We start from the raw sequence: 48,512 nt of genomic DNA, 5'->3' as shown, positions 1-48,512 counted from the left end.
GAACACGGAAGTTAAGCTCTCTAGCGCCGATGGTAGTTGGGACCTTGTCCCTGTGAGAGTAGGACGTCGCCAAGCAACTAAAACACAAGTCTTTTGACTTGTGTTTTTTTTGTATTGTTAAACAGTGCATAAAAGAAGTAATGGTAATACAAACACGTTGCCCAAGAGTAAATCATATTATATAAGAGATGGATGTATATTTTTCTGTAAATTGTTAAGGAATAGAGGTATCAAATATGTTTATTTAAATACAGGGAGGGAAGGTTATGAAATTACAAAGTGAAATTTGCATTGTTTGTGAGACAAAAAGAGAAGAAGGTATATATGTTTATAATAATTTGATATGTCATGAATGTGAAAAAGATATGGTGAGTACTGAGACAGATGATCCAAAATATATACATTATTTAAAACAGCTTCGGAAGTTAGAAGTATCATATTTATAAATAGGCATCTGCCTATTATTTTTTTTTGCCTTAATATCTGTATAATAGATACAGAATGAATAATAAGGAAGAGATAGATATGAATCAAAAGCGTATGCCTTTATATGAGGCGTTAATAGAGTTTAAAGAAAGAGAACCACTGTCCTTTCATGTTCCAGGTCATAAGAATGGTCTAAACTTCCCTCAGGAAGCCATTGGGGAGTTTAAAGATATACTATCCATTGATGTAACCGAACTAACAGGGTTAGACGATTTACATAGTCCGTTTGAATGTATAGATGAAGCACAAAAATTATTAGCTGATGTATATGGTGCGGAAAAAAGTTATTTTTTAATTAATGGTTCAACGGTCGGAAATCTAGCAATGATTTTATCTTGCTGCGGTGAGCGTGATATTGTCCTTGTACAAAGAAATTGTCATAAATCAATCATTAATGGATTAAAACTAGCGGGTGCGAATCCAATTTTTCTAGACCCATGGATTGATGAGGCATATAACGTACCAGTAGGAATTGGTGATGAAGTTATTAAAGGGGCAATTAAAAGATATCCTAATGCTAAAGCCCTCATTTTAACGCATCCTAATTATTATGGTATGGGGATAGATTTAGAAGCAAGTATTGCTTATGCACATGCACATAAAATCCCTGTTTTAGTAGACGAAGCTCATGGAGCACACTTTTGCTTAGGGGAACCATTTCCAAAGTCAGCATTAGCATATGGTGCAGATATTGTGGTTCATTCTGCACATAAAACATTACCTGCAATGACAATGGGATCTTATTTACATATAAATAGTCATTTAGTGAATGAAGAAAGAGTTTCTGCTTATTTGAGTATGCTACAATCTAGTAGTCCGTCATATCCAATTATGGCTTCACTTGATATAGCGCGCTTTACACTAGCAAGTATAAAGGAAAAAGGTCATGATGAAATTGTCGAGTTTTTACGGAAATTTAAAAAAGGATTGTGTTCCATTTCGCAAATAGCTGTTTTACAATACCCGTTGCAAGATGATTTAAAGATTACTGTACAAACTCGTTGTCAGTTATCAGGGTATGAATTACAGTCTGTATTTGAAAGGGCCGAAATATATACAGAAATGGCAGATCCATATAATGTCCTACTTATTTTACCTCTACAAGCAAAAGAGGAGTACATGAGGGCTATAGAGATAATTCGAGTTGCGTTGGAACATTATGAGGTGAAAGACAAGAACGAATCTATTCGTTATACTTATAAAAGAGAATCCTCTCCTTTACCGTATACGTATAAACAATTAGAAGGATACAAAACAAAAGTAGTACCTATAGAAGAAGCGGTAGGGATGATAGCGGCGGAAATGATAATTCCGTATCCGCCTGGAATTCCATTGATTATGTATGGAGAGAGAATTACTTCAGAACATAAAGAACAAATTATGTATTTAGAGAAAACAGGAGCTCGTTTTCAAGGTAGCACGAAAGATATGAAAGTGTATGATATAGAAAGTAGGTTTTAGGATGAAGGGATTATTTGTAACAATTGAGGGGCCAGAAGGTTCGGGTAAAACAACGTTAATTAAAAAATTATTACCATACTTTGAGCAAAAAGAACAAAAGGTAATGGCGACGAGAGAACCAGGTGGTATAGCAATTTCTGAAGATATTAGAACAATTCTACATAAACAAGAATATACGATGATGGAAGCACGTACAGAGGCGCTTCTTTATGCTGCTGCACGTAGACAACATTTAGTAGAAAAAGTTATGCCAGCACTTAATGAGAACTATCTTGTATTATGTGATCGTTTTATAGATAGCTCTTTAGCGTATCAAGGATATGCAAGAGGCTTAGGAATGGATAAAGTATTTGAAATAAATCGCTTCGCAACAGAAGACTGTATGCCTAGTGTAACAATTTACTTAGATATTGAACCAGAGGTTGGTTTAGCGCGCATTGAAAAAGATGCAGGGCGTGAAGTGAATCGATTAGATATGGAAGATATCTCTTTCCATAAACGTGTACGTGAAGGGTATTTACAAGTTGTAGAACGTTTTTCTGATCGTATTGTATTAGTAAATGCTGATCAACCAATGGAAAAACTTATAGAAGAAGTTGTTCAGATTATAGAAGATAAATTGTTATAATAGAAGGAAAGAATGAAATAAGTGAGGTATGCATTATGACGAAGACGTGGGAGCAGCTTTCTGCTATACAGCCCATCGGTGTAAAAATGTTGATGAATAGCATTGCAAAAGAGCGTATATCCCACGCTTACTTGTTAGAAGGAGGGAAAGGAACAGGGAAGTTTGCAACAGCGATTCAAATGGCAAAGAGTTTCCTCTGCTCTCAAAGGAATGGGGTAGAACCATGTCATGTATGTACAAATTGTAAACGAATTGACTCAGGTAACCACCCTAACCTACATATTGTAAAACCAGATGGATTATCTATTAAAAAGCAGCAAATTCATGATTTACAGGAAGAATTTTCAAAAACAGGATTAGAGGCAAATAAAAAAGTTTATATTATCGAGCATGCAGATCGTATGACAGCAAATGCGGCGAATACACTATTGAAATTTTTAGAGGAACCGAGTAGTGATACAACAGCTATTTTACTTACTGAACAAAGTCATCAAATTTTAAATACGATTTTATCCCGCTGTCAAGTTGTTACATTTAGACCGTTACCTACGGAGTCTTTAAGTAGAAGATTACAGGATGAAGGCATTACATCCTCTTTATCAACTCTAGCTGCACAGCTTACGAATAGTTTTGATGAAGCTTTAGCTTTATGTAATGATGAATGGTTTGCACAAGCACGAACTTTAGTGATAAAATTATGTGAAGCGCTCGAAAAAGATAAAGCCTCTATTTTTTTTGTACAAGAAAAATGGGGAAAACACTTTGGAGAGAAAGAACAGTTACAGCAAGGTTTAGATATGTTGCTCCTTATTTATAAGGATTTATTATATGTTCAACTTGGAGAAGAAGATCGTCTTGTTTTTCATGAGCAGAAAGAGATGTTTGAATCTTTTTCCTATGCTCAGAAGCGCATTGTATCAGCTCTCTTTAATATATTAGAGGCAAAAAATAGAATCAACGCTAATGTAAATGCGCAGCTTGTGTTCGAACAGTTAGTGTTGCGGTTGCAGGAGGGATGACCGTTTTGTATGATGTAGTAGGTGTTCGCTTTAAGAAGGCCGGCAAGGTATATTACTTTGATCCGAATCAGTTCGATATCTCTGAGAATGAGTTTGTAATTGTAGAAACGGTAAGAGGTATTGAATACGGAAAAGTAGTTATTACCAAAAAGCAAGTTGATGAAAACGATGTTGTATTACCGTTAAAAAAGGTTATTCGTATCGCAAATGAAAATGATCGTACCATTGTTGACGAGAACAAACATGCTGCGAAAGAGGCATATCAAGTTTGTCAACAAAAGGTAGTAGAGCATAATCTAGATATGAAACTTGTAGATGTAGAGTATACGTTCGATCGTAATAAGATTATTTTCTACTTTACTGCAGATGGTCGGATTGATTTCCGCGAACTAGTGAAAGACTTAGCGGCAATTTTTAGGACGAGAATTGAACTAAGACAAATTGGTGTTCGTGATGAAGCGAAGATGCTTGGTGGTATTGGTCCATGTGGTCGTATGCTTTGTTGTTCTACTTTTTTAGGAGATTTTGAACCTGTATCCATTAAAATGGCAAAGGATCAAAATTTATCATTAAATCCTGCAAAAATTTCTGGTTTATGTGGTCGCTTAATGTGTTGCTTAAAATATGAGAATGATGAATATGAGGCAGCAAAGGAACAACTTCCTGATTTAGATCAACGTATACAAACACCACATGGTACTGGCCGTGTTATCGGATTAAATATTTTAGAAAGATTAATTCAAGTGGAGCTAGTAGACAAGGAACGGATAGTAGAATATACGTTAGATGAGTTAGTGAATAAAGGGGTCGTTTCGAGTCAAACCACAGATTAATGAGGTGGGTGCTTGTGGAGAAAAAAGATATTTTTGCATCGGTTTCTAGTATGGAAGAGCAAATTGGACATTTATATAAACAGTTGGGTGAATTAAAACAACATCTTGCAGAGTTGTTGGAAGAAAATCAACATATAAAAATGGAAAATGAAAATTTGCGACACCGTTTTGAAGAAGTGCAGAATAAAGAAAAACAAAAAGCTCAAAAACGTAAAGAAGTGAAGCCGAAGACGGATATTGGTGAAGGCTATGACAATTTAGCAAGACTATATCAAGAAGGTTTCCATATTTGCAATCTACATTATGGAAGTGTACGTAAAGAGGGAGATTGTTTATTCTGTCTGTCATTTTTAAATAAAAAGTGAAATTACCTTTCCAATTATAATTGGAAAGGTAATTTTTTATACATGAGAATAGAACAAAATGTATTTGTATATTAGTAGAAGATGAAATAGGGTAGGTTAAGTGTAAGAAAAGGAGTAATATATGAATTTATACGAAGATGAACGTTTAGATTATTTATTAGCGCAAGATATGAAGATTATACAAAGCCCATCGGTGTTTAATTTCTCTTTAGATGCCGTTTTACTTGCAGATTTTGCTTGGGTGCCAATTCAAAAAGGAAATTTACTTGATTTGTGCACAGGCAATGCGGTTGTTCCCCTTCTATTAAGCACGAGAACAAAAGGGAATATTACAGGTGTGGAAATTCAAGAACGTTTATATGATATGGGAATAAGAAGTGTTCAATACAATAAGCTAGAAGAAAGAATTCACCTCATACATGGAGATTTGAAAGATATGCCAGAGAAACTTGGGCGCCATCAATATGATGTTGTTACGTGTAACCCTCCTTATTTTCAAACACCTCAAACGTCTGAGAAAAATATGAATGAACATTTAGCAATAGCTCGTCATGAAATTATGTGTACGTTAGAAGATGTTGTATCCGCAAGTAGTCAGCTAGTAAAACAAGGCGGGAAAGTAGCATTTGTACATCGCCCAGGTCGTTTACTCGACATTGTTACATTAATGCGTAAATACAAAATTGAGCCAAAGCGTGTGCGATTTGTTTATCCTAAGGCAGGTAAGGAAGCAAATACATTGTTAATTGAAGGAATTAAGGATGGGAACGCAGATTTGAAAATCCTACCGCCTCTTTTTGTATACGAAGAAAATAACGAATATACAAAGGAGATTCGTTCAATTTTATATGGAGAAGAATAAGCATTGTTTTTATGTGGTGGAATGTTCTGATGGAAGTTATTATGCTGGATATACAAATCATATAGAAAAACGGATTCAGACTCATAATAGTGGAAAAGGTGCTAGATATACACGTGCTAGACTTCCAGTTGTTTTAAGGTATGTAGAGAATCATGAGGATAAACGAACAGCTATGCAGGCTGAATATCATTTTAAGCAGTTAACGAGAAAACAAAAAGAAGAATATATGCAAAAAGGAGAACGCTATGTGGCAGCAAAAAAGCTTTCAACAAAATGAAAAGGGGATGTTATATCTAGTACCTACTCCAATTGGAAATTTAGAAGATATGACATTTCGTGCAATTCGGATTTTAAAAGAGGCAGATGTTATTGCAGCGGAAGATACAAGACAAACAAAAAAACTTTGTAATTATTTCGAAATTGAAACACCTGTCATGAGTTACCATGAGCATAATAAAGAAGTAAGTGGAAAGAAAATATTAGAGAAGCTAGAGGAAGGGAAGAATATAGCGCTTGTTAGTGATGCTGGTATGCCGTGTATTTCCGATCCAGGCTACGATATTGTTGTCGAGGCCGTAGCTGAGCAATATCATGTGGTTCCGCTTCCTGGGGCAAATGCAGCCCTTACAGCGTTAATTGCATCCGGTCTTGAAACAAAGCAGTTTTATTTCTATGGATTTTTACAAAGAAATAAAAAGGAAAGAAAAATGGAATTAGAAAAACTTCGCTATGTGCAAACTACAATGATGTTTTATGAAGCACCTCATCGTCTAGATGACACTTTAATCTCGATGCAAGAAGTGTTAGGCAATAGAGAAATTGTATTATGTCGAGAGTTAACGAAAAAGTTTGAGGAATTTATTCGAGGAACAATCGAAGAAACAATTGAATGGACGAAGCAAAATGAAGTTCGTGGTGAGTTTTGCATTTTAGTAGCTGGTTCAACGGAAGAACCTGCTCCAGAAGAACAATGGTGGGAATCTATTTCAGTATATGATCATATTGAACATTATATAAATGAAAAAGGCATGAATTCAAAAGAGGCGATAAAAACAGTCGCTAAAGATCGGGATTTGTCGAAACGCGATGTATATCAAATCTATCATGTCGATAAAAAATAAGCTTCTCATAATTGAGAAGCTTATTTTGCTGTTTCGATATAATCTTGAAGTTCGTTTAAGATTTGCTCAGCGCCTTCTTTGCTTAAGATAATTTTACCTTCAGCTAAAGATAGGTTACCATCAGATACTTCACCAGTTACTTGGCAAGTCATGTTTGGTTTATATTTTTTTAAGATGATTTTTTCGTCATCAACATAGATTTCAAGTGCATCCTTTTCTGCAATACCTAAAGTACGGCGTAATTCGATTGGAATTACAACACGACCTAATTCATCAACTTTACGAACAATACCAGTAGATTTCATAATTCTTTTCCTCCTAAATAAATAGTTTATAAGTTTCGAGTCTATTTTTTTGATTCGTCATTTTTCGACAAAATACCCTATGGACATATGATACCAATCATTTACATTTCCGTCAATTCTTAAATTCTATATTTTTTAAAAAGATTTATAGATTTCTTACTTCTTATATATAATAGAATGGGAGTAATTTTTGCAATTATTTTCTGAAAAATATATTTATTTAAAAGTAGGGTTGTATATTTTGTTTGAATATGAGTAATAGATGATAAAGATATGTAGCATTAACTGGTGTTTGTCCCGCGTTAACGAGCAATAAGATTCCCGCTTTAAAATGCGGTTGGAGCAAAGAAGTTAAGTTGGAGTCGGGCTGCTCGTAAAAGCTTGATTAGTGAGAGTTAATAATTTGTGGGGGATAAACACCCCTACGGATTAAAGTTTCACTTTATATATGAGTTTTTGATATACTATTTATAAATACATATGAGGTTATTCGGGAGGTCCAAAACAATGACAAAGGAAAATAAGTCCTTTTATATTACTACCCCAATTTATTATCCAAGTGGAAAGTTACACATTGGACATGCTTATACGACAGTAGCAGGAGATGCAATGGCACGATATAAGCGTATGCAAGGCTACAATGTTCATTATCTAACAGGAACTGATGAGCATGGGCAGAAAATCCAAAAGAAAGCAGAAGAGTTAAATGTGACACCACAAGCATACGTGGATAATATTGTTGCAGGAATTAAAGAGCTTTGGGAGAAAATGGATATCTCTTATGATGATTTTATTCGCACAACTGAAGATCGTCACAAAGATGTTGTCGAAAAGATCTTCAAGCAACTAGTAGACCAAGGTGATATTTATCTTGATGAATATGAAGGTTGGTATTCTGTACAAGATGAAACATTCTATACAGCGCATCAATTAGTAGATCCAATTATGGAAGGTGACAAAGTAGTTGGAGGAAAAAGTCCAGATAGTGGTCATGATGTAGAACTTGTTCGTGAAGAATCATATTTCTTTAGAATGGGTAAATATGTCGACAGACTATTAAAGTTCTATGAAGATAATCCACATTTTATTCAGCCAGAGTCTCGTAAAAATGAAATGATTAATAACTTCATTAAACCAGGATTAGAAGATTTAGCAGTTTCTCGTACTTCATTTGATTGGGGAGTTCGTGTTCCAGGCAACCCAAAACATGTTATTTACGTATGGGTTGATGCATTATCTAACTACATTACAGCATTAGGTTATGGAACAGAAAATGAAGAGATGTATAAGAAATTCTGGCCGGCAGATGTGCATTTAGTCGGAAAAGAAATTGTTCGTTTCCATACAATTTATTGGCCAATCATTTTAATGGCATTAGATTTACCTCTTCCGAAAAAGGTCTTTGCTCATGGCTGGATTTTAATGAAGGATGGAAAAATGAGTAAGTCAAAAGGAAACGTAGTAGATCCAGTTACATTAATTGATCGTTACGGATTAGATGCATTACGTTATTACTTACTTCGAGAAGTTCCGTTCGGATCTGATGGTGTATTCACACCAGAAGGATTTGTTGAACGTATCAACTTCGATTTAGCAAATGACTTAGGTAACTTATTAAATCGTACAGTAGCTATGATTGATAAGTACTTTAACGGAGAAATACCTGCATTTAAAGCAAATGTAACGGAATTCGATGAAACGTTAGTAACGTTTGCAAAAGATACATTGCAAAAAGTAGAAGACGCAATGGAAAATATGGAATTCTCTGTAGCGCTAAGCTCAATTTGGCAATTGGTTAGCCGTACGAATAAATATATTGATGAAACACAACCGTGGGTATTAGCGAAGGATGAAAATGATCGTGAAAAGTTAGCTTCTGTAATGGCTCATTTAGCAGAAGTACTTCGTCAAACAGGTATTATGCTTATGCCATTCTTAACAGTAGCACCAAGCAAGATGTTTGCTCAACTTGGTCTTACTGAAGAAGCACATAAATCTTGGGAAAGCCTATCTACAATTGGATGTATTCCAGGTGGAACAAAAGTAGAAAAAGGAAACCCAATTTTCCCTCGTTTGGAAATGGAAGTAGAAGTAGAGTATATTAAAGAACAAATGAAGAGCTCTGCGCCTAAAGTAGAAGAGAAAAAAGAAGAAGAACCGCAGGCAGAAGAAATTACAATTGATGATTTCTTTAAAGTAGAATTACGAGTAGCTGAAGTAATATCGGCTGAACCTGTAAAAAAAGCAGATAAGCTGTTAAAAATCCAGCTTGATTTAGGTACAGAAAAGCGCCAGGTTGTTTCAGGTATCGCAAAATTCTATTCTCCGGAAGACTTACAAGGTAAAAAAGTTATTTGTGTAACAAACTTAAAACCTGTAAAATTACGCGGTGAATTATCACAAGGTATGATTTTAGCGGGTGAAGAGAATGGAGTATTGTCATTAGCAACAATCGACCAAAATCTTCCGAATGGTACAAAAATCAAGTAATTAAGGCAAGAAAAGAGATGTTTCACGTGTAACATGTGTGAAGCGTCTTTTTTCTTTTTAAATTTCCTTTTTTTGCATTAAAATTGTAGTATTGTTATCGTTGAGTTAGAAAGAAAATCGTTTTTCTCTATGATAGAATTGATTTCAATATAAAAGGAGTTATTTATTATGTTGTTTGATACACATTCACATTTAAATGCAGAGCAGTTTGAAGAAGATTTACAAGAAGTTATTGCACGAATGAAAGAAGCTGGAGTTACATATACAGTTGTTGTTGGATTTGATGAAGTAACGATAAAAAAAGCGATTGAATTAGCTGAGGCTTATGATTTTATTTACGCTGCAGTTGGATGGCATCCTGTAGATGCTATCGACATGAAAGAAGAACATTTAGCTTGGTTAGAAGAATTAGCTTCACATCCTAAAGTCGTTGCAATTGGAGAAATGGGACTAGATTATCACTGGGATAAGTCTCCTAAAGAAATACAGAAGGAAGTATTCCGTAAACAAATTGCATTAGCTAAAAAAGTGAAATTACCAATCATTATACATAATCGTGATGCAACTCAAGATATTGTTGATATTCTAGAGGAAGAGAATGCGGCTGAAGTAGGAGGTATTATGCATTGCTTTAGCGGTAGTGTCGAAGTAGCACAGCGATGTGTTGATATGAACTTTTTAATTTCATTAGGTGGACCGGTTACATTTAAAAATGCTAAGAAACCGAAAGAAGTTGCAGTAGAGATTCCTTTAGAGAAATTGTTAATAGAGACGGATTGTCCATATTTAACACCACATCCATTTCGAGGGAAGCGAAATGAACCGAGTTATGTAAAGCTTGTAGCAGAAGAAATTGCGAATTTAAAAGGGATTTCTTATGAGGAAGTAGCAGAAGTTACAACAAAAAATGCAAAGGCTTTATTTGGTGTTGAATAAAAAAGGAATGGGAGAACCCATTCTTTTTTATTTTTTGAGAAAAGAAATAGTAGAAGTGAAAGAGAAGATAAGGGGAAATGAGGAAGTGTTACAATAAGGAGAGAGAACAAAGTTTGTACCAGTCTATTTTTTAAAATGTAAGAATGGGGAAAATAATAATGGAAAAGTCGTCATTTTTTTGTTTTACTAAGTAGAGACGAAATGAGTGTGGAGGCAAGCATGAAAATTAAAGAGATTATCGTTGTAGAAGGTAAAGATGATACAGTTGCAATTAAGCGTGCTGTTGATGCGGATACAATTGAAACGAACGGTTCAGCAATCGGTGATCATGTTATTGAGCAAGTTAAATTAGCGCAGCAAAAACGAGGCGTTATTATTTTTACAGATCCGGATTATCCAGGAGAGCGTATTCGAAAAATCATTTCTGACAAGGTACCTGGATGTAAGCATGCTTTCTTACCGAAGGAAGAAGCGCTTGCTAAAAGAAAAAAAGGTGTTGGAATTGAACACGCTTCTAATGAATCGATTCGCCGTGCTTTAGAGAATATACATGAAGAAATGGAAGCTTACACAAGTGAAATTAGTTGGAGTGATCTAGTCGATGCAGGCTTAGTGGGCGGAGAAATGGCAAAGAGTCGCAGAGAAAGAATGGGTAAGCTATTAAAGATTGGTTATACAAATGCAAAACAGTTACATAAACGTTTACAGATGTTTCAAGTTTCAAAAGAGACGTTTGCAGAAGCTTATAAACAAGTAATACAGGAGGAAAAGAAATGAAAGATATCGCAACGCCGAATCGTACGAAAGACATTGTTGAAAAGTATGGATTCTCATTCAAAAAAAGTTTAGGACAAAATTTCTTAATTGATACAAATGTATTAAATCGTATTGTTGATCACGCAGAAATCGGTTCAGAAAGTGGTGCAATTGAGATTGGACCAGGTATCGGTGCGTTAACAGAGCAGTTAGCGAAGCGTGCTAAAAAAGTGGTGGCTTTTGAAATTGATCAAAGATTATTACCAATTTTAGACGAGACGTTAGCTCCATATAGTAACGTTACAGTTATAAATAAAGATGTACTAAAGGCAGATGTACACGAAGTGTTTAGTGAGCAATTTGAAGAAGGACAAGATGTAATGGTAGTAGCTAATTTACCATACTATATTACAACGCCAATTTTATTTAAATTGCTTGAAGAAAAATTACCGGTTCGTGGATTTGTTGTTATGATGCAAAAAGAAGTTGGAGATCGTTTAGCTGCTAAACCTGGAACGAAAGAATATGGTTCTTTATCAATTGCTATTCAGTATTATACAGAGGTAGAAACGGTTATGACTGTACCGCGTACAGTGTTTGTACCACAACCAAATGTTGATTCTGCGATTATCCGTCTTCTAAAGCGTCCGAAACCAGTTGTAGAAGTGACAAATGAGACTTTCTTCTTTGAAGTAGTAAGAGCAAGTTTCGCACAGCGCCGTAAAACTTTAATGAATAATTTATCGAATAATTTAAATGGTTTCCCGAAAGATAAAGAGCTGTTGGATCGAATTTTAACAGAAGTAGGAATTGATCCAAAGCGAAGAGGCGAAACGCTATCTATCGAAGAGTTTGCAACATTAAGTAACGCATTAGTTCTTCATAAGTTATCATAAGGATATGAAAGGGACAGTTCAATTTGAGCTGTCCCTTTTGTCACCTTTCCTTTCCTAAATTCATACTTTAAAAACAGGTAAGATGGCCTAACGAGTTTGGAGGTAGGAGAATGGCTTTACATGTTGGAGAATTAGTGGAACGATATTCTCATAATAGGGATATCCTTTTTCGTATTATAGAAATAAAAGGCGAGATAGCTATATTGTTTGGGGAGGAAATTAGACTTGTGGCAGATGCGCCGCTTGAAGATTTAATTAGTATAGATCAACGAGAACATAAAAAAAGAGTAAAGCGTGAAAAAGAAACAATGGAGCGCACGTACCGTTTATTTCAACAAGATTATGTATTGATGAAACAAAGGCATGAACACACTTCAACTGGTGGATACACAAGTGAAGTGAATTACTTTCAAATGCCAGGACGCGTATTGCATATAGATGGGGACCCTTTGTATTTGCGCAAGTGCTTAGACCTATATAATAAAATTGGTGTTCCTGTACAAGGTGTTCATTGTAAGGAAACAGAGATGCACGAAAAGGTAGTAGACTTAATAGATCATTTCCGCCCAGACATTTTAGTTATTACAGGACACGATGCCTATACAAAATCCAAAGGGGTAAAGGGAGATTTAGCAGCATATAGGCATTCAAGGCATTTTGTACAGGCTGTCCGAGAAGTACGAAAAAAATATCCATCATTGGATCAACTCGTTATTTTTGCTGGGGCGTGTCAATCGCATTTCGAGGCGTTAATTCGAGCGGGTGCTAACTTTGCTAGTTCTCCGTCTAGGATTAACATTCATGCACTAGACCCTGTGTATGTGGTTGGTAAAATTAGCTTCACTTCATTTATGGAGAGAGTAAATGTATGGGATGTTGTACGTAATACGATTACTGGTGAAAAAGGACTAGGTGGAATTGAAACGAGAGGGATTTTACGAACAGGATTACCCTTCCAACATTATGAAGAATAAGCAAGGTACATACGTATCTTGCTTTTTTATGCGTAAGAGAATGAAATGAATTTGGATAAAAAGTGGTAAGAGCGTAAAGACTATACAATGATACTTTTACAATATAGTATTTCTTCTATCTATTCGAACGCATGATGCTTTTATAATGATATAGTCTGTGAATTGCGGTTAATAATTGGGATAGATATATCGTGTTTTAAGTGTTCAATCTAAATTACAGCGAGGTGTAGCAAGGTATATGTCAAAACGTTTAGATGAAATTAAAAGCGAATTAGATCACCATCTTGGACAGCGACTTATGTTAAAGGCGAATAGCGGAAGAAGAAAAACAGTGGAGCAATCAGGTGTACTTGCGGAAACTTATCGTTCTGTGTTTGTTGTACAGTTAGACCAACAAGAAGATGCATTGCAACGTGTATCTTATAGTTATGCAGATGTTTTAACAGAGACGGTAGAGTTAACATTTTATGGTGAACCCCATAATGAAATTATTTTATAACTCATGTGTCGTTACATATATTCCCACAAATGAAAAGTTATATTATTTTGCATACTAATTATACCGTAGCAAAATAAGGGGGGACTCTGCATTGAGTAGACGAAGAGGTGTCATGTCAAACCAGTTTAAAGAAGAGCTAGCAAAAGAGCTGGGCTTTTATGATGTTGTTCAGAAAGAAGGATGGGGCGGAATTCGTGCGAAAGATGCTGGTAATATGGTGAAACGCGCTATAGAAATTGCAGAACAGCAATTAATGAAACAAAACCAGTAGTTGTAAGATTACTTTCTATGCTACGGTAGCCGAGGAGAGATTCCTCGGCTTTTTGTACTCTGAAAGGTGCCATCATTTTACATAAGTAGTTTCATTCTGAATGCTTTTCGTTATAATTAGGGAAGTGTCATCGTCTTACTATAAATTTATGGTAAAATAAACGATAAAAGATTGAGTACATAGAGTGGGTGAATAGATTGAAGCTACTAGTGAAAGCACCAGCAAAGATTAATCTGTCGTTAGATGTACTGGGAAAAAGACAAGACGGATATCATGAAGTGAAAATGATTATGACAACAATTGATTTAGCGGATCGTTTAGAACTAATGGAATTAGCAGAAGACCGTATTGAAATTTTATCCCATAATCGGTATGTCCCAGACGACCAACGAAATTTAGCTTATCAAGCAGCGAAATTATTAAAAGAGAAGTTTAATGTGAAAAAAGGTGTATCTATTACTATTGAAAAAACGATTCCAGTAGCAGCTGGATTAGCAGGTGGAAGTAGTGATGCAGCAGCGACATTACGTGGTCTTAATAAATTATGGAATTTAGGGCTTACAATTGACGAATTAGCAGAGCTTGGCTCAGAAATTGGATCAGATGTATCGTTCTGTGTATATGGAGGGACAGCAATTGCCACTGGAAGAGGAGAGCGAATTGAGCATATAAAAACGCCACCTTCTTGTTGGGTTATTTTAGCGAAGCCACATATTGGTGTATCTACTGCTGATGTGTATGGAAATTTAAAACTAAATCGAGTTACACATCCAAATGTAGATAAAATGGTTGATGTCATCAATGCCGGGGATTACAAAGGGATTTGTGATACTGTTGGTAACGTCTTAGAAGATGTAACATTTAAGATGCATCCCGAAGTTGCTCGTATTAAAGCGCAGATGAAACGATTTGGAGCAGATGCTGTACTAATGAGTGGAAGTGGTCCAACTGTATTCGGACTTGTACACCATGATTCGCGAATGCATCGCATTTATAACGGATTAAAAGGATTTTGTGAACAAGTATATGCGGTACGTTTATTAGGAGAGCGAGAAACGCTTGAATAAAGACGTATAATACGTTATGATTTGTTTAGAATATTCGTGATTTGAGGTGGGCGTATGAAAATTAGACGAAGTACAAGATTAGTCGATATGACATATTACTTGTTACAAAACCCTCGTCAGCTAGTTTCTCTCACTTTTTTTGCTGAAAGGTATCAATCGGCTAAATCCTCTATTAGTGAAGATTTAGTTATTATTAAGCAAACGTTTGAACAACAAGGGGTCGGCACATTGCAAACGGTACCAGGAGCAGCAGGAGGAGTGAAATATATACCATATATAAGTGAAGAAGAGGCAGATCTAATTATTGATGAGCTTTGTAGCTTATTTGAAAATCCAGATCGTATTTTGCCTGGCGGTTACTTATACATGACAGATCTTTTAAGTAATCCTCGTCATATTAATGGTGCAGGTCGTTTGTTTGCTTCTGTCTTTGCTAGGCAACCAATCGATGCAGTTATGACGGTAGCAACAAAAGGGATTCCACTTGCTTATGCAGTGGCAAACTACTTAGATGTACCGGTAGTAATTGCGAGGAAAGATAATAAGGTAACAGAAGGTCCAACTGTTAGTATTAACTATGTATCAGGTTCTTCTAAACGAATACAAACAATGACGTTGGCAAAGCGTAGTCTTCCAGAGGGATCAAACGTTTTAATTATTGATGATTTCATGAAAGCTGGCGGAACAATTCAAGGTATGATGAGTATGCTAGAAGAGTTTAAGGCTAATGTTGTTGGTATCGGTGTATTAGTAGAATCCACAGATATCGAAGAACGACTTATTAATAACTTTGTATCATTAATTCGCCTTTCAGAAGTTGATGTGAAAGAAAAATCGATTCAAGTGGAGAAGGGGAATTATTCACTTACACCATTTGATGAAGGACTTGTAGAGGTTGAATAAAAAAGGTAAAGCAAATGGCTTTATCTTTTTTTTATTCTATTTATAAATTATAAAATAGATGGACAAACTGCTTTTCGTGCACTATTTTTAAAGAGTAAAAATAAATAATAAAAGGGTGAAAAAATATGAAAGTTGTTCAAACAAGCAGGGCACCACAAGCAATTGGACCTTATTCACAAGGGATTATTGTAAATAATATGTTTTACAGTTCAGGACAAATTCCATTAACAGCAAGTGGAGAGCTTGTAACGGGAGATGTAACAGTACAAACAGAACAAGTATTTGAAAATTTACAAGCAGTATTAGAAGAAGCAGGTGCTTCATTTGATACGGTAATAAAAACAACAGTATTCTTAAAAGATATGGATGATTTTAATGCTGTTAATGAAGTATACGGTTCTTATTTCTCTACTCATAAACCAGCACGTTCTTGTGTACAGGTAGCAAAATTACCAAAAGATGTTTCAGTTGAAATCGAAGTAATCGCCCTAGTTAAGTAACCTTTTGTAAGCGATAACCTCTACTAATCCTTATATTCAATTGCAATAAAAATTTTTATCTTAAAAATTTTTAAAAAATTAAAGGGAAAATAGAAAATTTGTGGAATTTATACAAATATATCGCTTATTTAGAAAAGGGTGGTGAACACAAGATGGAAGTGACTGACGTAAGATTACGCCGCGTAAACACAGAAGGCCGCATGAGAGCAATTGCCTCTATTACTCTAGACCATGAATTTGTTGTTCATGATATTCGTGTAATTGATGGTAATAATGGATTATTTGTAGCAATGCCAAGTAAACGTACTCCAGATGGAGAATTCCGTGACATTGCACATCCGATTAATTCTAATACACGCTCTAAAATTCAAGATGCGGTTTTAACGGAGTATCATCGTTTAGGCGAGTTAGAAGAGGTTGAGTTTGAAGAAGCAGGTGCTTCGTAAAATTCGAATGAAAAGGGCTTTTGAAAGAAAGTCTTATAATTTTGTAGCAAACTCCTGTAAGCATTTACAGGAGTTTGTTTTTTTTTGACTTTATATAATTTATATTTAAAACATTCATCGTTTATTAAAATGAAGAGAAGAAACTACTAATTTTTTCAAAATCATTTTAAATAGTATAGCTTATTTCTTAAAAAAGATACTAAAGAGTAAAACATCTTATAAGAATTATGGTAAAATTTAATAGTTAAAATGTGTTTCTTGAAATATATGATGATTTAGGATAATATCGTTAATGGATAAATAGGTTGCGATGGAGGGTCTATATGTCAAACAGATTTGCAGTGATTCTAGCTGCAGGTAAAGGCACACGTATGAAGTCTAAGCTATACAAAGTGCTGCATCCTGTATGTGGAAAACCTATGGTACAACACGTAGTCGATCAAGTAACTCAATTAGGATTGCAGAAACTTGTAACGGTCGTTGGACATGGTGCTGAAATGGTACAAGAACAGCTAGGAAACGTAAGTGAGTTTGCATTACAAGCAGAACAACTTGGTACAGCGCATGCTGTAGATCAAGCTGCTAGCGTACTTGCAAATGAAGAAGGAACAACTTTAGTTATTTGTGGTGATACACCTTTAATAACTGCTGAAACGATGGAAGCATTACTTCAGCAACACAAAGAAGCAGGAGCAATGGCAACTGTGCTAACAGCATACATAGAAGAGCCTGCTGGATATGGCCGTATCGTTCGTAACGAAAATGGTCATGTTGAAAAGATCGTTGAGCATAAGGATGCAAATGAAAAAGAATTAGCTATTAAAGAAATCAATACAGGTACGTATTGTTTTGATAATAAAGCTTTATTCGCTTCACTTTCTAAAGTTTCAAATGATAACGTACAAGGTGAATATTACCTTCCAGATGTTATTGAGATTTTAAAAAATGAAGGTCATATCGTATCAGCTTATCAAACAGAGCACTTCGATGAAACGTTAGGTGTTAACGACAGAGTCGCTCTATCGCAAGCGGAAATTATTATGAAAAATCGTATCAACCGAAAGAACATGGTAAATGGTGTTACAATTATTGATCCAAGTAACACGTATATTTCTGCTGATGCAATTATCGGTAGTGATACAGTTCTTCATCCAGGAACAATTATTGAGGGAAACACTGTAATTGGTTCTGATTGTGAAATTGGACCGCATACAGTAATTCGCGATAGTGAAATTGGAGATCGTACGACAATTCGTCAATCTACTGTACATGATAGTAAGCTTGGTACAGAAGTATCGGTTGGTCCATTTGCACATATTCGCCCAGATTCAGTTATTGGAGACGAAGTACGCGTTGGAAACTTCGTGGAAATCAAAAAAACTGTTTTTGGTAATAGAAGTAAAGCTTCACACTTAAGTTATATCGGGGATGCACAAGTTGGAGAAGACGTGAATCTTGGTTGTGGTTCAATTACGGTGAACTATGACGGCAAGAATAAATTTAAAACTGTGATTGGTAACGGGGTATTTATTGGATGTAATTCAAATCTTGTTGCTCCTGTAACAGTTGAAGATGGTGCTTATGTGGCAGCAGGCTCTACAATTACAGAGAATGTCCCATCAAAAGCATTATCGGTAGCACGTGCACGTCAAGTTAACAAAGAAGACTATGTTGATCAATTGCTGAATAAGAAAAAATCATAATGTGGAGGGTTAATCTAGATGTCGACTCAATATCTAAATTCTAATTTGAAAGTATTCTCTTTAAACTCTAATAAGGAACTTGCTGAGCAAATCGCAAAGCATATTGGAGTAGGACTAGGAAAATGTTCTGTTGATCGTTTTAGTGATGGAGAAGTTCAAATTAACATTGAAGAAAGTATCCGTGGTTGCGATGTATTCATTATTCAATCTACAAGCTTCCCAGTAAACGAACATATCATGGAATTACTTATTATGATCGATGCATTAAAGCGTGCATCTGCAAAAACAATTAATATTGTTATTCCTTACTATGGTTATGCGCGTCAAGACCGTAAAGCGCGTTCTCGTGAACCAATTACATCGAAACTTGTAGCAAACTTGCTTGAAACAGCAGGTGCAACTCGTGTAATCACTCTAGATTTACATGCTCCACAAATTCAAGGATTCTTTGATATCCCAATCGACCACTTAATGGGTGTACCGATTCTTTCAGATTACTTTGAAACAAAAGGTCTTAAAGACATCGTAATCGTATCACCTGACCATGGTGGTGTAACTCGTGCTAGAAAAATGGCAGATCGCCTAAAAGCGCCAATCGCTATTATTGATAAACGTCGTCCTCGTCCGAATGTATCAGAGGTAATGAACATTATCGGTAACATCGAAGGCAAAACAGCAATTTTAATTGATGACATCATTGATACAGCTGGTACAATTACATTAGCAGCAAACGCTCTTGTTGAGAACGGTGCTTCTGAAGTATATGCTTGCTGTACACACCCAGTATTATCTGGCCCAGCAATTGAACGTATTCAAAATTCGAATATTAAAGAGTTAGTTGTAACGAACTCTATCGTATTACCAGAAGAAAAGAAAATCGACAAAGTACATGAACTTTCAGTTGCTCCATTAATTGGAGAAGCAATCATTCGTGTATACGAAGAAGAATCTGTAAGTGTATTATTCAATTAATTGGATAGAATGAGACGTAACCAAGCTTGGTTACGTCTTTTCGTATCGAAAAAAGAAAGTAGTGGTACAAGAATGAAATTGATAGTAGGACTTGGGAACCCAGGTAGAGAATATGAATTAACAAGGCATAATATTGGATTTATGGCAATTGATGAACTTGCAAAGCGTTGGAACATTTCTTTGAATGAACAGAAGTTTAAAGGCGTATTTGGTGCAGGATTTGTTAATGGAGAAAAAGTAATCTTATTAAAGCCACTTACATATATGAATTTATCTGGGGAAAGTATTCGTCCACTTATGGATTACTATAAAATTGATGTTGATGATTTCGTTGTTATGTATGATGATTTAGATATCCCGGTAGGTAAATTACGCCTTCGTATGAAAGGGAGTGCCGGTGGACATAATGGCGTGAAATCAACAATTTCGCATTTAGGAACGCAAGAGTTTCAACGTATCCGTATGGGAATTGATCGCCCGAAAAATGGGATGAAGGTAGTAGATTACGTATTAGGACGTTTTACATCCGAAGAGATTCCTGATGTCAATCATTCCATTGAAAAAGCAGCGGATGCATGTGAAGAGTGGTTAAATAAGCCTTTTCTCCAAATCATGAATACTTTCAACAGTTAAGGTTATGATTGGGAATATTTTATTTTATTTTTACCCATACTAGTAGTAACTGGATATTTAGGAGGCTAGTATGGAAGGGTATTATTATTGTAGGCATTGCGGGAGTAATGTAGGCTCCGTTACCGCAGAAAAAGTATATAGCGACGTTTTATTTCAACTAACAGAGCAAGAGGTAGTAGAGATGATTCGTTTTCATGAGAATGGAAATATATATATAAAAACGATTTGTGAATCGTGCCAAGAAACGCTCGCATCTTATCCTGAGTATTATGAATATGAAAAATTTCTACAATAAAATGTTGTCGCTTTGGCATGTCCAAAGCATTTTTCTGTTTTCTTTTTCCAAAATATTTGCATAAAATATGGTGACTTGCTCTTTATGTTGAGAGGAGTTTTGATAATGATAGGTTTATTAGAGCAATTTTATAAAAATGAAGAAATACAATCGGTTATTAATGGGTTAGAAGATGGTTTAAAAGAACAACTTATATCAGGTATGGCAACATCTTCTCGTTCATTATTAATGGCAGCTTTATATAAAAAAACAAAGAAATCGCAACTTATTGTCACACACAATCTATATCAAGCACAAAAGGTACATGAAGATTTAGTGGCATTACTTGGTGAAAAAGATGTATGGCTGTACCCAGTAAACGAATTAATTGCATCAGAAATCGGTGTTGCAAGTCCAGAATTAAAAGCGCAACGCATTGAGGTGCTAAATCGTTTAGCGGCAGGAGAGAATGGGGTTATTGTAGCGCCAGTCGCAGGATTACGTAGATTTTTACCGATAAAAGAATTATGGAAGCAAAAGCAAATTGAAATTAATCTAGGGCAAGAGATTGATTTAGAGGCGCTCTTGCATACATTACATCATATTGGCTACGAACGTAAGTCGATGGTAGAAGCTCCGGGGGAGTTCAGTTTGCGCGGGGGCATATTAGATATTTACCCATTAACTGAAGAATTACCATTCCGTATTGAATTCTTCGATACAGAAGTCGATTCTATTCGATTATTTGATGTGGATGAACAGCGTTCTCAAGATAAAAAGGAAAGTGTTAAGTTTGGTCCGGCAACAGAGTTTTTATTTTCACAGGAAGAATTGAAATCGGGAATTAAGCATCTTGAAGAAGGTTTGACTAAGACGATGCAAAAACTTTCCGATGACAAATTAAAGACTGCAGTGCTTGAGACAGTAAGTCATGAAATTGAAATGTTGAAAAATGGCCAAAGTATAGAACAGATGTTTAAATATTTATCTATTTTCTATAAAGAACCTGCTAGTCTGATAGATTATTTACCAGAAGATGGTGTTGTAATTTTAGATGAAATCTCTCGTATTCAAGAAACAGCATCACATCTTGAAACGGAAGAAGCGGAATGGTATATATCACTTCTTGGTGAAGGAACAATAATTCAGGATTTATCTTTCTCCCACTCATTTGAGGGATTTCTTCATCATAAAAAAAGAAGTTTTGTATATTTAACGTTATTCTTACGCCATATAGCACATACGCATCCGCAAAACATTGTGAATGTGACATGTAAAACAATGCAAGATTTCCATGGGCAGATGCAGTTATTAAAAACTGAAATTGATAGATGGAATGAAGGGCACTTTACGACTGTTGTGCTTGGAACAGATGATGAACGTGTAAAAAAACTACAACATATTTTAAGTGATTATGATATTGAAGCGGATATTGTAGAGGGCACAGATATTTTATTGCCTGGAAGGTTACAGATTGCTGTAGGTGATTTACATGCAGGATTTGAAATGCCGATGCAAAAGCTCGTTGTCATTACTGAAAAGGAGCTTTTTCATAAGAAAGTTAAAAAATCACAACGTAAGCAAAAGTTATCTAATGCTGAGCGTATTAAAAGTTATTCGGAATTAAAAGTTGGAGATTATGTAGTTCATGTAAATCATGGTATAGGTAAATTTTTAGGTATTGAGACATTAGAGATTAATGGTGTTCATAAAGATTATTTAAATATTAAATATCAAGGTAACGATAAGCTATATGTTCCAATTGAACAAATCGATCAAGTTCAAAAATATGTGGGTTCTGAAGGTAAGGATCCAAAAGTTTATAAATTAGGCGGGAACGATTGGAAGAAGGTCAAAACGAAGGTTGAAAAATCTGTACAAGACATTGCAGATGACCTAATTAAATTATACGCTGAGCGCGAAGCTTCAAAAGGCTATGCATATACACCAGATACGGCAGAACAACAAGAATTTGAATCTTCCTTCCCGTATCAAGAGACAGATGACCAATTACGTTCTATTGAAGAAATTAAGAAAGATATGGAACGCGGACGTCCGATGGATAGGCTTCTTTGTGGTGATGTAGGATATGGAAAGACCGAAGTAGCTATTCGTGCAGCATTTAAAGCAATCATGGATGAAAAACAAGTTGCGATTTTAGTACCGACAACAATTCTGGCACAACAACACTATGAAACAATTCGAGAGCGTTTTCAAGATTACCCGATTAATATAGGGTTACTAAGTAGATTCCGCACGCGGAAACAACAAAACGAAACGCTTAAGGGGTTAAAAGATGGCACAGTAGATATTGTAATCGGAACGCATCGTATTTTATCTAAAGATGTTACTTATAAAGATTTAGGACTTCTTATTATTGATGAAGAACAAAGATTTGGTGTGACGCATAAAGAAAAAATTAAACAATTAAAAGCAAATGTTGATGTGTTAACCCTAACGGCAACGCCAATTCCACGTACACTTCACATGTCTATGCTTGGTGTGCGTGACTTATCTGTCATTGAAACGCCACCAGAAAATCGTTTCCCAGTCCAAACGTATGTGGTGGAATATAATCCAGCGTTAATGAGAGAAGCGATAGAGCGAGAGCTTGCAAGAGGTGGGCAAATTTACTTCTTATATAACCGCGTAGAGGATATCGAAAGAAAAGCAGATGAAATTTCGATGCTAGTTCCAGACGCTCGTGTAACATACGCACATGGGAAAATGAACGAAAGTGAATTAGAGTCTGTTATGCTATCTTTTTTAGAGGGACAGCATGATGTTCTTGTAAGTACAACAATTATTGAAACAGGTGTAGATATCCCGAACGTTAATACGTTAATTGTATTTGATGCAGATCGTATGGGACTATCGCAGTTGTATCAGCTTCGTGGGCGTGTTGGGCGTTCTAATCGCGTTGCATATGCATACTTTGCATACAAACGTGATAAAGTGCTATCAGAAGTTGCAGAGAGACGTCTACAAGCAATTAAAGAGTTCACAGAGCTTGGATCTGGTTTCAAAATTGCGATGAGAGATTTATCAATTCGTGGTGCGGGTAACTTGTTAGGGGCAGAACAACACGGGTTTATTGATTCTGTCGGATTTGATCTATATTCTCAAATGTTAAAAGATGCAATTGAACAGCGCAGAGGAACCGATGGAGTTGAAAATACAGTTAATGTTGAAATTGATTTAGAAGTAGATGCGTATTTACCAGATGCTTATATTTCAGATAGTAAACAAAAGATTATGATGTATAAACAATTTAGAGGTGTTTCTACAATTGAGGATATTGAAGAATTACAGGAAGAGATGATCGATAGATTTGGTGATTACCCACAAGAAGTTGGTTATTTATTACAAATTGCAAATATTAAAGTATTGGCAATGAAAGAACAAATCGAATTAATTAAGCAAAATAAATTTGAAGTAACAATTCTGTTCTCAGAACAAGCAAGCCAAAATATTGATGGTGGAAAATTATTCATGCTTGGAAATAGTTTTGGGCGTATGATCGGTCTTGGAATGGAAGGATCACAATTGAAAATCGTTATGAAAACGAATGGATTAGAGACATCGAAGTGGTTAACAATTGCTGAAAATTTATTAAAAGGCTTACCAGATGTAAAAAAAGAAGTAATAAATGCCTAATATTAGATAAAAAAATACAATTCGACGTGCATAGAAGAACTAATGTGTAAAATACTATGTCTAACAGTTGGTGATTTTTACATGAACAGGTAAATTCACCACTTTGATCATCAGTAGAAAGTGAGGCAGCATTAGAATGAAAGCAACTGGAATCGTACGTCGAATTGATGATTTAGGCAGGGTAGTAATCCCGAAGGAAATTCGTAGAACTTTACGTATTCGAGAAGGAGACCCACTAGAAATATTTGTTGATCGCGATGGAGAAGTAATTTTGAAGAAATATTCTCCGATTAGTGAATTAGGGGATTTTGCAAAAGAATATACGGAAGCTTTATACGATAGCTTAGGACATAATGTGCTTGTATGTGATCGTGATTCTATTATCGCAGTAGCAGGCATATCTAAAAAAGAATACTTAAATAAAAGTGTTGGCGATTTAATTGAGAAGACAATGGAAGAGCGTAAGTCTGTAATTATGACGGACGAAAGCGAAATTTCAATTATTGATGGAGTAACAGAAAAAGTTAGCTCCTATACAATTGGCCCGATTGTTGCGAATGGGGATCCAATTGGAGCTGTTATTATCTTCTCTAAAGAGGCTATTATAAGTGAAGTAGAGCATAAGTCAGTAAATACAGCAGCGAGCTTCTTAGCGAAGCAAATGGAGCAGTAAAGATATATAATTTTAGAAGTTGCAATCTTTCCTAATTATGATATTTCTTTTGAAAAATCAATTATTTGGAGATATAGGTATATTGAATGAAGGTAGCGCTTTGCTACCTTTTTTCGTTGAACATTTTTAGTTTTGTAAGAACTCTTTATTACTCGTGGGTGTAAGGGAGCCTGTTTTTTCTTTGTGATATAATACGAGAGGTGAGAATAGAAAAAGGAGTTTTCTTGTATGGAAGCGAAGAAGTATCAAGCCTTTTGGCGTGGGGCTATTATATTAACGATCGCAAGTTTTATTACAAAAGTATTAAGCGCTTTTTACCGTATTCCATATCAAAACATAGCGGGAGATGTTGGTTTTTATATTTACCAACAAATTTATCCGTTTTATGGATTTTGTTTAATTTTAGCTACTTATGGATTCCCTATTATAATTTCAAAAATGGTTGCAGAAAGATTAGAAAGAGGAAAACAAAAAGAAGCAGAAGAAATAATTTGTGTATCTTTTTGGTTTTTATTAGGAATTGGCTTTATAGGATTTTTCACATTGTTCTTTGGTGCCGAAACGATTGCATCGGCTATGGGTGATGTACACTTATATAAGTTATTACGTGTTATTTCATTTTCATTCATATTAATGCCATTCTTATCCGTAGCGAGAGGATATTTTCAAGGATTTAATAATATGATGCCGACGGCTGTTTCACAAGTAATCGAACAAACGATTCGTGTATCTATTATTGTCTTTTTATCACTATTCCTTATTGCTCACGGATTTGATCTATATACAGTCGGTGCAGGTGCTATGTTAGGTTCGATTGCAGGCGGGCTTATTGGGATTATCGTACTTTTACTTTATATGCGTCATGATTTTCGCGCCATTTTCTTTAAAAGCTTGAAGAGAGTTGGGGGAAAAAGAAGAATTGTTAAAATCCTTTTTTGGCAAGGAATAGCTATTTGTGTTAGTAATTTAGTCCTTATTTTTATACAAATGGCAGATTCGGTTTCCTTCTATACTTTACTCATTGGGGCAGGGGAACAGGCTGAAAGTGCAAAGGTACTAAAAGGTGTTTATGACAGAAGTATCCCTCTCATGCAATTAGGTACTGTCGTGACAACTTCTTTCTCATTGTCACTTATTCCGATTATTACAGCGGCAAAGGAAAGAGGAGATCTTGCTTTTATTCAAGAAAAGGTAAAGTTAGCGATGAAAATAACACTTGTTATTGGATTTGCAGCAGCCATCGGATTAACTTGTATTATTCAGCCTACAAATATTATGTTATTTGAGAATAGTGATGGGTCAGATGTGTTATCGATTTTATCTTTATCTATTTTATTTAGTTCATTGTCAATTACAACTGCTTCTATTTTACAAGGGCTGGGACAAACATTAAAACCAGCAATATTCGTTGTATTTGGAGGTTGTTTGAAGTTAGTTTTAAACTATATGTTAATGCCGCATTTTGGAGTTAAAGGAGCTGCGATTGCAACTTTAATTGCGCTTGTTGTAATTGCCTTGTTAAATAGTGTATTACTTATGCAATCTGTATCGGGGTCGCTTATTGATAAGCAGAAGATGTTCGGTATAGTTATTAGTGGTATCGGTATGGGATTTGTATTAATAATGTTTATTCGTGTGTTACAAATGTCTGGGTTAGTAATTGATGGGAATCATAGAGGAATCGCGACATTTGAAGCGTTGTTAGGTGTAGCTATTGGCGGATTGACATACATGTTTTTAATTTTAAAATTACGTGTATTTACAAAAGAAGAATTAGGATCCGTTATGAAAAAAGAGAAAAAAGAAGGTTCATTGAAGAAGAGTGGATAGAGGTGACAGGTTGTGAGTGGAATCATTACTATTTTAGGATTAGGTGCTGGTGAATTAGATCAGCTAACGATGGGCGTATACCGAAAGATAAAAGTAGCAGACCATATGTTTGTTAGAACGAAGGAGCACCCGGTTATAGAAGAGTTGGAGAAAGAAGGTATAAAATATACGGCTTTCGACAATATATATGAAGCGCATGATACATTTGAAATTGTATATGAAACAATTGCGAATACATTGCTAGAACAAGCTGAAGGTGCAGAAATTATTTATGCTGTTCCAGGTCATCCGCTAGTAGCAGAAAGAACAGTTCAGCTACTTTTAGAAAAAGGAGAAGTAGCAAATGTTGAAGTGCGAATTGAAGGTGGACAAAGTTTCCTTGATCCAATGTTCGCAAGTTTAAAAATCGATCCGATTGAAGGATTCCAATTAATTGATGCTACATCATTTGAAAGAGGGCAATTAGAATTACGTCAACATTTAATCTTTTGCCAAGTGTATGATGCGTTCGTTGCTTCAGATGTGAAGTTAACATTAATGGAAATATTGCCAGATGATTATGAAGTGTATATCGTAACAGCTGCAGGAACTTCGTTTGAACAAGTCAAAAAGGTACCGTTGTACATGTTAGATCATGAAACAGAATTGAATAATTTAACGAGTGTGTATGTACCACCAGTTCAGGAACGTGCATCCTTGTATCAACAGTTTGATGTACTGAGAGAAATTATTGCAGACCTTCGTGGACCGAATGGTTGTCCGTGGGATAAAAAGCAAACACATCAATCTTTAAAGAAGTATTTAATTGAGGAAGCTTATGAAGTATTGGAAGCAATTGATGAAGAGGACGATGATCACTTAGTAGAAGAGCTAGGTGATATATTATTACAAGTCATGCTTCATGCCCAAATTGGAGAGGATGAAGGTTGGTTCTCCATCGATGATATTATTCGAACTTTATCGGAGAAAATGGTTCGTCGTCATCCACATGTGTTTGGAAATGTAGATGTAAATAATGCTGAAGAAGTGATTGTGAATTGGGAAGAAATTAAAAAACAAGAAAAGGGATTCGTAAAAGAATCTGTTTTAACTGGAATTCCAAAAAGTTTGCCGCAATTAATGCGTGCCTATGAAATTCAGAAGAAAGCTGGAAAGGTTGGATTTGATTGGGTTGATGTACAGCCAATGATAGAGAAAGCCCTAGAAGAATGGCAAGAATTCCAGCAAGAAGTTATAAATATGGATGAGGAAAAGATGCTAGGTGAATTTGGCGATTTACTATTTGCATTTGTTAACATAGCTCGTCATTATAAATTAGATCCAGAAGAAGCATTACGTTCAACTAATGAGAAATTTATGAGGCGTTTTTTATACATGGAAGCAAAAGTAGCTGAAATGAATAAAGAAATGCAAGATCTGTCATTAGAACAGTTGGATGTTTTATGGGAAGAGGCAAAGCAAACAGAGCGTTAATAGGGGGATTTGATATGCGTCTAGATAAATTTTTGAAAGTGTCACGTTTAATTAAAAGAAGAACATTAGCAAAAGAAGTATCTGATCAAGGAAGAATATCTATCAATGGTCAAGTCGCAAAAGCGAGTTCAGATGTGAAAGTGGCTGATGAATTAACAATTCGTTTCGGTCAAAAAATAGTAACGGTGAAAGTAAATGAATTGAAAGAAACAACAAAAAAAGAAGATGCAGCAAATATGTATAGCCTAGTTCGCGAAGAAAAAGTAAAAGCAGAAGAGGGCTTGTTCTAAAATCTGCTATCCCTTCATACATTACTATTAGCTAGTATAAAGCTATGGGGGGATTTTCGTGAATAATGGTTACTCACCTATGTCTTCTAATCAACAAAATGTTTCTGTAGAGCATGATATTATTATGCGTGGTAGGCGTGTGATCGATATTACTGGTGTAAAACAAGTAGAGAGTTTTGATAGCGAAGAATTTTTACTCGAGACTGTCATGGGTTTTTTAACAATTCGTGGACAAAATTTGCAAATGAAGAATTTAGATGTGGAAAAAGGTGTTGTATCGATTAAAGGTAAGGTTCATGAGATGTTGTATATTGATGAGAATCAAGGGGAGAAAACTAAAGGCTTCTTTAGTAAGTTGTTTAAATGAGTCTAACAATTCAGTTGTATACAATGCTTTCGATGATCGGAATGGGTGCTTGGATTGGAGCATCATTAGATACATACCAACGTTTTTTAAAGCGTCAGGAACGTAAACGTTGGCTTGTATTTATACATGATATACTATTTTGGGTTGTCCAAGCATTATTCGTTTTTTATGTATTACTTCTCGTAAATGAAGCTGAACTACGTATATATGTATTTTTGGCATTATTATGTGGTTTTGCGGCATATCAAAGCTTATTGAAAGCACTATACATGAGGTTGTTAAATTTTCTCATCTATATTTTTGTGCAAACAACACATTTTTTTGTTCGAATTATACAGCTACTCATGATAAAACCTGTTATTATTATAGCGCAGCTATTTATTGCATTTATATTATTCTTATTTCGTATACTGCTTTCAATTGGACATGTGTTATGGAAAATGGTGATTTGGATATTACTTTTCATATGGAAAGTTTTTTTCTGGCCTGTTCGATTTATTGCTTTGCTCATATGGAAACTTCTCCCTAATCGTGTTAAACTTTTTATAATGAAACATGTAGGGTTCCTGCAATATATAGCAAAATTGAAGGGACACATCTTCCAACTATGGGAGCGTATAAAAAAGAAGTTAGGGGGACCTCGGAAATGAGGGAACTGAGACAAAGAACAATCGAAAAACAGAGTCCAAATCCTGTTAAAGAGCATATAATACAAACGGATGAGAACAGGAAGCGACTTTATCGCCGTTTAGCGGTTTTTCTTGTCTTTGCTTTTACAATTATTGCGAGTATTAGTGTAACTTTTTATCAACAAAACAGTTCCATTAAAGCAAAAGAAGCAAAAGTTAAGGACATGAAAAAAGAACTAGATTCATTAACGAATAAAGAAAAAAGTCTAAAAGACGAAGTTCAAAAGTTAAATGATGAAGAGTACGTATTAAAGATTGCTAGAAGGGATTATTTCTTCTCCGGAAAAGGGGAGATAATTTTTCCTGTTTCTAAGTAGAGTATGTCTTATTGACACTATATTTTAGGATTATATATAATAAAGTAAAATTTGACTTTTTAATCACTAAGGAGGAGCATTTTTTTTATGTCAATCGAGGTAGGCAGCAAGTTACAGGGTAAAGTAACAGGTATTACAAATTTTGGGGCTTTTGTGGAGCTGCCAGAAGGCTTAACGGGTCTTGTTCATATTAGTGAAGTTGCTGATAATTATGTGAAAGATATTAACGATCACTTAAAAGTGGGCGACCAAGTAGAAGTAAAAGTTATTAATGTTGAAAAAGATGGGAAAATTGGTCTATCTATTAAAAAAGCGAAAGAACGTGAAAAAACAGAAGGAGATCGTCCACGCGGTGAATACCAACGCGGTGGTGATCAACAACGTTCTGGACGTCCACAACGTAATAATCGCTCTTTCAACAGAGATAATCGCGGTGGCGGTAACGACCGAGCTCCAAAAGAAACATTTGAGCAAAAGATGGCACGCTTCTTAAAGGATAGCGAAGATCGTTTAACTTCTTTAAAGCGTAACACAGAGTCTAAACGTGGTGGCCGTGGCGCACGTCGCGGATAATAAGAACGTTTAGTTTTTAACATATAGAGAGGTACCCAGAGTGATGGCTCAGGGTGCTTTTTTATATGTGAAAATATATTTTTTAAAAAAGTTTTTGAGATGTGTTGACTTTAAATGATATCTGATGTAAGATACTAATTGTCCGTTAAATAAGACGACATGGCGGTGTAGCTCAGCTGGCTAGAGCGTACGGTTCATACCCGTGAGGTCGGGGGTTCGATTCCCTCCGCCGCTATATTTAATTTAACGGCCCGTTGGTCAAGTGGTTAAGACACCGCCCTTTCACGGCGGTAACACGGGTTCGAATCCCGTACGGGTCATCTAAAAAGATCATGCAAACTTGCATGATCTTTTTTTGTTAAATAAAAAAGTAAGACATACAATACTTCTACAAAATCACCTTAAATTTTCTGAATCTTCAATATAATAAAGAGAGATAAATTACATACTATGTATATATGTAGAGTTATTTCGAATAAAAAGTCGAACGATTATAAAAGTGAAAACTGTTGTTTTGACAAAAATCCCAATAAGCATCTTTTATAATGACAGTAATTAAACTATGCAGGTGGTGTTAAAAATATGCCTAAAGCAGGAAGGAATACTATGAATACAAGTGCATTGGCAATGAATGAAAGTCAGCTTGGAGGAATAAAGTGGACGAGTAAGTTGCGAATGAAGTTTGAACAAGTTTTCTTTAGATGGGGATTTATTATTGTTGTTATTGGTTTTCTTTTGGGAAGAGCATATATATTAACAAACATTTTACCGTTTGCATTACCGTTTTTCGCTGCCGTTTATGTTATGAAGCGAGATAAAATGCCGCTCGCATTCCTAGCTTTAATGGGAGGAGCACTTTCAGTTTCGATAGATAATTTATTTTTTACTTTCGCGTCTATCTTTACTTTCTTCATTTATAATATCTTCTTTAGTCGGTTTACACGTAAAACTGTTGGACTTGTACCATTCCAAGTATTTATCTCCGCATTAACCGCACATTTAGTTGTTGTATATTTTGCACAGCAAACTATCACCATGTACGATTTGCTCGTTAGTACGATTGAAGCGGGGCTTAGTTTCGTATTAACGATGATATTTTTACAAAGTGTTCCGCTCTTAGTAGAAAGGAAAGGGAAACAACAAGCATTAGAGACAGAAGAAATTGTTTGTTTAATTATATTACTAGCATCTGTTTTAACAGGTACGACGGATTGGTTTGTATATGACGCTTCTATTCAACATATTTTCACTAGATATTTAGTGTTAGTATTTGCCTTCATCGCCGGCGCTGCTACAGGATCCACAGTGGGGGTTGTCACCGGCTTAATATTAAGTTTAGCGAATGTGTCCAGTTTGTCTCAGCTTAGCCTTCTTGCTTTTTCTGGATTGCTTGGAGGGTTATTGAAAGAAGGGAAGCGTCTAGGCGTTAGTTTAGGTTTGTTAATTGGGACAAGCTTAATTACATTATATGTAGATAAGCAAACGAACATTGTAACAACTTTAATTGAATCAGGTGTGGCAATTGTTTTCTTTTTATTAACACCGAAACTTGTTCTGGATCGCATTGCTAAATTTATGCCGGGAACACAAGAGCATTCACAAGATCAACAACAATATTTAAGAAGAATGCGCGATGTTACAGCGAACAAAATTAATCAATTTGCAAATGTGTTTGCGGCTTTATCTAATAGCTTTTCTGTATATGGTTATGTGGAGGAGGAAGATAAAGAAACAGAGGCAGATTTATTTTTAAGTACAATTACTGCGAAAACATGTCAAACGTGCTTTAAAAAGGATCAATGCTGGGTGGTTAATTTCGACAAAACGTATGATTATATGAAACAAATAATGAGTGAAACGGAAGAAGGAACACTGCAGCATAATCGGAAGTTAGTTCGTGAATGGGACAAGCATTGTGTGAGAGGTAAGAAAGTAACAGATTTAGTAGCCGGTGAATTAGATCACTTTTATGAGGGACAAAAATTACGAAAACAAATGAAAGAAAATCGCAGAATAGTAGCGGAGCAATTATTAGGCGTATCAAAAGTTATGGAGGATTTCGCACAGGAAATACAAAGAGAGCGAGAAAATCATCAAGTACAGGAAGAACAAATTTTGCAAGCGTTTCGTGATTTTGGCGTCGAAGTGGAGCATGTTGATATTTATTGTTTAGATAGAGGGAGCATTGATATTGAGATGTTAATTCCGGCTGCATCTAATGAGCATGGTGAGTGCGAAAAATTAGTTGCGCCGATGCTTTCGGATATTCTAAAAGAAAATATTGTCGTTAAACATGAAGAAAAGTCTTCTTATCCAAATGGTCACAGTTTAATATCATTTGGTTCAGCAAAGACGTATTCTCTTGATACGGGATTGGCTACAGCTGCAAAAGGCGGTGGGTTTGTTTCGGGTGATTCTTATGCGATGATGGATTTGAGTGTGGGTAAGTATGCACTTGCGATTAGTGACGGTATGGGAAATGGGCAACGAGCTCATATGGAGAGTAAGGAAACGGTAAAATTATTACAAAAAATACTTCAATCAGGTATTGATGAGGAAATAGCAATTAAATCGATCAATTCAATTCTTTCTTTAAGAACGACAGAAGAGATGTTTACAACGCTGGATTTGGCGATGGTAGATTTACGGGATGCGAATGCGAAATTTTTAAAGATCGGATCGACGCCGAGTTTTGTTAAACGCGCAAATAATATTTTGAAAATTGAAGCAAGTAATTTGCCAATGGGGATCATTGAAGATGTTGAGGTTGATGTAGTGGGTGAGCAATTAAAAACGGGCGATATTCTTATTATGATGAGCGATGGTATTTTTGAAGGAGCGCAGCATGTGGAGAACCATGAATTATGGATGAAACGAAAAATTAAGGAACTGCAAACCGAGGACCCGCAAGAAATTGCTGATATCATTATGGAAGAAGTGATTCGTTCTTGTGATGGTTATATAAATGACGATATGACAATTGTTGTGGCGAAAGTAAAGAAGAATATGCCGAAGTGGGCTACGATTCCAATTGTAGGAATGCAGGCGCAATAAAGTAAAACTTTAATCAGTGGGGGTTCTTCATCCCCGCAGATAAAAAGCCCGTGCCAATCGGGCTTTTTATCTGCTACTGATTCATATAGTCTATTCTGAAAAACCTAGGCGAATTCCTAGGTTTTTTTGCTTTAAAAGGTAATGTTATTATTTTTTTGAATATGTGCGGAGGATGTAAGATAAAAATGTAATTTTTGTATATCTTTTTTTTGCACAATGTTTGTAAAAGTTGTACCATTATAGACAAGGTAACTAACGTTGCTGTTCTTGTTTAATGAAAGGTGATTACGAAGTTGAAAGATACATTTGTTGAAAAGGTAGATGACTTTGTAAAGCAGCATGATGTATTAAAGGAACGTTCAACAATTGTTGTAGGAGTTTCGGGTGGCCCTGACTCTTTAGCTCTTCTATATTATTTGTTAGAAAAAAGGGCAGAAAAACAGTTGGAAATTGTAGTAGCGCATGTGGATCATATGTTTAGAGGCGATGAATCTCATGAGGATTTACAGTTTGTGCAGGATCTTTGTAAAGGACTGGGAGTTATTTGCGAAACGATAAGGGTTAACGTGTCGCAATATCAACAGCAATACGGAATGAATGCGCAGGTTGCTGCTAGAGAATGCAGATATGCATTTTTGGAAAGAATAATGAAGAAATATGATGCGAGATATGTAGCTCTTGGGCATCATGGAGATGATCAAGTAGAAACGATTTTAATGCGCCTTGTACGAGGGAGTACTCCGAAAGGGTATGCAGGAATTGCAGTGAAGCGTCCTTTTCATAATGGATATTTAATTAGGCCCTTACTTGGAGTAACGAAGGAAGAAATTGTTAAATACTGTAATGAGCTAAATTTAATTCCCCGTATAGATCCGAGTAATAAAAAGGAAGTATATACAAGGAATCGATTACGTAAATATGTCCTTCCTCATTTGAAAGAAGAAAATCCACAAGTGCATGAGAAATTTCAAAAATTTAGCGTGCAGATGCAAGAGGATGAGGCTTATTTGCAGGAATTAGCTTTTGAGAAAATGAATAAAGTAATTACAAAAAAAAGTGATAAACAAATTAGCTTATCAATTCCTGCCTTTGAATCCATGTCTATGCCTTTACAAAGAAGAGGGATTCAACTAATATTAAACTATCTTTATGAATATAAGATTCCATCTTCTCTTTCCTCTATACATATTGACAAAGTGATTGAGTTTTTTAAGCGGACACAACCTTCGGGTTCACTTGATTTCCCAGGTGATTTAAAAATTGTTCGCACATACGAGGAGTGTAGCTTTGGATTTAAACAAGAAATTGTTTCTCCTTTTTCGCAAGATTTATCAGTACCCGGGACAATTACGCTATCGAACGGGGATGAACTTGTAATAGAGGTGAGCGAAGATATACCAAGTAACATGAATGAAACAGTATTTGTTGCTAAGTATAATGATATATCATACCCACTTCGTATTCGTTCTAGGGAAAATGGAGATCGCATGTCAATACAAGGTATGAATGGCACAAAAAAGATAAAAACTATTTTTATCGAAGCAAAAGTACCAAGAGAAAAAAGAGAAGCATGGCCGGTCGTTTGTGATGCAAGTGGGAATATTATTTGGATACCCTTGTTGAAGCGATCTGCATTTGCTGTTTCGAAAGAGATGGCAAAGAAGGATAAATATATGATTATTCACTACAAAAGCAAGGAGTCTTCCGGGAGGATAATGAAATGATGAATCAAGATATCGAAAAAGTATTAATTTCTGAAGAACAAATACAAGAAAAGGTGCGCGAATTAGGTGCAATTATTGCAGAGGATTATAAAAACACAGTACCTCTTGCAATTGGTGTATTAAAAGGCGCAATGCCATTCATGGCAGATTTATTAAAGAGAACAGATACATATCTTGAAATGGATTTTATGGCTGTATCTAGTTACGGTCACTCTACTGTTTCAACAGGCGAAGTGAAAATTTTAAAAGATCTTGATACTTCTGTAGAAGGTCGCGATATTTTAATCGTTGAGGATATTATTGATAGCGGTCTTACGCTAAGTTACTTAGTGGACCTATTTAAATATCGTAAAGCGAAGTCTGTAAAAATTGTTACGTTATTAGACAAACCAACAGGCCGCAAGGTAGATTTGAAAGCGGATTATGTTGGATTTACTGTCCCACATGAATTTGTTGTAGGATATGGATTAGATTATAAAGAGCAGTACCGTAATCTTCCTTATGTAGGAGTATTAAAACCAAGCGTTTACTCAAATTAATTAAATACAGGCGTTACAATTGTATAGGAAAGTTTTTCTATGTTACGATTTACAATAGTGTTTATGCCGTGAGAGGAGGTTAGGAATGAATCGTATCTTCCGTAATACCATCTTTTATTTACTGATATTCCTAGTAGTAATTGGAATCGTGAGCTATTTTAATGGTTCAACGCAAAAAACGACATCAGTTAGCTACGATAAATTCATTACTAAACTAGAAAAAGGTGAAGTGCGCAATGTGCAACTTCAACCGAAAAATGGTGTGTTTGAGGTAAAAGGACAATTTAATACTTCTAGCCAAGGAGAACAATTTGTTACTTATGCACCAAATACTGAGGAATTACAAAAGAAAATTAATGATAAAGCGCAAGGTGCTGAAGTTAAGTATCAACCAGCAGAAGAAACAAGTGCTTGGGTAACCTTCTTTACTTCTATCATTCCGTTTGTCATTATCTTCATTTTATTCTTCTTCTTATTAAACCAAGCTCAGGGCGGGGGTAGCCGTGTTATGAACTTCGGGAAAAGTAAGGCGAAGTTATATAATGACGAAAAGAAAAAAGTTCGTTTCAGAGATGTTGCTGGAGCGGATGAAGAGAAACAAGAGCTTGTTGAGGTAGTTGAATTCTTGAAAGATCCTCGTAAGTTTGCTGAAGTTGGTGCCCGTATTCCTAAGGGTGTTCTGTTAGTGGGACCTCCAGGTACAGGTAAAACTTTATTAGCACGTGCTGTTGCAGGTGAAGCTGGCGTTCCATTCTTCTCTATCAGTGGTTCTGACTTCGTAGAGATGTTTGTCGGTGTCGGTGCATCCCGTGTACGTGATTTATTCGAAAATGCAAAGAAAAATGCTCCTTGTATCATTTTCATTGATGAAATTGATGCAGTAGGACGTCAACGTGGCGCAGGTCTTGGTGGTGGCCATGATGAGCGTGAGCAAACGCTGAACCAATTACTTGTTGAAATGGATGGATTCGGTGCAAACGAAGGTATTATTATCATCGCTGCAACAAACCGTCCCGATATTCTTGATCCAGCATTATTACGTCCAGGTCGTTTTGATCGTCAAATTACAGTAGATCGTCCAGATGTAAATGGTCGTGAAGCTGTACTTAAAGTACATGCTCGTAATAAACCGCTTGATGATCATATCAACTTAAGAGCAATTGCAACTCGTACACCAGGGTTCTCTGGTGCCGATCTTGAAAATTTATTAAACGAAGCTGCTTTAGTAGCTGCGCGTCAAGATAAGAAGAAAATTGATATGAGTGACATTGATGAAGCGACGGATCGTGTTATTGCAGGTCCAGCTAAGAAAAGTCGTGTTATCTCTGAAAAAGAACGTAATATCGTTGCATTCCATGAAGCTGGTCATACTGTAATTGGTGTTGTCCTTGATGAAGCAGATATCGTTCATAAAGTAACAATTGTCCCTCGTGGTCAAGCTGGTGGATATGCAGTAATGCTTCCGAAAGAAGATCGTTACTTCATGACAAAACCAGAGTTACTTGATAAAATCACTGGTTTACTTGGTGGTCGAGTAGCTGAAGAGATTGTGTTTGGTGAAGCAAGCACAGGTGCTCACAACGACTTCCAACGTGCGACTGGTATTGCAAGACGTATGGTTACGGAGTTCGGTATGAGTGATAAGCTTGGACCGATGCAATTCGGTAGCTCGCAAGGTGGTCAAGTGTTCTTAGGAAGAGACTTCCATTCAGAACAAAACTACAGTGATGCAATTGCACATGAAATCGATGTGGAAATGCAAACGATTATAAAAGAATGTTATGCCCGCGCGAAACAAATTCTTACTGAAAAACGTGATAAGCTAGATATTATTGCGAAAACGTTACTTGAAGTAGAAACGTTAGATGCAGAGCAAATCAATCATTTATATGATTACGGCAGATTGCCAGAGCGTCCAACATCTTCAGATGATGTAAAAGTAAACATCAATATGAAGAAGGACGATGAAGACGTAGAAGATAAGTAAGAGATAAAGGAGTGACAATTGTCACTCCTTTTTTATTTGTAGAAAAATAATAAGTTGGAAAAATTTTTAATAAAATTAGTATTAAAAATTGAAATAGAGAGTAATCTTTTTGTAAAATGATGAGGATAGAAAAGCTGATTATATAAGTATGTGTGATATGATGTTTTTATAAGTTTTATACATACTACATAAATATAGATTAAATAAGATAAGTGGTGAGAATATGATTTTTGTATTGGATGTAGGGAACACAAATGCTGTACTAGGCGTATTTCAAGATGGGGAGCTTCGTCAGCATTGGCGTATGGAAACAGATCGTCACAAGACGGAAGATGAATATGGAATGCTTGTAAAGCAGTTACTTGAGCATGAGGGTCTTTCATTTGAAGATGTGAAAGGTATTATTGTGTCTTCAGTTGTACCACCAATTATGTTTGCTTTAGAGCGCATGTGTGAAAAGTATTTTAAAATTAAACCGCTTGTAGTAGGGCCCGGGATAAAAACAGGGCTAAATATTAAATATGAAAATCCGCGTGAAGTAGGCGCAGACCGAATTGTAAATGCAGTAGCGGGAATCCATTTATATGGAAGTCCGCTTATTATTGTCGATTTCGGTACGGCTACTACATATTGTTATATTAACGAAGAGAAGCATTACATGGGTGGAGTTATTACACCGGGAATTATGATTTCAGCGGAAGCCTTATATAGTAGAGCGGCAAAACTTCCTCGTATTGAAATTACAAAACCAAGTAGTGTTATTGGGAAGAATACAGTAAGTGCGATGCAATCTGGTATTCTTTACGGATATGTTGGACAAGTGGAAGGTATTGTTAAGCGTATGAAAGAGGAAGCTAAACAGGAACCAAAAGTTATTGCAACAGGTGGATTAGCGAAATTAATTTCAGAAGAATCAAATGTAATTGATATCGTAGATCCGTTTTTAACGTTAAAAGGTTTGTATATGTTATATGAACGTAATGCAAATTTACAGTATGAGAAAGGTGAATAAATAAGTATGAAAGATTATTTAGTAAAAGCTTTAGCATTTGATGGAGAAGTACGTGCGTATAGTGTGCGTACAACAAATACAGTAAGTGAAGCGCAAAGACGTCACGACACGTGGAGAACTGCTTCAGCAGCGCTTGGTCGTTCTTTAACTGCGGGTACAATGATGGGTGCGATGTTAAAAGGTGATCAGAAGTTAACAATTAAGGTAGAGGGTAACGGTCCGATTGGTCCAATCTTAGTGGATGCTCATGCAAATGGGGATGTACGTGGTTATGTAACGAACCCGCATGTTGATTTTGAAGGAACAGAACAAGGAAAACTACGTGTATATCAAGCGGTGGGAACAGAAGGATTTGTAACTGTAATTAAAGATATTGGTATGCGCGAGCCGTTTATTGGTCAATCTCCAATTGTTTCAGGTGAATTAGGAGAAGACTTCACGTACTATTTTGCAGTTTCTGAACAGACGCCTTCTTCTGTTGGTGTTGGTGTTCTTGTAAATGGAGATGACAGCGTATTAGCGGCGGGTGGATTTATCCTTCAAATTATGCCGGGCGCACAGGAAGAAACAATTTCATTCATTGAAGATCGTTTGCAAAAAATCCCTCCTGTATCAACATTGATCGAACAAGGTCTTTCTCCAGAAGAGCTACTATATGCAGTTCTTGGGGAAGATAAAGTAAAAGTATTAGAAACTATGGATGTTCAATTTAATTGCACTTGCTCACGTGAACGTATTGAGAGTGTGTTAATTAGTTTAGGTAAAACAGAATTAGAGCAAATTCGTGAAGAAGAAGAAGAGACGGAAGTGCACTGTCATTTCTGTAATGAACGATATAAATTCTCTAAAGAAGATATTACAAGCATAATTGTGAACTTGTAATAAGGAAGTTTGGGTGGAGAATTGTTCGTTCGGATAGATTGACAAACAGGGAATTTTCTGACAAAATCTAAATATAGATAAAACCAATAAAAATACTCGGTGTTAGGAGTGACAGGAATGCGAGTGGCACAATCAGTTTCAGAATTAATCGGGAAAACGCCGATCGTTAAGTTGAACCGCATCGTAGAATCAGACAGCGCAGATGTATACTTAAAATTAGAATTTATGAATCCTGGGAGCAGTGTTAAAGATCGTATTGCATTAGCTATGATTGAAGATGCTGAAAAGAAAGGATTATTAAAAGAAGGCGATACAATCATTGAGCCAACAAGTGGTAACACAGGAATTGGTTTAGCGATGGTAGCGGCCGCTAAAGGATATAAGGCGATTTTAGTAATGCCAGAAACAATGAGTATTGAGCGTCGTAATTTATTACGTGCTTACGGTGCTGAATTAGTATTGACTCCAGGTCCTGAAGGAATGGGTGGGGCAATTCGTAAAGCGACTGAATTAGCGAAAGAGCATGGCTACTTTATACCGCAACAGTTCCAAAATCAATCAAATCCAGAAATTCATCGTTTAACAACAGGTCCAGAAATTGTTGAACAAATGGGTGATCAATTAGATGCGTTTATTGCAGGTATTGGTACAGGTGGAACAATTACTGGTGCTGGTGAAGTGCTGAAGGAAGCGTATAAAGATATTAAAATTTATGCGGTAGAACCTGCGGACTCACCAGTATTATCTGGTGGGAAGCCGGGTCCACATAAAATCCAAGGAATTGGGGCGGGATTCATCCCAGAGACATTGGATGTAAAGGTATATGATGAAATTATTCAAGTAAAAACAGAGCAAGCGTTTGAATATGCGAGAAGAGTGGCTAAAGAGGAAGGTATTTTAGTTGGTATCTCTTCAGGAGCAGTTATTTATGCAGCGACAGAAGTTGCGAAAAAATTAGGTAAAGGGAAAAAAGTACTTGTTATTATTCCAAGTAACGGTGAACGTTATTTAAGTACACCACTTTATCAATTTGAATCATAATTGAATGTGATTGAAAAGCATCCTTGAAAAAGGATGCTTTTTTCTTTTTGGATTGGAAATAGGAAAAGAGTGATTGACTAGAAAACTTCATGTAAAATAAGAGGTAGTATAATTAATTTATTTTCACTAACCTTCGAGTATAATCATTTTCTATATAAAGAGCTTATGTAGTTTGAGGTGGTTAATCTAAGAGGGTGGGATAAAAGAAGACGGGGTGTTGATATGCAACGAAGAAAATCTTTAGCGCTTTCTATTCCATATCAGTTAGATTTCTTTAAGCAATATAAATTTCTTTCTCAGGATAAGCCGCAACATATTTTGCTAGAAAGCGGACGTGGCGGTCGTTATAACATAGTGGGGTTAAACCCAGTAGCGGTAATCCAAGGGAAGGGTGAAACGTTACATATAAGCGAAAGTGGTAAGGAAACAATAAAGCAAGGGAATCCATTAGATTTAATGCAAGAATATATGGAAAAATGGAAAACAGACTACAATCCAGAGTACCCGCCGTTTCAAGGTGGTGCGATTGGCTACTTTAGTTATGATTGTATCCGTTATATCGAAAAACTCCCTTCTCTTGCAGAGGATGATCTGAATATACCCGATATATTCTTTTTATTATTTGACGATGTGTTCGTCTATGATCAAGAAGAAAAAGTATTGTGGATTATTACACATTATGCAGATAAGCATGCAGAGGCGGAAGAACGATTACATGAATGGAAGAATCTTTGGGCGGCAGAAGTGCCTGAAGTGACTATGCCGTTTGAACGTCCTGAAAAGAAAAATGAAGCGGTTGCTTTTACAGAAGAAGGCTTTATGAAGGCTGTTGAACGTATTCAAGAATATATTGGAAATGGTGATGTGTTTCAAGTAAACTTGTCGACAAGGCAAGAAAGAACTTTACAAACGCATCCGCTAGAAATTTATACAAGTCTTCGTAAAATTAATCCATCTCCATATATGGGATACTTGGAGCTTGGGGATTTTCAAATTGTTAGTGCTTCGCCTGAATTGCTAATTAAAAAACAAGGGCAAGAAGTAAGCACAAGACCAATTGCTGGTACAAGATCCCGCGGTACGAATGAACAAGAGGATGAAGAATTAGCGAGGGAATTAATTGAGAACGAAAAGGAACGAGCGGAGCATGTAATGCTTGTAGATTTAGAACGAAATGATTTAGGGCGCGTTTGTAAATATGGCACTGTAGAAGTAGATGAATTTATGGTAATTGAAAAGTACTCACATGTTATGCATATCGTTTCTAATGTGCGTGGTGAGGTGGAAGAAGATAAGGATGCTTTCGATTTAGTGAAAGCTGTATTCCCTGGTGGAACAATTACTGGTGCCCCGAAAATACGTACGATGGAAATTATTGAAGAATTAGAACCTGTTCGCCGAGGGATTTATACAGGTTCAATTGGTTGGATTGGTTATTCTGGAGATACGGAATTGAATATTGTAATTAGAACGCTTCTTGCTAAAGATGGGCAAGCGCATGTGCAAGCAGGAGCGGGAATTGTAATTGATTCAAATCCGAAAAATGAATATAAAGAGTCGTTAAAAAAGGCAATTGCTTTATGGCGTGCAAAAGAAAGTAGCGAAGAAACGGTTAGGTGAGAGAAATGATATTAATGATTGATAATTATGATTCTTTTACATTTAATTTAGTGCAATTTCTTGGAGAACTTGGACAAGAGCTTGTTATTAAGCGTAATGATGAAGTGACTATTGCAGATATTGAGAATATGAAACCAGATTTCTTAATGATTTCACCAGGTCCATGTAGTCCGAATGAAGCGGGAATTAGTATGGAAGCTATTAAATACTTTGCAGGAAAGCTTCCGATTTTTGGAGTTTGTCTTGGGCATCAATCTATTGCGCAAGTCTTTGGTGGAGAAGTTGTTCGAGCAGAGCGATTAATGCATGGGAAAACGTCGCCTATGCATCATGATGGAAAGACGATTTTCTCGGACATTCCTAATCCATTTACTGCAACGCGTTATCATTCCCTTATTGTGAAGAAAGAGACGTTACCTGATTGCTTAGAGGTAACATCTTGGACAGAGGAAGGGGAAATTATGGCGCTTCGTCATACAACATTACCGATTGAAGGTGTGCAGTTCCATCCGGAATCTATTATGACTTCTCATGGGAAAGAATTATTACAGAATTTCATTCGCAAATATAGTCCAAGCGTGGCATCATGTTAATTTACGTAAATGGTGAATATGTAGAAGCGAATGAAGCGAAAATTTCTCCTTATGACCATGGTTATTTATACGGACTTGGAGTTTTTGAGACGTTTCGTATTTATAATGGTCATCCTTTCTTGTTGGATGATCATTATAAACGTTTAATAGATGCGCTAGATACATTGCAAATCAAATGGACAATGACAAAAGATAATGTAATGCTTATTTTGAAAAATCTACTCGTTAAGAATGAATTGGAGCATGCGTATGTTCGTTTTAATGTATCGGCGGGTGTAGATGAAATAGGATTGCAAACCGAAATGTATGAAGAGCCGTCGGTTATTGTTTTTATAAAACCTTTACCAGCCCCAGGGGATATAGTGGAAAAAGAAGGGGTTGTTTTAAAACAAGTGCGAAATACACCAGAGGGTGCGTTTCGCTTGAAGTCCCATCATTATTTAAATAACATTTTAGGGAAACGTGAAATTGGAAATGTTGTGGATAAGGAAGGTATTTTCCTTACTGAAGCAGGTTATGTTGCAGAGGGTATTGTTTCGAATCTCTTTTTTGTGAAAGATAATGTTTTGTATACGCCTTCGCTAAAAACAGGGATTTTAAATGGTATCACTCGTGCATTTATTATAAAGGTTGCAGAGGAGCTTCGTATAGAAATAAAGGAAGGTTTCTTTACGAAAGATGAATTGCTTTCAGCAGATGAAGTTTTTGTAACGAATTCCATTCAAGAAATTGTTCCGCTTTATCATATAGAGGGACGAGATTTCCCGGGTAAAGTCGGAATGATTACAAAAAGGTTTATGCATCTTTATGAAATGCAGAGAGAGAAATTGTGGAGTAGAAATGAATTGCGAAGAGGAGATGTGTAATTTGAAGTGGGATTATGATTTGCGCTGCGGCGAATATACATTGAATTTAAATGAAAAGACATTAATTATGGGGATTTTAAATGTAACGCCAGATTCATTTTCTGATGGTGGGAGTTACAACGAAGTGGATGCTGCGGTGCGCCATGCGAAAGAAATGAAAGATGAAGGTGCTCATATTATTGATATTGGTGGTGAATCTACTCGCCCGGGTTTCGCTAAAGTTTCGGTGGAAGAAGAAATTAAACGAGTTGTTCCGATGATCCAGACGGTTTCGAAGGAAGTGAAATTGCCTATTTCTATCGATACGTATAAAGCAGAAGTTGCGAAACAAGCAATTGAGGCTGGTGCTCACATTATTAATGATATTTGGGGGGCGAAGGCGGAACCGAAAATTGCTGAAGTTGCAGCTCATTATGATGTACCTATCATCTTAATGCATAACCGTGACAATATGAGTTATCGTAATTTAATGGCGGATATGATTGCTGATTTGTATGACAGTATTAAAATTGCTAAAGCTGCTGGTGTACGAGATGAGAATATTATTTTAGACCCAGGTATTGGTTTTGCTAAGACGCCTGAACAAAACTTGGAAGCGATGCGTAATTTAGAACAGTTAAATGTACTAGGTTATCCAGTTCTTTTAGGCACTTCAAGAAAGTCCTTTATTGGACATGTACTAGATTTACCAGTAGAGGAACGTCTTGAGGGAACTGGAGCTACCGTTTGTCTCGGTATTGAAAAGGGCTGTGAATTTGTCCGTGTTCATGATGTGAAAGAAATGGCGCGTATGGCTAAAATGATGGATGCGATGATTGGTAAGGGGGTAAAGTAATTGGATAAAATTTATATCCATGATATGGAGTTTTACGGTTATCATGGTGTATTCCCAGAGGAAAATAAATTAGGTCAGAGGTTTAAAGTTGATTTAACGGTAGAATTGAATTTGAAACGTGCAGGAGAAAGTGATGAACTAGAGCATTCTGTCAATTATGGAGAGCTATTTGAATTGTGTAGGAAAGTTGTCGAAGATAGAACGTATAAGCTTGTAGAGAGCATCGCTGAAAATATCGCTACAAATATATTGAAACAATATGAGAGTATTTCACGATGTACAATTAAGGTAATTAAACCAGATCCGCCGATACCGGGGCATTATCGCGCTGTAGCGGTAGAAATTACGAGAGAACGTTCATGAATAATATAGCGTACATTGCATTAGGTTCAAATATTGGAGAGCGTTATACGTATTTAACTGAAGCGATTCAGTTTTTAAATAAAAGTCAGTATATCCAAGTTGATGATGTTTCATCAGTGTATGAAACTGATCCAGTTGGCTATACTGACCAAAGTTGCTTTTTAAATTTAGTTATAAAAATTTCTACCAATTTATCACCACAAGAATTATTGAAAGTAACGCAAAAAGTAGAGAATGACCTAGGAAGAAAAAGGGAAATTAGATGGGGACCGAGAACTATCGACCTTGACATCTTACTCTATAATCAAGAAAATATTGAAGCGGAGAATCTTATTATTCCGCATCCGCGGATGTTCGAAAGAGCTTTTGTTATCGTTCCGTTGTTAGAGATTAATCAAGATATAAAACAAGACATTTCACGTTCACAAGTAGAAGAAATGAAAAGGCGAGAGGGAGTAACGGTATGGAAGCAGAAAAATGGGGAAGACGCATTCGTGCTTTTCGAAAGCTGAAAGGCTATACACAAGAAGGTTTTGCTAAAGAATTAGGGGTATCTGTATCTGTTTTAGGTGAAGTTGAGAGAGGGAATCGATCGCCTTCCCAAGATTTTGTAGTAGAAGTTGCTAAAGCATTAAAGGTCTCGATAGATGAACTAATGCCAAAGTAATTATGAAGGAAGGAGTAAATCGAGTGTTAAAGATTGCAAATATTGAGATGAAAAATCCGGTTGTACTAGCACCGATGGCGGGAGTGTGTAACTCTGCATTCCGTTTAACAGTAAAAGAATTTGGTGCAGGCTTAGTTTGTGCTGAAATGGTAAGTGATAAGGCGATATTACTTAATAATAAGAGAACGTTAGATATGTTATATATCGACGAGAGAGAAAAGCCATTAAGTTTACAAATTTTTGGTGGAGAGAAAGAAACGCTTGTAGATGCTGCGAAATATGTAGATAAATATACGACAGCAGACATTATTGATATTAATATGGGTTGTCCAGTACCAAAAATCACTAAGTGTGATGCAGGAGCAAAATGGCTTTTAGATCCAAATAAAATATATGAAATGGTAGCGGCAGTTGTAGATGCTGTTGAAAAGCCAGTTACAGTTAAAATGCGTATTGGTTGGGATGAAGAACATATTTTCGCAATAGAAAATGCTAGAGCTGTTGAGCGTGCTGGTGGACAGGCAGTAGCAGTTCATGGACGTACACGAGTGCAAATGTATGAAGGAAAAGCAGATTGGGATATTATTAAACAAGTAAAGCAAGCTGTGAATATCCCGGTTATTGGAAATGGTGATGTTGAAACACCGCAAGATGCGAAGCGTATGCTTGATGAAATTGGTGTAGATGGTGTTATGATTGGCCGTGCTGCTCTTGGGGATCCGTGGATGATTTATCGTACGGTAAAGTATTTAGAGACGGGTGAATTAATGCCGGAACCAACAGTGCGCGAGAAAATTGATGTATGTATGTTGCATCTAGATCGTCTTATCGATTTAAAGAATGAAAATGTTGCTGTAAGAGAGATGAGAAAGCATGCGGCTTGGTATTTAAAAGGTGTTCGTGGTAATGCGAGTGTGCGTAATGGCATCAATACTTGCAACACACGTCAAGACCTTGCGAATGTATTAGGTGCATTTGTAGAAGAAGTAGAAGCGAAACAACAAACAATTTATGTTGGTTAATAAGGGAATGTAGAAGATTGACATTCTTCTACACACTTCCTATAATTACGTGAAAGAAAGAAGAACTGCCAGTTAGTTGCTGGCAGTTTTTCTAGTTGAGTAGAAAATGCTATACTGTATATATTGTAAAAATTAATAGAGCTGGAGTGATATCAATATCATGGATAACATGAACCACGAAGAATTAAACGACCAATTGCTTGTTCGTCGTGAAAAGCTACATAATTTACGTGAGCAAGGAATCGATCCGTTCGGTAAACGATTTGAACGCACAAATTCAACAACGGACTTAGTAAGTCTATATGGAGAATTCTCTAAAGAAGAATTAGAAGAGAAAGAAATCACTGTTTCTATCGCTGGTCGTATTATGACAAAACGCGGTAAAGGAAAAGCTGGATTCGCGCACATTCAAGATTTACACGGACAAGTTCAAATTTACGTTCGTAAAGATACTGTTGGAGATGAAGAGTACGAATTATTTACGACAGCAGATTTAGGTGACTTAGTAGGTATTGAAGGTAAAGTGTTCAAAACGAACGTTGGAGAACTTTCAGTAAAAGCAACAGGATTTACACTTTTAACGAAATCCCTTCGTCCATTACCGGATAAATACCATGGATTAAAAGATGTTGAACAACGTTACCGTCAACGTTACTTAGATTTAATTACAAGTATGGAAAGTCGTGAAACATTTGTTACTCGTAGTAAAATCATTCGTGAGATGAGAAGATATTTAGATGACAACGGTTATCTTGAAGTAGAAACGCCTATGATGCACGCGATTGCAGGTGGAGCATCTGCTCGTCCTTTCACAACGCACCATAATGCGTTAGATATGGAATTATATATGCGTATCGCAATTGAACTTCATTTAAAACGTCTTATTGTGGGTGGATTAGAAAAAGTTTATGAGATCGGCCGTGTATTCCGTAATGAGGGTGTATCAACTCGTCATAACCCTGAGTTTACGATGATTGAATTATATGAAGCATATGCTGATTATAATGATATTATGAAACTAACAGAAAATATGGTTGCTCATATTGCGAAAAAAGTATTGGGTACAACAACAATCCAATATGGTGATTATGAAATTAATCTAGAACCAGAATGGACACGTCTTCATATGGTAGATGCAATTAAGCAACACTCTGGAGCAGATTTCTGGAATCCAATGAGTGTAGAAGAAGCGCGTGAACTTGCAAAAGAACATAATGTAGAAATTAAGGATACAATGGAAGTTGGTCATATTATTAATGAGTTCTTCGAACAAAAAGTAGAAGATAAATTAATCCAACCAACATTTATTTATGGTCATCCGGTAGAAATTTCGCCACTTGCGAAAAAGAATGACGAGGATCCACGATTCACAGATCGTTTCGAGTTATTTATCGTTGCACGTGAACATGCAAATGCATTCACTGAGTTAAACGATCCAATCGATCAAAAAGAACGTTTTGAAGCTCAATTAAAAGAGCGCGAGCAAGGTAATGATGAAGCTCACATGATGGATGATGATTATATCGAAGCTCTTGAGTACGGTATGCCTCCTACGGGCGGATTAGGAATCGGTATTGATCGTTTAGTTATGTTATTAACAAATGCACCATCTATTCGCGATGTGCTATTATTCCCTGCTATGCGTCATAAGCAAGACTAAGCTTTGGAGATTTCTCCAAAGCTTTTTTTATTTTACTATGAGTGATTTGAAGGAAGTAGGTTTTGATAGGGATCGTTTAGAAATTATATTTATATAGAAGAAACATGCTATTTTTATGCTTTTTTACTAAGTTGAAAATTTTATTAGAAAAACTATTGCATTTTAATAAGCGAACTGGTATATTTATATTCGTTGCCACGAGAGGTAACAAAAGAAACAAACGAAAAACAACTTATTTTAAAAAAGTTGTTGACGAAAATATAACAAAATGTTATATTGATAAAGTCGCTTCTGAGCGACGAAGTAGTTCTTTGAAAACTGAACGAAACAAACAACGTGAAACGTCAATTTTTATTTTTAGATGCTAGACAAACTAAC

The 48,512-nt window shown here is 36.0% G+C and carries 50 protein-coding genes and 2 tRNA genes; 51 read left to right on the top strand and 1 reads right to left on the bottom strand.

The window, feature by feature from the left end; genetic code table 11:
- Nucleotides 1-266 precede the first annotated feature (266 nt).
- From JDS95_RS26675 to rsmI, 9 genes are all read left to right on the top strand, one after another.
- Entirely contained in the window at nucleotides 267-446 is a 180-nt protein-coding gene (locus tag JDS95_RS26675) for a sigma factor G inhibitor Gin (RefSeq protein ID WP_000776275.1), read from the top strand.
- A 79-nt stretch (nucleotides 447-525) separates the two neighbouring features.
- On the top strand, nucleotides 526-1,947 hold the full coding sequence (locus JDS95_RS26670; protein ID WP_144467648.1) for an aminotransferase class I/II-fold pyridoxal phosphate-dependent enzyme: 1,422 nt from the start codon (nucleotides 526-528) through the stop codon (nucleotides 1,945-1,947).
- A gap of 1 nt (nucleotide 1,948) precedes the next feature.
- Nucleotides 1,949-2,575, top strand: a complete 627-nt coding sequence (tmk, locus tag JDS95_RS26665; protein ID WP_000677213.1) for a dTMP kinase — start codon at nucleotides 1,949-1,951, stop codon at nucleotides 2,573-2,575.
- A gap of 35 nt (nucleotides 2,576-2,610) precedes the next feature.
- Nucleotides 2,611-3,594 carry a DNA polymerase III subunit delta' gene (holB, locus tag JDS95_RS26660; RefSeq protein WP_000169572.1) on the top strand — a complete coding sequence of 328 codons (984 nt, stop codon included), beginning with the start codon at nucleotides 2,611-2,613 and terminating at the stop codon, nucleotides 3,592-3,594.
- 5 nt (nucleotides 3,595-3,599) lie between these two features.
- Nucleotides 3,600-4,427, top strand: a complete 828-nt coding sequence (locus tag JDS95_RS26655; protein ID WP_000272428.1) for a PSP1 domain-containing protein — start codon at nucleotides 3,600-3,602, stop codon at nucleotides 4,425-4,427.
- 14 nt (nucleotides 4,428-4,441) lie between these two features.
- Nucleotides 4,442-4,792, top strand: coding sequence for a DNA replication initiation control protein YabA (yabA, locus tag JDS95_RS26650; RefSeq protein WP_000412058.1), 351 nt, complete (start codon nucleotides 4,442-4,444; stop codon nucleotides 4,790-4,792).
- 121 nt (nucleotides 4,793-4,913) lie between these two features.
- Nucleotides 4,914-5,654, top strand: a complete 741-nt coding sequence (locus tag JDS95_RS26645) for a tRNA1(Val) (adenine(37)-N6)-methyltransferase (RefSeq protein ID WP_001055362.1) — start codon at nucleotides 4,914-4,916, stop codon at nucleotides 5,652-5,654.
- Nucleotides 5,641-5,931 carry a GIY-YIG nuclease family protein gene (locus tag JDS95_RS26640; protein ID WP_000414346.1) on the top strand — a complete coding sequence of 97 codons (291 nt, stop codon included), beginning with the start codon at nucleotides 5,641-5,643 and terminating at the stop codon, nucleotides 5,929-5,931. Before JDS95_RS26645 ends, JDS95_RS26640 begins: the two co-directional genes overlap by 14 nt.
- Nucleotides 5,900-6,775 (top strand): 16S rRNA (cytidine(1402)-2'-O)-methyltransferase, encoded by an 876-nt coding sequence (rsmI, locus tag JDS95_RS26635; RefSeq protein WP_000267797.1) that lies wholly within the window; start codon nucleotides 5,900-5,902, stop codon nucleotides 6,773-6,775. The genes JDS95_RS26640 and rsmI overlap by 32 nt, the downstream gene beginning before the upstream one ends.
- 20 nt (nucleotides 6,776-6,795) lie before the next feature.
- Here rsmI and JDS95_RS26630 read toward each other — a convergent pair whose 3' ends face one another.
- Complete coding sequence (locus JDS95_RS26630) at nucleotides 6,796-7,080, bottom strand: AbrB/MazE/SpoVT family DNA-binding domain-containing protein (protein ID WP_000843036.1); 285 nt, start codon at nucleotides 7,078-7,080, stop codon at nucleotides 6,796-6,798.
- Between the two features lie 507 nt (nucleotides 7,081-7,587).
- Between JDS95_RS26630 and metG the strand changes: the two genes are divergently transcribed.
- The 42 genes from metG to lysS all read left to right on the top strand — a co-directional run bounded on the left by metG (nucleotide 7,588) and on the right by lysS (nucleotide 48,134).
- Complete coding sequence (gene metG / locus JDS95_RS26625; RefSeq protein ID WP_000159673.1) at nucleotides 7,588-9,570, top strand: methionine--tRNA ligase; 1,983 nt, start codon at nucleotides 7,588-7,590, stop codon at nucleotides 9,568-9,570.
- Between the two features lie 168 nt (nucleotides 9,571-9,738).
- Nucleotides 9,739-10,506 carry a TatD family hydrolase gene (locus JDS95_RS26620; protein WP_000895828.1) on the top strand — a complete coding sequence of 256 codons (768 nt, stop codon included), beginning with the start codon at nucleotides 9,739-9,741 and terminating at the stop codon, nucleotides 10,504-10,506.
- Nucleotides 10,507-10,725: 219 nt separating this feature from the next.
- On the top strand, nucleotides 10,726-11,283 hold the full coding sequence (gene rnmV / locus JDS95_RS26615; RefSeq protein WP_000692838.1) for a ribonuclease M5: 558 nt from the start codon (nucleotides 10,726-10,728) through the stop codon (nucleotides 11,281-11,283).
- A complete protein-coding gene (rsmA, locus tag JDS95_RS26610; RefSeq protein WP_000651557.1) occupies nucleotides 11,280-12,158 on the top strand; it encodes a 16S rRNA (adenine(1518)-N(6)/adenine(1519)-N(6))-dimethyltransferase RsmA in 879 nt (292 codons plus the stop codon). The genes rnmV and rsmA overlap by 4 nt, the downstream gene beginning before the upstream one ends.
- Before the next feature lie 110 nt (nucleotides 12,159-12,268).
- Nucleotides 12,269-13,132, top strand: coding sequence for a sporulation peptidase YabG (yabG, locus tag JDS95_RS26605; RefSeq protein ID WP_001173740.1), 864 nt, complete (start codon nucleotides 12,269-12,271; stop codon nucleotides 13,130-13,132).
- Nucleotides 13,133-13,370: 238 nt separating this feature from the next.
- Nucleotides 13,371-13,631, top strand: coding sequence for a biofilm formation stimulator Veg (gene veg, locus JDS95_RS26600; protein ID WP_000044348.1), 261 nt, complete (start codon nucleotides 13,371-13,373; stop codon nucleotides 13,629-13,631).
- A gap of 91 nt (nucleotides 13,632-13,722) precedes the next feature.
- Nucleotides 13,723-13,902: an acid-soluble spore protein SspF gene (sspF, locus tag JDS95_RS26595; RefSeq protein ID WP_001985066.1), complete on the top strand. Its 180-nt coding sequence runs from the start codon at nucleotides 13,723-13,725 to the stop codon at nucleotides 13,900-13,902.
- Nucleotides 13,903-14,099: 197 nt separating this feature from the next.
- The gene (ispE, locus tag JDS95_RS26590) at nucleotides 14,100-14,969 is read left to right on the top strand and encodes a 4-(cytidine 5'-diphospho)-2-C-methyl-D-erythritol kinase (RefSeq protein WP_000772089.1); all 870 of its coding nucleotides are present in this window, start codon (nucleotides 14,100-14,102) and stop codon (nucleotides 14,967-14,969) included.
- Between the two features lie 54 nt (nucleotides 14,970-15,023).
- Complete coding sequence (purR, locus tag JDS95_RS26585) at nucleotides 15,024-15,872, top strand: pur operon repressor (RefSeq protein WP_000702479.1); 849 nt, start codon at nucleotides 15,024-15,026, stop codon at nucleotides 15,870-15,872.
- Nucleotides 15,873-15,997: 125 nt separating this feature from the next.
- Nucleotides 15,998-16,372, top strand: a complete 375-nt coding sequence (locus JDS95_RS26580; protein WP_085451297.1) for a RidA family protein — start codon at nucleotides 15,998-16,000, stop codon at nucleotides 16,370-16,372.
- Between the two features lie 152 nt (nucleotides 16,373-16,524).
- Complete coding sequence (gene spoVG / locus JDS95_RS26575) at nucleotides 16,525-16,818, top strand: septation regulator SpoVG (RefSeq protein WP_000454042.1); 294 nt, start codon at nucleotides 16,525-16,527, stop codon at nucleotides 16,816-16,818.
- A gap of 323 nt (nucleotides 16,819-17,141) precedes the next feature.
- Nucleotides 17,142-18,521 carry a bifunctional UDP-N-acetylglucosamine diphosphorylase/glucosamine-1-phosphate N-acetyltransferase GlmU gene (gene glmU, locus JDS95_RS26570; protein WP_000071045.1) on the top strand — a complete coding sequence of 460 codons (1,380 nt, stop codon included), beginning with the start codon at nucleotides 17,142-17,144 and terminating at the stop codon, nucleotides 18,519-18,521.
- Nucleotides 18,522-18,539: 18 nt separating this feature from the next.
- A complete protein-coding gene (locus JDS95_RS26565; RefSeq protein ID WP_000107420.1) occupies nucleotides 18,540-19,493 on the top strand; it encodes a ribose-phosphate diphosphokinase in 954 nt (317 codons plus the stop codon).
- A gap of 72 nt (nucleotides 19,494-19,565) precedes the next feature.
- The gene (gene pth, locus JDS95_RS26560) at nucleotides 19,566-20,126 is read left to right on the top strand and encodes an aminoacyl-tRNA hydrolase (protein ID WP_079520253.1); all 561 of its coding nucleotides are present in this window, start codon (nucleotides 19,566-19,568) and stop codon (nucleotides 20,124-20,126) included.
- A 70-nt stretch (nucleotides 20,127-20,196) separates the two neighbouring features.
- A complete protein-coding gene (locus JDS95_RS26555) occupies nucleotides 20,197-20,421 on the top strand; it encodes an anti-sigma-F factor Fin family protein (RefSeq protein WP_000399443.1) in 225 nt (74 codons plus the stop codon).
- 105 nt (nucleotides 20,422-20,526) lie between these two features.
- Nucleotides 20,527-24,057, top strand: a complete 3,531-nt coding sequence (mfd, locus tag JDS95_RS26550; protein WP_000579697.1) for a transcription-repair coupling factor — start codon at nucleotides 20,527-20,529, stop codon at nucleotides 24,055-24,057.
- 136 nt (nucleotides 24,058-24,193) lie between these two features.
- Nucleotides 24,194-24,730 (top strand): stage V sporulation protein T, encoded by a 537-nt coding sequence (gene spoVT / locus JDS95_RS26545; RefSeq protein ID WP_000648310.1) that lies wholly within the window; start codon nucleotides 24,194-24,196, stop codon nucleotides 24,728-24,730.
- Between the two features lie 228 nt (nucleotides 24,731-24,958).
- Nucleotides 24,959-26,560 (top strand): putative polysaccharide biosynthesis protein, encoded by a 1,602-nt coding sequence (locus JDS95_RS26540; RefSeq protein ID WP_085451296.1) that lies wholly within the window; start codon nucleotides 24,959-24,961, stop codon nucleotides 26,558-26,560.
- Between the two features lie 12 nt (nucleotides 26,561-26,572).
- Nucleotides 26,573-28,033, top strand: coding sequence for a bifunctional methyltransferase/pyrophosphohydrolase YabN (gene yabN, locus JDS95_RS26535; RefSeq protein WP_085451295.1), 1,461 nt, complete (start codon nucleotides 26,573-26,575; stop codon nucleotides 28,031-28,033).
- Between the two features lie 14 nt (nucleotides 28,034-28,047).
- A complete protein-coding gene (locus JDS95_RS26530; protein WP_001234879.1) occupies nucleotides 28,048-28,323 on the top strand; it encodes an RNA-binding S4 domain-containing protein in 276 nt (91 codons plus the stop codon).
- Between the two features lie 58 nt (nucleotides 28,324-28,381).
- Nucleotides 28,382-28,690, top strand: a complete 309-nt coding sequence (gene yabP / locus JDS95_RS26525) for a sporulation protein YabP (RefSeq protein ID WP_001059101.1) — start codon at nucleotides 28,382-28,384, stop codon at nucleotides 28,688-28,690.
- Nucleotides 28,687-29,340, top strand: coding sequence for a spore cortex biosynthesis protein YabQ (yabQ, locus tag JDS95_RS26520; protein WP_000059779.1), 654 nt, complete (start codon nucleotides 28,687-28,689; stop codon nucleotides 29,338-29,340). Before yabP ends, yabQ begins: the two co-directional genes overlap by 4 nt.
- Nucleotides 29,337-29,696: a cell division protein DivIC gene (gene divIC, locus JDS95_RS26515; protein WP_001208736.1), complete on the top strand. Its 360-nt coding sequence runs from the start codon at nucleotides 29,337-29,339 to the stop codon at nucleotides 29,694-29,696. Before yabQ ends, divIC begins: the two co-directional genes overlap by 4 nt.
- Before the next feature lie 87 nt (nucleotides 29,697-29,783).
- Complete coding sequence (locus tag JDS95_RS26510) at nucleotides 29,784-30,269, top strand: S1 domain-containing RNA-binding protein (RefSeq protein WP_000021451.1); 486 nt, start codon at nucleotides 29,784-29,786, stop codon at nucleotides 30,267-30,269.
- 161 nt (nucleotides 30,270-30,430) lie between these two features.
- Nucleotides 30,431-30,504: transfer RNA gene (locus JDS95_RS26505), tRNA-Met, on the top strand.
- A gap of 13 nt (nucleotides 30,505-30,517) precedes the next feature.
- Nucleotides 30,518-30,589 (top strand) — tRNA-Glu (locus tag JDS95_RS26500).
- A 262-nt stretch (nucleotides 30,590-30,851) separates the two neighbouring features.
- The gene (gene spoIIE / locus JDS95_RS26495; protein ID WP_001123547.1) at nucleotides 30,852-33,323 is read left to right on the top strand and encodes a stage II sporulation protein E; all 2,472 of its coding nucleotides are present in this window, start codon (nucleotides 30,852-30,854) and stop codon (nucleotides 33,321-33,323) included.
- A gap of 293 nt (nucleotides 33,324-33,616) precedes the next feature.
- Nucleotides 33,617-35,047 carry a tRNA lysidine(34) synthetase TilS gene (gene tilS / locus JDS95_RS26490; RefSeq protein WP_085451294.1) on the top strand — a complete coding sequence of 477 codons (1,431 nt, stop codon included), beginning with the start codon at nucleotides 33,617-33,619 and terminating at the stop codon, nucleotides 35,045-35,047.
- Complete coding sequence (gene hpt, locus JDS95_RS26485) at nucleotides 35,044-35,586, top strand: hypoxanthine phosphoribosyltransferase (RefSeq protein ID WP_000981842.1); 543 nt, start codon at nucleotides 35,044-35,046, stop codon at nucleotides 35,584-35,586. The genes tilS and hpt overlap by 4 nt, the downstream gene beginning before the upstream one ends.
- A gap of 85 nt (nucleotides 35,587-35,671) precedes the next feature.
- On the top strand, nucleotides 35,672-37,573 hold the full coding sequence (gene ftsH / locus JDS95_RS26480; protein ID WP_001079666.1) for an ATP-dependent zinc metalloprotease FtsH: 1,902 nt from the start codon (nucleotides 35,672-35,674) through the stop codon (nucleotides 37,571-37,573).
- Between the two features lie 223 nt (nucleotides 37,574-37,796).
- Complete coding sequence (locus tag JDS95_RS26475) at nucleotides 37,797-38,585, top strand: type III pantothenate kinase (RefSeq protein WP_000578374.1); 789 nt, start codon at nucleotides 37,797-37,799, stop codon at nucleotides 38,583-38,585.
- 6 nt (nucleotides 38,586-38,591) lie between these two features.
- Nucleotides 38,592-39,467, top strand: a complete 876-nt coding sequence (hslO, locus tag JDS95_RS26470; RefSeq protein ID WP_000656368.1) for a redox-regulated molecular chaperone HslO — start codon at nucleotides 38,592-38,594, stop codon at nucleotides 39,465-39,467.
- A 117-nt stretch (nucleotides 39,468-39,584) separates the two neighbouring features.
- On the top strand, nucleotides 39,585-40,508 hold the full coding sequence (gene cysK, locus JDS95_RS26465) for a cysteine synthase A (protein ID WP_001261721.1): 924 nt from the start codon (nucleotides 39,585-39,587) through the stop codon (nucleotides 40,506-40,508).
- A 222-nt stretch (nucleotides 40,509-40,730) separates the two neighbouring features.
- A complete protein-coding gene (gene pabB / locus JDS95_RS26460) occupies nucleotides 40,731-42,128 on the top strand; it encodes an aminodeoxychorismate synthase component I (RefSeq protein ID WP_085451293.1) in 1,398 nt (465 codons plus the stop codon).
- A gap of 5 nt (nucleotides 42,129-42,133) precedes the next feature.
- Nucleotides 42,134-42,721, top strand: a complete 588-nt coding sequence (gene pabA, locus JDS95_RS26455; protein ID WP_000602280.1) for an aminodeoxychorismate/anthranilate synthase component II — start codon at nucleotides 42,134-42,136, stop codon at nucleotides 42,719-42,721.
- A complete protein-coding gene (pabC, locus tag JDS95_RS26450) occupies nucleotides 42,715-43,587 on the top strand; it encodes an aminodeoxychorismate lyase (RefSeq protein ID WP_085451292.1) in 873 nt (290 codons plus the stop codon). The genes pabA and pabC overlap by 7 nt, the downstream gene beginning before the upstream one ends.
- Nucleotides 43,562-44,422 carry a dihydropteroate synthase gene (gene folP, locus JDS95_RS26445; RefSeq protein WP_033660253.1) on the top strand — a complete coding sequence of 287 codons (861 nt, stop codon included), beginning with the start codon at nucleotides 43,562-43,564 and terminating at the stop codon, nucleotides 44,420-44,422. The genes pabC and folP overlap by 26 nt, the downstream gene beginning before the upstream one ends.
- Complete coding sequence (gene folB / locus JDS95_RS26440; RefSeq protein WP_000358067.1) at nucleotides 44,423-44,785, top strand: dihydroneopterin aldolase; 363 nt, start codon at nucleotides 44,423-44,425, stop codon at nucleotides 44,783-44,785.
- Nucleotides 44,782-45,297: a 2-amino-4-hydroxy-6-hydroxymethyldihydropteridine diphosphokinase gene (folK, locus tag JDS95_RS26435; protein WP_085451290.1), complete on the top strand. Its 516-nt coding sequence runs from the start codon at nucleotides 44,782-44,784 to the stop codon at nucleotides 45,295-45,297. Before folB ends, folK begins: the two co-directional genes overlap by 4 nt.
- Entirely contained in the window at nucleotides 45,249-45,452 is a 204-nt protein-coding gene (locus JDS95_RS26430) for a helix-turn-helix domain-containing protein (RefSeq protein ID WP_000387027.1), read from the top strand. Before folK ends, JDS95_RS26430 begins: the two co-directional genes overlap by 49 nt.
- A gap of 23 nt (nucleotides 45,453-45,475) precedes the next feature.
- On the top strand, nucleotides 45,476-46,474 hold the full coding sequence (dusB, locus tag JDS95_RS26425; RefSeq protein ID WP_000912241.1) for a tRNA dihydrouridine synthase DusB: 999 nt from the start codon (nucleotides 45,476-45,478) through the stop codon (nucleotides 46,472-46,474).
- 160 nt (nucleotides 46,475-46,634) lie between these two features.
- The gene (lysS, locus tag JDS95_RS26420) at nucleotides 46,635-48,134 is read left to right on the top strand and encodes a lysine--tRNA ligase (protein WP_000369685.1); all 1,500 of its coding nucleotides are present in this window, start codon (nucleotides 46,635-46,637) and stop codon (nucleotides 48,132-48,134) included.
- Nucleotides 48,135-48,512 lie beyond the last annotated feature (378 nt).

The sequence above is a fragment of the Bacillus cereus group sp. N24 genome (genome assembly GCF_016483345.1).
Classification (GTDB): Bacteria; Bacillota; Bacilli; order Bacillales; family Bacillaceae_G; genus Bacillus_A; species Bacillus_A toyonensis.
Note: the sequence above shows the minus strand (reverse complement) of the source record. Positions and strands in the feature narration are given on the sequence as shown.

Excerpts from the sequence above, each read along its gene's own strand:
- hpt (WP_000981842.1), top strand. The coding sequence starts at position 35,044 with ATGATGAATCAAGATATCGAAAAAGTATTAATTTCTGAAGAACAAATA.
- metG (WP_000159673.1), top strand. The coding sequence starts at position 7,588 with ATGACAAAGGAAAATAAGTCCTTTTATATTACTACCCCAATTTATTAT.
- folP (WP_033660253.1), top strand. The coding sequence starts at position 43,562 with ATGAATTGCGAAGAGGAGATGTGTAATTTGAAGTGGGATTATGATTTG.
- JDS95_RS26645 (WP_001055362.1), top strand. The coding sequence starts at position 4,914 with ATGAATTTATACGAAGATGAACGTTTAGATTATTTATTAGCGCAAGAT.
- divIC (WP_001208736.1), top strand. The coding sequence starts at position 29,337 with ATGAGGGAACTGAGACAAAGAACAATCGAAAAACAGAGTCCAAATCCT.
- JDS95_RS26530 (WP_001234879.1), top strand. The coding sequence starts at position 28,048 with ATGCGTCTAGATAAATTTTTGAAAGTGTCACGTTTAATTAAAAGAAGA.
- pth (WP_079520253.1), top strand. The coding sequence starts at position 19,566 with ATGAAATTGATAGTAGGACTTGGGAACCCAGGTAGAGAATATGAATTA.
- JDS95_RS26510 (WP_000021451.1), top strand. The coding sequence starts at position 29,784 with ATGTCAATCGAGGTAGGCAGCAAGTTACAGGGTAAAGTAACAGGTATT.
- cysK (WP_001261721.1), top strand. The coding sequence starts at position 39,585 with ATGCGAGTGGCACAATCAGTTTCAGAATTAATCGGGAAAACGCCGATC.
- folK (WP_085451290.1), top strand. The coding sequence starts at position 44,782 with ATGAATAATATAGCGTACATTGCATTAGGTTCAAATATTGGAGAGCGT.
- holB (WP_000169572.1), top strand. The coding sequence starts at position 2,611 with ATGACGAAGACGTGGGAGCAGCTTTCTGCTATACAGCCCATCGGTGTA.
- tmk (WP_000677213.1), top strand. The coding sequence starts at position 1,949 with ATGAAGGGATTATTTGTAACAATTGAGGGGCCAGAAGGTTCGGGTAAA.
- JDS95_RS26675 (WP_000776275.1), top strand. The coding sequence starts at position 267 with ATGAAATTACAAAGTGAAATTTGCATTGTTTGTGAGACAAAAAGAGAA.
- JDS95_RS26670 (WP_144467648.1), top strand. The coding sequence starts at position 526 with ATGAATCAAAAGCGTATGCCTTTATATGAGGCGTTAATAGAGTTTAAA.
- JDS95_RS26555 (WP_000399443.1), top strand. The coding sequence starts at position 20,197 with ATGGAAGGGTATTATTATTGTAGGCATTGCGGGAGTAATGTAGGCTCC.
- veg (WP_000044348.1), top strand. The coding sequence starts at position 13,371 with ATGTCAAAACGTTTAGATGAAATTAAAAGCGAATTAGATCACCATCTT.
- JDS95_RS26475 (WP_000578374.1), top strand. The coding sequence starts at position 37,797 with ATGATTTTTGTATTGGATGTAGGGAACACAAATGCTGTACTAGGCGTA.
- JDS95_RS26630 (WP_000843036.1), bottom strand. The coding sequence starts at position 7,080 with ATGAAATCTACTGGTATTGTTCGTAAAGTTGATGAATTAGGTCGTGTT.
- purR (WP_000702479.1), top strand. The coding sequence starts at position 15,024 with ATGAAAATTAGACGAAGTACAAGATTAGTCGATATGACATATTACTTG.
- JDS95_RS26430 (WP_000387027.1), top strand. The coding sequence starts at position 45,249 with ATGGAAGCAGAAAAATGGGGAAGACGCATTCGTGCTTTTCGAAAGCTG.
- pabA (WP_000602280.1), top strand. The coding sequence starts at position 42,134 with ATGATATTAATGATTGATAATTATGATTCTTTTACATTTAATTTAGTG.
- pabB (WP_085451293.1), top strand. The coding sequence starts at position 40,731 with ATGCAACGAAGAAAATCTTTAGCGCTTTCTATTCCATATCAGTTAGAT.
- hslO (WP_000656368.1), top strand. The coding sequence starts at position 38,592 with ATGAAAGATTATTTAGTAAAAGCTTTAGCATTTGATGGAGAAGTACGT.
- yabQ (WP_000059779.1), top strand. The coding sequence starts at position 28,687 with ATGAGTCTAACAATTCAGTTGTATACAATGCTTTCGATGATCGGAATG.
- lysS (WP_000369685.1), top strand. The coding sequence starts at position 46,635 with ATGGATAACATGAACCACGAAGAATTAAACGACCAATTGCTTGTTCGT.
- yabG (WP_001173740.1), top strand. The coding sequence starts at position 12,269 with ATGGCTTTACATGTTGGAGAATTAGTGGAACGATATTCTCATAATAGG.
- rsmI (WP_000267797.1), top strand. The coding sequence starts at position 5,900 with ATGTGGCAGCAAAAAAGCTTTCAACAAAATGAAAAGGGGATGTTATAT.
- ftsH (WP_001079666.1), top strand. The coding sequence starts at position 35,672 with ATGAATCGTATCTTCCGTAATACCATCTTTTATTTACTGATATTCCTA.
- spoVG (WP_000454042.1), top strand. The coding sequence starts at position 16,525 with ATGGAAGTGACTGACGTAAGATTACGCCGCGTAAACACAGAAGGCCGC.
- JDS95_RS26565 (WP_000107420.1), top strand. The coding sequence starts at position 18,540 with ATGTCGACTCAATATCTAAATTCTAATTTGAAAGTATTCTCTTTAAAC.
- spoIIE (WP_001123547.1), top strand. The coding sequence starts at position 30,852 with ATGCCTAAAGCAGGAAGGAATACTATGAATACAAGTGCATTGGCAATG.
- pabC (WP_085451292.1), top strand. The coding sequence starts at position 42,715 with ATGTTAATTTACGTAAATGGTGAATATGTAGAAGCGAATGAAGCGAAA.
- mfd (WP_000579697.1), top strand. The coding sequence starts at position 20,527 with ATGATAGGTTTATTAGAGCAATTTTATAAAAATGAAGAAATACAATCG.
- spoVT (WP_000648310.1), top strand. The coding sequence starts at position 24,194 with ATGAAAGCAACTGGAATCGTACGTCGAATTGATGATTTAGGCAGGGTA.
- rsmA (WP_000651557.1), top strand. The coding sequence starts at position 11,280 with ATGAAAGATATCGCAACGCCGAATCGTACGAAAGACATTGTTGAAAAG.
- JDS95_RS26540 (WP_085451296.1), top strand. The coding sequence starts at position 24,959 with ATGGAAGCGAAGAAGTATCAAGCCTTTTGGCGTGGGGCTATTATATTA.
- JDS95_RS26620 (WP_000895828.1), top strand. The coding sequence starts at position 9,739 with ATGTTGTTTGATACACATTCACATTTAAATGCAGAGCAGTTTGAAGAA.
- rnmV (WP_000692838.1), top strand. The coding sequence starts at position 10,726 with ATGAAAATTAAAGAGATTATCGTTGTAGAAGGTAAAGATGATACAGTT.
- JDS95_RS26640 (WP_000414346.1), top strand. The coding sequence starts at position 5,641 with ATGGAGAAGAATAAGCATTGTTTTTATGTGGTGGAATGTTCTGATGGA.
- glmU (WP_000071045.1), top strand. The coding sequence starts at position 17,142 with ATGTCAAACAGATTTGCAGTGATTCTAGCTGCAGGTAAAGGCACACGT.
- JDS95_RS26580 (WP_085451297.1), top strand. The coding sequence starts at position 15,998 with ATGAAAGTTGTTCAAACAAGCAGGGCACCACAAGCAATTGGACCTTAT.